Origin of the sequence: Nonomuraea sp. NPDC000554 (assembly GCF_040300065.1) — a bacterium.
Classification (GTDB): domain Bacteria; phylum Actinomycetota; class Actinomycetes; order Streptosporangiales; family Streptosporangiaceae; genus Nonomuraea.
In genome coordinates, this window is sequence record NZ_JBEPDC010000024.1 from 112,485 (window position 1) to 159,552 (window position 47,068).

General features: G+C 70.6%; 47 protein-coding genes (1 of these 47 running past the window's edge). 25 read left to right on the plus strand and 22 right to left on the minus strand.

The features are described from left to right. On the plus strand, positions 1-44 hold the final stretch of the coding sequence (locus ABT294_RS36435) for a hypothetical protein (RefSeq protein ID WP_350810902.1). It extends 100 nt beyond the left edge of the window; only the last 44 of its 144 coding nucleotides appear in the window; the start codon falls outside the window, past its left edge; it ends in the stop codon at positions 42-44. A 95-nt stretch (positions 45-139) separates the two neighbouring features. After that, positions 140-880 (plus strand): MBL fold metallo-hydrolase, encoded by a 741-nt coding sequence (locus ABT294_RS36440; protein ID WP_350810903.1) that lies wholly within the window; start codon positions 140-142, stop codon positions 878-880. 30 nt (positions 881-910) lie between these two features. Here ABT294_RS36440 and ABT294_RS36445 read toward each other — a convergent pair whose 3' ends face one another. Continuing rightward, positions 911-2,803, minus strand: a complete 1,893-nt coding sequence (locus ABT294_RS36445; RefSeq protein ID WP_350810904.1) for a sensor histidine kinase — start codon at positions 2,801-2,803, stop codon at positions 911-913. A 109-nt stretch (positions 2,804-2,912) separates the two neighbouring features. Continuing rightward, positions 2,913-3,278, minus strand: coding sequence for a hypothetical protein (locus ABT294_RS36450; protein ID WP_350810905.1), 366 nt, complete (start codon positions 3,276-3,278; stop codon positions 2,913-2,915). Positions 3,279-3,391: 113 nt separating this feature from the next. On the opposite strand from ABT294_RS36450, the gene ABT294_RS36455 reads away from it, so the two are divergent. Further along, a complete protein-coding gene (locus ABT294_RS36455; RefSeq protein ID WP_350810907.1) occupies positions 3,392-3,919 on the plus strand; it encodes a DUF6886 family protein in 528 nt (175 codons plus the stop codon). On the opposite strand, the gene ABT294_RS36460 is transcribed toward ABT294_RS36455, so the two are convergent. The 14 genes from ABT294_RS36460 to ABT294_RS36525 form a co-directional block, all read right to left on the minus strand. Next, the gene (locus ABT294_RS36460; RefSeq protein WP_350810909.1) at positions 3,885-4,856 is read right to left on the minus strand and encodes a ketopantoate reductase family protein; all 972 of its coding nucleotides are present in this window, start codon (positions 4,854-4,856) and stop codon (positions 3,885-3,887) included. The genes ABT294_RS36455 and ABT294_RS36460 overlap by 35 nt on opposite strands. Positions 4,857-4,875: 19 nt before the next feature. After that, entirely contained in the window at positions 4,876-5,592 is a 717-nt protein-coding gene (locus ABT294_RS36465; RefSeq protein WP_350810910.1) for a glycosyltransferase family 2 protein, read from the minus strand. Between the two features lie 258 nt (positions 5,593-5,850). Further along, on the minus strand, positions 5,851-6,375 hold the full coding sequence (locus ABT294_RS36470) for an AAA family ATPase (protein ID WP_350810912.1): 525 nt from the start codon (positions 6,373-6,375) through the stop codon (positions 5,851-5,853). Positions 6,376-6,441: 66 nt separating this feature from the next. Next, positions 6,442-8,067: a lysine--tRNA ligase gene (lysS, locus tag ABT294_RS36475; RefSeq protein WP_350810913.1), complete on the minus strand. Its 1,626-nt coding sequence runs from the start codon at positions 8,065-8,067 to the stop codon at positions 6,442-6,444. A 65-nt stretch (positions 8,068-8,132) separates the two neighbouring features. Further along, positions 8,133-8,690 (minus strand): OsmC family protein, encoded by a 558-nt coding sequence (locus ABT294_RS36480; RefSeq protein ID WP_350810915.1) that lies wholly within the window; start codon positions 8,688-8,690, stop codon positions 8,133-8,135. Positions 8,691-8,698: 8 nt separating this feature from the next. After that, entirely contained in the window at positions 8,699-9,364 is a 666-nt protein-coding gene (locus ABT294_RS36485) for a VOC family protein (protein ID WP_350810916.1), read from the minus strand. Next, positions 9,361-9,942 carry an alkylhydroperoxidase domain protein gene (locus ABT294_RS36490; RefSeq protein WP_350810917.1) on the minus strand — a complete coding sequence of 194 codons (582 nt, stop codon included), beginning with the start codon at positions 9,940-9,942 and terminating at the stop codon, positions 9,361-9,363. The genes ABT294_RS36485 and ABT294_RS36490 overlap by 4 nt, the downstream gene beginning before the upstream one ends. Continuing rightward, positions 9,939-10,535, minus strand: a complete 597-nt coding sequence (locus tag ABT294_RS36495) for a CMD domain protein (protein WP_350810919.1) — start codon at positions 10,533-10,535, stop codon at positions 9,939-9,941. The genes ABT294_RS36490 and ABT294_RS36495 overlap by 4 nt, the downstream gene beginning before the upstream one ends. Further along, positions 10,532-11,569, minus strand: coding sequence for a putative FMN-dependent luciferase-like monooxygenase (locus ABT294_RS36500; RefSeq protein WP_350810921.1), 1,038 nt, complete (start codon positions 11,567-11,569; stop codon positions 10,532-10,534). The genes ABT294_RS36495 and ABT294_RS36500 overlap by 4 nt, the downstream gene beginning before the upstream one ends. Then, positions 11,566-13,113 carry a dipeptide ABC transporter ATP-binding protein gene (locus tag ABT294_RS36505; RefSeq protein WP_350810922.1) on the minus strand — a complete coding sequence of 516 codons (1,548 nt, stop codon included), beginning with the start codon at positions 13,111-13,113 and terminating at the stop codon, positions 11,566-11,568. Before ABT294_RS36505 ends, ABT294_RS36500 begins: the two co-directional genes overlap by 4 nt. Then, positions 13,110-13,889 carry an ABC transporter permease gene (locus tag ABT294_RS36510; protein WP_350810924.1) on the minus strand — a complete coding sequence of 260 codons (780 nt, stop codon included), beginning with the start codon at positions 13,887-13,889 and terminating at the stop codon, positions 13,110-13,112. Before ABT294_RS36510 ends, ABT294_RS36505 begins: the two co-directional genes overlap by 4 nt. Continuing rightward, complete coding sequence (locus ABT294_RS36515; RefSeq protein WP_350810925.1) at positions 13,886-14,818, minus strand: ABC transporter permease; 933 nt, start codon at positions 14,816-14,818, stop codon at positions 13,886-13,888. The genes ABT294_RS36510 and ABT294_RS36515 overlap by 4 nt, the downstream gene beginning before the upstream one ends. Then, the gene (locus ABT294_RS36520) at positions 14,815-16,443 is read right to left on the minus strand and encodes a TIGR04028 family ABC transporter substrate-binding protein (protein WP_350810927.1); all 1,629 of its coding nucleotides are present in this window, start codon (positions 16,441-16,443) and stop codon (positions 14,815-14,817) included. Before ABT294_RS36520 ends, ABT294_RS36515 begins: the two co-directional genes overlap by 4 nt. A gap of 111 nt (positions 16,444-16,554) precedes the next feature. Continuing rightward, a complete protein-coding gene (locus ABT294_RS36525) occupies positions 16,555-17,061 on the minus strand; it encodes a DinB family protein (protein ID WP_350810929.1) in 507 nt (168 codons plus the stop codon). 91 nt (positions 17,062-17,152) lie between these two features. On the opposite strand from ABT294_RS36525, the gene ABT294_RS36530 reads away from it, so the two are divergent. Together ABT294_RS36530 and ABT294_RS36535 are read left to right on the plus strand one after the other, a co-directional pair. Then, entirely contained in the window at positions 17,153-17,713 is a 561-nt protein-coding gene (locus tag ABT294_RS36530; protein ID WP_350810930.1) for a hypothetical protein, read from the plus strand. Continuing rightward, positions 17,713-18,684, plus strand: coding sequence for an amino acid--tRNA ligase-related protein (locus tag ABT294_RS36535; RefSeq protein WP_350810931.1), 972 nt, complete (start codon positions 17,713-17,715; stop codon positions 18,682-18,684). The genes ABT294_RS36530 and ABT294_RS36535 overlap by 1 nt, the downstream gene beginning before the upstream one ends. 19 nt (positions 18,685-18,703) lie before the next feature. Here ABT294_RS36535 and ABT294_RS36540 read toward each other — a convergent pair whose 3' ends face one another. After that, a complete protein-coding gene (locus tag ABT294_RS36540) occupies positions 18,704-20,530 on the minus strand; it encodes a hypothetical protein (protein ID WP_350810932.1) in 1,827 nt (608 codons plus the stop codon). 132 nt (positions 20,531-20,662) lie between these two features. Between ABT294_RS36540 and ABT294_RS36545 the strand changes: the two genes are divergently transcribed. Further along, on the plus strand, positions 20,663-21,541 hold the full coding sequence (locus ABT294_RS36545) for a TauD/TfdA family dioxygenase (RefSeq protein WP_350810934.1): 879 nt from the start codon (positions 20,663-20,665) through the stop codon (positions 21,539-21,541). 40 nt (positions 21,542-21,581) lie between these two features. After that, positions 21,582-22,925, plus strand: coding sequence for a preATP grasp domain-containing protein (locus tag ABT294_RS36550; protein ID WP_350810935.1), 1,344 nt, complete (start codon positions 21,582-21,584; stop codon positions 22,923-22,925). A 146-nt stretch (positions 22,926-23,071) separates the two neighbouring features. On the opposite strand, the gene ABT294_RS36555 is transcribed toward ABT294_RS36550, so the two are convergent. Together ABT294_RS36555 and ABT294_RS36560 are read right to left on the minus strand one after the other, a co-directional pair. Further along, a complete protein-coding gene (locus tag ABT294_RS36555; protein WP_350810936.1) occupies positions 23,072-23,515 on the minus strand; it encodes a hypothetical protein in 444 nt (147 codons plus the stop codon). Between the two features lie 178 nt (positions 23,516-23,693). Next, complete coding sequence (locus tag ABT294_RS36560; protein ID WP_350810938.1) at positions 23,694-25,946, minus strand: M9 family metallopeptidase; 2,253 nt, start codon at positions 25,944-25,946, stop codon at positions 23,694-23,696. A 154-nt stretch (positions 25,947-26,100) separates the two neighbouring features. On the opposite strand from ABT294_RS36560, the gene ABT294_RS36565 reads away from it, so the two are divergent. The 3 genes from ABT294_RS36565 (at position 26,101) to ABT294_RS36575 (ending at position 30,986) form a co-directional block, all read left to right on the plus strand. Beyond that, entirely contained in the window at positions 26,101-27,057 is a 957-nt protein-coding gene (locus tag ABT294_RS36565; RefSeq protein ID WP_350810939.1) for a LysR family transcriptional regulator, read from the plus strand. A gap of 102 nt (positions 27,058-27,159) precedes the next feature. Continuing rightward, positions 27,160-29,409, plus strand: a complete 2,250-nt coding sequence (locus tag ABT294_RS36570) for a WD40 repeat domain-containing protein (RefSeq protein WP_350810941.1) — start codon at positions 27,160-27,162, stop codon at positions 29,407-29,409. A gap of 185 nt (positions 29,410-29,594) precedes the next feature. Further along, positions 29,595-30,986 carry a hypothetical protein gene (locus ABT294_RS36575; protein ID WP_350810942.1) on the plus strand — a complete coding sequence of 464 codons (1,392 nt, stop codon included), beginning with the start codon at positions 29,595-29,597 and terminating at the stop codon, positions 30,984-30,986. An 87-nt stretch (positions 30,987-31,073) separates the two neighbouring features. Here the strand turns inward: ABT294_RS36575 and ABT294_RS36580 are convergent, their stop codons facing one another. After that, positions 31,074-32,294 carry an MFS transporter gene (locus ABT294_RS36580; RefSeq protein ID WP_350810944.1) on the minus strand — a complete coding sequence of 407 codons (1,221 nt, stop codon included), beginning with the start codon at positions 32,292-32,294 and terminating at the stop codon, positions 31,074-31,076. A 386-nt stretch (positions 32,295-32,680) separates the two neighbouring features. Between ABT294_RS36580 and ABT294_RS36585 the strand changes: the two genes are divergently transcribed. Genes ABT294_RS36585 through ABT294_RS36605 form a run of 5 tightly spaced genes read left to right on the plus strand, consistent with a single transcriptional unit; the run spans position 32,681 to position 36,438 of the window. Further along, positions 32,681-33,199, plus strand: a complete 519-nt coding sequence (locus tag ABT294_RS36585) for a hypothetical protein (protein ID WP_350810946.1) — start codon at positions 32,681-32,683, stop codon at positions 33,197-33,199. Continuing rightward, positions 33,199-34,137, plus strand: coding sequence for a DUF4097 family beta strand repeat-containing protein (locus tag ABT294_RS36590; RefSeq protein WP_350810948.1), 939 nt, complete (start codon positions 33,199-33,201; stop codon positions 34,135-34,137). Before ABT294_RS36585 ends, ABT294_RS36590 begins: the two co-directional genes overlap by 1 nt. Before the next feature lie 32 nt (positions 34,138-34,169). Then, positions 34,170-35,135 (plus strand): ATP-binding cassette domain-containing protein, encoded by a 966-nt coding sequence (locus ABT294_RS36595; RefSeq protein ID WP_350810949.1) that lies wholly within the window; start codon positions 34,170-34,172, stop codon positions 35,133-35,135. Further along, positions 35,132-35,935 (plus strand): ABC transporter permease, encoded by an 804-nt coding sequence (locus ABT294_RS36600; RefSeq protein WP_350810950.1) that lies wholly within the window; start codon positions 35,132-35,134, stop codon positions 35,933-35,935. The genes ABT294_RS36595 and ABT294_RS36600 overlap by 4 nt, the downstream gene beginning before the upstream one ends. After that, positions 35,932-36,438, plus strand: coding sequence for a DUF1707 SHOCT-like domain-containing protein (locus tag ABT294_RS36605; protein ID WP_350810952.1), 507 nt, complete (start codon positions 35,932-35,934; stop codon positions 36,436-36,438). Before ABT294_RS36600 ends, ABT294_RS36605 begins: the two co-directional genes overlap by 4 nt. Positions 36,439-36,549: 111 nt before the next feature. Here ABT294_RS36605 and ABT294_RS36610 read toward each other — a convergent pair whose 3' ends face one another. Next, on the minus strand, positions 36,550-37,125 hold the full coding sequence (locus tag ABT294_RS36610; RefSeq protein WP_350810954.1) for a TetR/AcrR family transcriptional regulator: 576 nt from the start codon (positions 37,123-37,125) through the stop codon (positions 36,550-36,552). A gap of 72 nt (positions 37,126-37,197) precedes the next feature. Here ABT294_RS36610 and ABT294_RS36615 point away from each other — a divergent pair, with 72 nt between their 5' ends. The 3 genes from ABT294_RS36615 to ABT294_RS36625 all read left to right on the plus strand — a co-directional run bounded on the left by ABT294_RS36615 (position 37,198) and on the right by ABT294_RS36625 (position 38,893). Then, on the plus strand, positions 37,198-37,770 hold the full coding sequence (locus tag ABT294_RS36615) for a dihydrofolate reductase family protein (RefSeq protein WP_350810955.1): 573 nt from the start codon (positions 37,198-37,200) through the stop codon (positions 37,768-37,770). A 17-nt stretch (positions 37,771-37,787) separates the two neighbouring features. Next, entirely contained in the window at positions 37,788-37,946 is a 159-nt protein-coding gene (locus ABT294_RS36620) for a hypothetical protein (protein ID WP_350810957.1), read from the plus strand. Positions 37,947-38,239: 293 nt separating this feature from the next. Next, positions 38,240-38,893: a class I SAM-dependent methyltransferase gene (locus ABT294_RS36625; protein ID WP_350810958.1), complete on the plus strand. Its 654-nt coding sequence runs from the start codon at positions 38,240-38,242 to the stop codon at positions 38,891-38,893. Positions 38,894-38,994: 101 nt separating this feature from the next. Here ABT294_RS36625 and ABT294_RS36630 read toward each other — a convergent pair whose 3' ends face one another. Next, positions 38,995-39,579, minus strand: a complete 585-nt coding sequence (locus ABT294_RS36630; RefSeq protein ID WP_350810960.1) for a hypothetical protein — start codon at positions 39,577-39,579, stop codon at positions 38,995-38,997. A gap of 281 nt (positions 39,580-39,860) precedes the next feature. Here ABT294_RS36630 and ABT294_RS36635 point away from each other — a divergent pair, with 281 nt between their 5' ends. From ABT294_RS36635 to ABT294_RS36665, 7 genes are all read left to right on the plus strand, one after another. After that, positions 39,861-40,379 (plus strand): PadR family transcriptional regulator, encoded by a 519-nt coding sequence (locus ABT294_RS36635; RefSeq protein ID WP_350810962.1) that lies wholly within the window; start codon positions 39,861-39,863, stop codon positions 40,377-40,379. Continuing rightward, the gene (locus ABT294_RS36640) at positions 40,376-41,260 is read left to right on the plus strand and encodes a hypothetical protein (protein WP_350810963.1); all 885 of its coding nucleotides are present in this window, start codon (positions 40,376-40,378) and stop codon (positions 41,258-41,260) included. Before ABT294_RS36635 ends, ABT294_RS36640 begins: the two co-directional genes overlap by 4 nt. A 201-nt stretch (positions 41,261-41,461) precedes the next feature. Then, positions 41,462-42,208, plus strand: a complete 747-nt coding sequence (locus ABT294_RS36645) for a hypothetical protein (RefSeq protein WP_350810965.1) — start codon at positions 41,462-41,464, stop codon at positions 42,206-42,208. Positions 42,209-42,215: 7 nt separating this feature from the next. Beyond that, on the plus strand, positions 42,216-43,928 hold the full coding sequence (locus tag ABT294_RS36650; RefSeq protein WP_350810967.1) for a peptidoglycan-binding protein: 1,713 nt from the start codon (positions 42,216-42,218) through the stop codon (positions 43,926-43,928). Next, the gene (locus ABT294_RS36655) at positions 43,921-44,595 is read left to right on the plus strand and encodes an ABC transporter ATP-binding protein (RefSeq protein WP_350810968.1); all 675 of its coding nucleotides are present in this window, start codon (positions 43,921-43,923) and stop codon (positions 44,593-44,595) included. The genes ABT294_RS36650 and ABT294_RS36655 overlap by 8 nt, the downstream gene beginning before the upstream one ends. Continuing rightward, on the plus strand, positions 44,596-45,774 hold the full coding sequence (locus ABT294_RS36660) for an ABC transporter permease (protein ID WP_350810969.1): 1,179 nt from the start codon (positions 44,596-44,598) through the stop codon (positions 45,772-45,774). It abuts the gene before it with no gap. A gap of 228 nt (positions 45,775-46,002) precedes the next feature. After that, on the plus strand, positions 46,003-46,362 hold the full coding sequence (locus ABT294_RS36665; RefSeq protein ID WP_350810970.1) for an SdpI family protein: 360 nt from the start codon (positions 46,003-46,005) through the stop codon (positions 46,360-46,362). Positions 46,363-47,068: the final 706 nt, after the last annotated feature.

Below are 47,068 nucleotides of genomic sequence, written 5' to 3' on the forward strand. Positions count from 1 at the left end.
ACGTCGAGAACGAGTACGTTCCGCGTCAGCGCGTCGCCGCCTAGTCCCAGCCTCCCGAGAGCCTGGCCTGAGCGTCCGAACGCCTGGCCTGACCGACTGGCCCGAGCGGCTGAGCGGCCTGAGCGCCTAGTCTGGGCGGATGCCGCACCAGCCGTTGACCGTGTCCGGCGTCGAGGTGACACCCCTCTGCGACGCCGTCGGGCCGATGGGCGAGACCATCCGCCGCCCGCTCCCCGAGCTGTTTCCCGGATCGGCCGTCCAGGACGAGCCGTGGGTCCTGCACTTCCACTGCTACCTGCTCCGCGATCGGGCGGGCCGCGTCACGCTGGTCGACACCGGCATCGGCGCCGCCGACTCGCCCGCGTCGAGCTGGGCGCCGGTACCGGGCACCCTGGCCGGTGAGCTGGCCGCCGCGGGCGTGGCGCCCGCCGAGGTCGGCACCGTGATCCTCACGCACCTGCACAGCGACCACGCGAGCGGGGCCGTCGCCGACGGCAGGCCGCTGTTCGAGAACGCCCGCTACGTCCTCCAGCAGGCCGAGCTGGACACCGCCCGCGGCGCGATACTGGAGCAGGTCGTCACCCCGATCAAGGGGCAGCTCCAGGCCGTCGAGGGCGAGGCCGAGGTGTCGCCCGGAGTCCACGTGCGGCTGACGCCGGGCCACACGCCCGGTCACCAGATCGCCAGGGTCGGCGAGCTGGCCATGACGGGCGACCTGGTGCTGCATCCCGTGCAGTTGGCCGATCCGCGCGTCCGCTATCTCTACGACGACGACGCCGAGCAGGCGGTCGCCACGCGGGTGGAGGTGCTCGACGGGCTGCGGGCCGAGCGCGCGGTCCTGGCGACCGCGCACTTCAGCGACCCGTTCGTCCGCCTCTGACCCCATTCACGATGAATCCCGGGGAGGGGGTCAGTGGGCGAGGGCGGGCTGGTCCGACAGGATGGCGGACGGCAGCATCACGCTCGCCGTCAGCCCCCCGTACGGCGAGGGCGCGAGCCTGACCCGGATGCCCTGCCTGGCGGCGAGCCTGCTGACCACGAACAGGCCGAGCCGGTCGCTCTGCGCCAGGTCGAACTCCGGCATCTCGGCCAGCCGGGCGTTGAGCTCGTCGAGTTCGGTCCGGGGCAGGCCGAGCCCGCGGTCCTCGATCTCCACGGTGAGGCCGTGCGGGGTCTGCGTGGTGCGCAGGTCCACCCTGGTCTGGGGCGGTGAGAAGAGCGTGGCGTTCTCGATCAGCTCGGCCATCAGGTGCGCGACGTCGGTGACCGCGACGCCCGACAGCGACAGGGGCGGCGTCTGCAGCACCTCCACCCGCTGGTACTCCTCGACCTCGGCGACCGCGGCGCGCAGCACGTCCACGATGGGCACCGGGTTGCGCCAGCCGCGGCCCGGCGCCTGGTCCGACAGGATGATCAGGCTCTCGGCGTGCCGGCGCATGCGGGTGGTGAGGTGGTCGAGCTTGAACAGGTCGTCCAGCGCGTCGGGCTCCTCGGTCTGCCGTTCCATGCTGTCGAGCTGGAGCAGCTGGCGGTGCAGGAGCGACTGGTTGCGCCGGGCCAGGTTGACGAAGACCCGGTTGACACCGTGCCGCAGTTTCGCCTGACTCACGGCCGCGTCCACAGCCGTGGACTGGACGGTGTTGAACGCCTGTACGATGTCCGCGACCTCGGCGGTCTCGGCCTTCACCGTGATCGGTGCCAGCTCCACGGGCCCCGTGGGGTTGCCGCGCAGCCGCTGGACGAGCCCCGCCAGCCGCACCTCGGCCAGTTCGGTGGCGGCGTCGCGAAGCCCGGCGAGCTCGCGTACGAGGCGCCGGCGGAAGCGGAAGGAGAGCATGAGCGAGGCGGCCACGGCGAACAGCCCGGCGCCGCCCGCCACACCGATCTTGACGAGGATGCCGTTGGCGGCGGGCGTGACCCGTCGGACGATCTCCTGGACGGCCTTGGACTGGTTGAGGTCCACGACCGTCCACAGGTTGTTCGCGTCGACGGGCCAGGTGGCCGCCGTGGCGGGCAGCCCGTTCAGGACGGCCTGGCCTCTGATCGCGTCCTCGGCCTCCTCGAACTCGCGGTAGACGGGCGAGCCGACGAGCTTCTGGTAGGGCCCGCGCAGGCCGGCGTCGAGGTGGGAGAGCGCCTGCGTGTAGAGCAGGCGCCGGGTGGCGACCATGCCGGTGAACGCCTCGCGCTCGGTCTTGCTCACCCTGCCTCTGGACAGGACCACCGCGATGACCGCCTGCTCGCGCGACAGGACGTCCTTGGCCTCGCCGAGGGTGGAGACCGCTCGTGCCTGCCGGTAGAGCGCCATGTCGGGGACGAGGATCATCGTGTCGCGCATGCGGAAGAACGCGTCCACGATCTCGCTGAAGCCGTCGAGCACGGAGAGCGGGGCCGAGGCGCGGTTGTCGACCTGCCGCCGGATCTTGGGGAGCCGGTCGAGCCGGTCGTTCAGCTCGGTGAGCTGGGCGGCCATCTCGGGCGAGATGTCCGGTTGATCGCGCGCCAGCTTACGGAAGGTCCCGATCGTGGAGTCGGTGAGGGCGCGCTGCTTGGCCAGGCTTTCGGCGCTCCGCTTGCCGATCATGAACTCGACCGAGGCGAGCCGCTCGGTCTGGAGGTGCACGTTCATCTGTTCGGACGGGTTCGCCAGGTTCCTGACCAGCTCGTTGATCTGGAGCAGGCGCAGCCCGTCACCGCCGGTGAGGACGGCCGCGAACACCCAGAGGCCGACGAGCGAGAGCAGTGGCACGGTCAGCAGGATGAGGAGCTTCAGCGCGATGGGACGGCCACGCGTGGGGGGCATGCGACCTCCGAGGCAAGGTGAGAGCGCCTCGCAGATTACACCCCTCAATGCGAAGATTCGGGGGGTTCACGCCTTGGCGCGAGGACACGTCCGCCCTCGCGCCGTGACGTCAGTGCCTGGCGTCCTCTACGCCACCGGCCACGAGCCGGTCGGTAGGCGCGGTGTGCTCCTGCTCCCGTCGCAGCTTCCGCTCCAGCTCGCGCTTCTCGTCCTGGAGCCTGGCCACCCGGCTGGACGTCTCGGCCCTGGCGTCCCGCTGCTGCGCCCGCCGCCTCGCGGACCTGCGGGAACCCGAGCCGATCAGCCAGAGGCCGAGCAGCAGGACGCCCGCGGTGGCGGCGCCCGCCGCGAACATCTGGACGTGGTCGAGCTGCAACGTGTAGCCGAACAGGACGTACCTGGCGCTCTCCTCGGTGGCCACCAGGGCGACCGCGCCGCCCGCCAGCAGTACCAGAAGCAGTCCAAGCAGAACCATCGAACTCACCCCTTGTCGTCAGAGCGAGATCCCTCTGCCCGAGCCGGGGCCGGATATGCCGGAACCCCCTATTTCATCGGGCTTCCGGCACGCCATCGATCATCATGGCCTATATGAGACCCGACCCTGGACAGGTGCTGCACTTCTCCGAAGACCCGACCATCGAGCGGTTCGTCCCGCACGTCGCGCCGACCTCCGTACAACCCGAGCCGTACGTCTGGGCGGTCGGCTGGGACCGCTGCCCCGACTACTGGTTCCCGCGCGCCTGCCCCCGCGCGATGGCCTGGCGCGGGCCGCGCACCACCGACTCCGACGCCGAGCGCATCATCGGCGCGGGCTGCGGCGAACGGGTGCACGCCATCGAGTACGGCTGGCTGAAGGCGCTCATGGAGGTCCGCCTGTACGCCTACCGGCTGCCCGCCGACGACTTCGCGCCGATCGGCGACCCGCCGCACGCGCTCGTCTCGCGGGTGCCCGTGGAGCCGCTCGGCCCGCCCGAGCCGGTCGAGGACCTCGTCGGGCTGCACGAGCGGGCCGGGATCCAGCTGCGGCTGCTCGACACCCTCGGGTCGTTCTGGTCGGAGGTGACGTCGAGCACGCTGGAGTTCAGCGGGATACGGATGCGGAACGCTCGTCGATGAGCGCCACCAGCTCCTGCACGGGCATCGAGCCCGGCGGCAGCTTCTGCCTGGCGTACCTGTCGGCCTCGCGCTGGAGGACGTCGTTCACCGGGGTGGGGATGCCGAGCCGCCGGCCGAGCAGCGCGATCTCGCCGTTAAGGTAGTCGGCCTCGATCGAGCCGCTGCCCTTGGCCAGGCTCTGCCAGGACGAGCCGCCGCCGCGGTCGAGCCCTTCGATCGGACGCAGGTCCACCCGGTTGCCGCGCAGTTCCTGCTCCTCCTGCTGGGTCGGGAAGTCGATGCCCGCCTCCTTCAGCACGGCGGCGCCCTCCGCCCTGACCTGTTCCGCGACCGCCTGCGCGCCCGGCTGGCGGGAGCAGAGCGCGTCGACCGCGTTGCCGAGGTTGCCGAGGAGCTTGGCGTACTTCCAGCGCATCACGTCGGGGGTGGCCAGGGCGACGAACCGGCTCTTGGTGAGGTCGGCGACGATCTGCTGGGCGAGGTCGTCCACATCCTGTGGATAACATCCGACGTGCAGCATGCCGGAGTGCGGGTGGCCGTACGCCGCCACCACGCCCGGCTCCAGGTGCTCAGAGGGCAGCCAGACGCACATGCCGTAAACCCGATCGAATCTCCGCAGCACGGTCCGTTCGTTGTCCACGCCGTTCTGCGCGCACACCACCGGCAGGTGCCGCGGCCACGGGTCGAGCGCGGCGATGGTGTCCTGCGACTTGGTCGCGACGATCAGCACGTCGTCGTCGCGTGCCGGGACGGGGCCGTCGGCCGCCTCGACGTCGAGGGTCTCGGTCGAGTCGGGGGTGATGAACCGCAGGCCGCCGCTCTTCAGCGCCTCGTAGTGGGCGCCTCGGGCGACCAGCACCACCTCGTGGCCGCCCTGGAAGAGCCGGGCCCCGATCGTTCCGCCGACGGCTCCCGCTCCGATGACGATGTAACGCATGGTCCGAGAATGTCATCGTTTACTTGGCGAGCGCCACCTGGGTCTGAGGGGTGGCCGTCCCGCGCGCCCGCTCGCGCAGGATCGTCTTCAGCACCCGCCAGCCGTCGCGGACGGCGTGCAGGTTGCTCTCGCCGTGGATGCGGGAGCGCTCGTGGCTGGGCACCTCGCGGATGACCAGCCCGGCCTGCGCGGCCCGGACGTTCATCAGCGTCTCGATCTCGAAACCGTCGCAGTCGAGGTCCATCGCGTCGAGGTGGCGCGCCCAGAAGGCGTTGTAGCCGTAGCACAGGTCGGTGTAGCCGGTGCCGTACAGCAGGTTGGTCAGGCCGGTCAGCGCCTTGTTGCCGAAGGAGCGCAGCGGGCTGAGGTCGTCGGAGCCGCCGCCGGGGGCGTACCTGGAGCCCTTGGCGAAGTCGGCGCCGTCGAGCAGCGCCTGCACGAAAGCGCCGATCTCGCGGCCGTCGGTGGACCCGTCGGCGTCGATCATGACGATGATGTCGCCGCGCGCCGCTTCGAAGCCCTCGATCAGCGCGTTTCCCTTGCCTCGCCGGGTCTGCGTGACGACGCGCAGGCCCGGACGCAGCCGCCTTGCGACGGCCACGGTCTCGTCGTTGGAGTTGCCGTCGACGAGGACGACCTCGTCGATCCAGTCGGGCAGCGTGGCGAACACGTGAGGCAGGTTGTCGGCCTCGTTCATCGCTGGGACGACGACGGTGACGCTGGCAGAGTGCTTCATGTGAGTAAAGTGCGCCAGGTCACATGCAGGTCGCTTGACTGTGCCTTGCATAGATCGCGAACCTATGTGTGCTATAGGCGTCCTACCAGGGTGTGTTCACCGTCCTGTGACCTGGGGCTCGGCCGGAATGCGCCGGTCCTGCCCGGCCCGGTTTTGTTACCTTGACTTGTTTTGTGAAATGTGCGTCTCTTGTGCGCCAGGTAGCAGGCCGACCGGTTCTCCCGCCGTCGTCGTCTTGCCCGCGCCGAATGTTCCTGATCACGTTGCCTGGGCCTCTGCGGCTCTGGCGAGGATCTCGTCCACTGTCTCTTCCGGCGTCTGCCCGGAGGTGTCCAGCCAGAGGCCGATGCGTGGCGTGTCGCGCCTGAGCACCTCGTCGAGCTGGGCCACCGTCCAGTCGCCGTAGCCCGACTTGGGACGCTGCCGCTCGCGCTGCTCCACGGTGGCGGCGTCGGGGGCGAGCACCACCACCAGCAGCGGGCGGCTGCGCACCAGCCGCACGAACAGGTCGAGGTCGGGGCCGAGCACGACGTCCTGGACGATCGGCGTGAAGCCCGCCTCGAAGTACAGGTCGGCGGCCGAGGCCGCGATCCGGTACCGCAGGTGGAGCTGGGCGACTCCCTCTGGCGCGCCGGGCGCCATGGGGACAGCCCCGTTCACCACCATGCGCCGGAAGGCGTCACCGCGGACGTGCGCCGACCGCGGCAGCCGCTCCGCCAGCGCCTGCGCGACCGTGGACTTTCCCGACGCCATGATCCCGGTGACGAGGAAGGCGGCCCTCACCCGCCGACCAGCTTCGTGACCCGTGCGGCCATCATCCGCCGACCGGTTTCCCGACCCGTGCGGCCATCATCCGCCGACCAGTTTCCTGACTCGGTCGGCGCCTACGGCGAGCAGCAGCGTCGGCAGCCGCGGGCCGGTGTCGCGGCCGATCAGGAGCGTGTACAGGAGCGCGAAGAAGGCCCGCTGCGCCGCCTTCAGCTCGGGCGTGGCCTTGGCGTCGGCGTCGAGGCCCGCCTGGAGCTTCGGCACGCCGTACACCAGCGTGGTCAGCCCGTCGAGCGACCAGTGCTCGTCGAGCCCGCCGGCCAGCAGGCGCAGCGCCTCCCTGTCGGTCTCGCCCAGCGAGTCGAGCAGCTCGGTGTCGGGGTTGTCGCGGACGCGGGTGCGCTGCTCGGCGAGCAGCTGCGTGTCGACCCAGCGCTGCGCCCTGTCGAGCCGGGGACGCGCCTCGTCGAGCGCGGTGAGCCCGTCGGCGTCGCGCAGGATCCGCAGGGTCTGCTCCTCGTCGCCGGTCGTGATGTCGACGATCGAGGCGAGAGTCCGGTACGGCACCGGCCGCGGGGTCTCCGGCAGCGGCCCGGCGGACGTCCGCACCGCGCGGTCGTACGCGAACGACTCGGCGGGCTGCGCGGACCCGGACGCCACCTTGCGCCCCACCGCGTCCCACTCGTCGTAGAGCCGCTGGATCTCCTGGTCGAAAGCGATCTTGAAGGACTGGGACGGCTTGCGCCGCGCGTACAGCCAGCGCAGCACCGGAGCCTCCATGATCTCCAGCGCCTCCGACGGGATCGGCACGCCACCCTTGGAACTGCTCATCTTGGACATGCCGGTGATGCCGACGAACGCGTACATCGGCCCGATCGGCTGCCGGCCGCCGAACACCTCGCTCACGATCTGCTCGCCGACGATCCACGCGGAGCCCGGCGAGTGGTGGTCGACCCCGGACGGCTCGAACAGCACGCCCTCGTACGCCCAGCGCATCGGCCAGTCGACCTTCCACACCAGCTTGCCCCGGTCGTGCTCGGCCAGCCTGACCGTCTCGCCGAACCCGCAGGCGCAGGTGTAGGCCAGCTCGGTGCTGTCGTCGTCGTAGGCGGTGACCGTGGTCAGGTCGCGCTCGCACAGCTCGCAGTACGGCCGGTACGGGAAGTACTCGGCGGATCCCTCCTGGGGCTCCCCGTTCTCCTTGGTGCGGTAGCGGGCGAGGACGGCGTCGATGCGCCGCCGCTCGCGCATGGCCAGCAGGATCTGCTCCCGGTACACGCCGGAGGTGTACCGCTCGGTCTGGCTGATGCCGGTGTACTCGACGCCCAGCTCGGCCAGCGCGTCGATCAGCGGCGCCTTGAAGTGCTCGGCCCAGCTGCCGTACGGGCTGCCGGGAGGGGCGGGCACGGAGGTGAGCGGCTTGCCGACGTGCTCCGACCACGACGGGTCGATGCCCGCGGGCACCCGGCGGAAGCGGTCGTAGTCGTCCCAGGAGAGCAGGTGCACGCAGTCGAGACCGCGCCGCCTGATCTCGTCGGCCACCAGGTGCGGGGTCATGACCTCACGCAGGTTGCCGAGGTGGATCGGCCCCGACGGGCTCAGCCCTGAGGCGCAGACGATCGCTTTGCCGGGCGCGCGACGCTCCGCCTCGGAGATCACCTCGTCCGCGAACCTGGAGACCCAGTCGGTCTCGGCACTGTCAGCCATCGCGCCATTCTTGCGGCTCGGCCGCGTTCAGGCCAACGCAATCGGCCTCGCGCGGGCGCCGCAGGTCATGACGGCCGCCCTTCCAGGCCGGCGGCCACGGGGTGGCCGCCGCCGACCCGGACGATCGAACCGCTGATCTCCTGCGGGGAGCGGATCAGGTTCAGGATCGGGCAGACCCGCTCGACCTCGGCGTGCAGCCTGGCCAGCTCCTCGTCGGAGGCGGGCGAGTCGAGCAGCACCTCGTAGCGGAAGTTCTGCGGGTACACGGGGACGCCGGTCTCGCCGGGCTGCTGGGCGCGCGGGTCGTACTCGGCCCGGACGTCCACCTCCAGCGAGTCGACCGGCACCTCCAGCTCGGCCGCCTTGATCAGGAAGATGTGCGTGACGCAGCTGCCCAGCACGCCCGCCTGCAGCTCGGGTGAGCCGGGGCCGAGGTCGTACCCGGCGAAGTCGGGGGCGCTGTCGCTGATGATCTGGAAGTCCCTGATCCGGATGCGCCGGACGCCGCTGCGGCCCTCGGCCGTGACGTGGGCGTGCAGCGGCACCGGGCCGCTGCTGGGCGTCTCGTGCCTGGCCAGCAGGGCCGCGCGCTTGTGCGACAGGTACTCGCGAAGGGTGCTCATGCTTCTCCTCAGCGCAGGGTGACGGTGCCGAGCGGGGTCTCCAGCTCGGCGCGCAGCTCGATCTCGGCCCCTTCCACGACGTCCAGCTCGACGCCGAGCGCCGCCAGGTCGCGCCGCAGCGCGGCGGGGTCGGGATGGGACGCGGACAGCGAGGTCAGGCCCAGCCGCGGCAGGCCGGAGGCGGCGGGATGGGCGGTGGCGCCCCAGTCGATGAGGAACGGCACCGGCCGGACCCGCGCGGGGTCCTCGCGCCGGGTGAGCCGCCATTCCAGCAGCGTCCCGGCGGGGGTGCGCCGCGACAGCGGGGCCACGTCCCCCGGGTCGTAGCCGCGCTCGCGGGCCTGCCGCACCGACGCGTCGAGGTCGTCAGGGTGGACGGCCCACGCGGCCAGGCGCGGCTCCGTGAGCGTCTCCAGACCGAAGGCGCGGGGACGGGTGCCGGGCGCCGCGGCGGGGTCCGGCCCGATGATCTCCAGGTACGCCGTCGGGCCGAAGCCGACGAGGTAGTTGGCGGTGCCGCCGGGATGCCTGCCCCCGGCGACCGGGGTGACGCCGGTGCGCCGGGCGAACTCGGCCACCCCGGCCTCCAGGTCGGGCACCGCGTAGACGAGATGGTCGAGCTGCGGGTCGATCACTCGGCTGTCCTTCCGCTGGTCGGCGCGTGGGTCGGTCACTTGGACGCCTTTCCTGCTGTCGGCTCTGTCGGTTCCCCGAGCGAGAGCATGAGCCGGTTGGCCCAGTTGAAGAACGCGGCGGCATGCAGCGTGTCGCTGATCGCCAGATCGTCCAGCCCGGCGGCGCGCAGCGCCTCGATGTGCGCCTCGCCCAGCTGGCCTGGGGTCGCCGCCAGCGCCACCGAGGCGTCGACGACGGCCCGCCACCGTCCGTCCTGGGGCGCGTCGACGCCCTCGTCGAGCAGCCGACGCACGTCGTCGGGGCGCTTGGAGTAGTGGGAGGCGAACCTGGCGTGCACCGACGCGCAGAAGACGCACCCGTTGCGGCGCGAGGTCGCCGTCGCCGCCAGCTCGCGCTCCGCGCGTGGCAGCCCGCCCTTGGCGTTGGAGAAGATGTCGTTGTCGGTCTTGGTCCGCGCGTGCAGGATCTGCGGGTCGCGGGCGAGCAGCAGGAAGTACGGCGAGCCGGCGCGGGCCCTGTCGACCAGCGCCTCCCAGTGCTCGTCGGTCAGCTCGTGCTCGGCCAGCGGCTCCAGCCACGGTGTCCAGCCGAGCTGCTCCTGGGTGAAGCCGGTCATGACGGTGATCCCTTCTGGGCGGCGCCGAGCAGCCGCAGCCCGGCGACCACCCGTACCTGGAAGCTGAGGAAGGCGACGAGCTGGGAGAGCGTCACGATGCCCGTGGTGCTCCAGCCCGCCTCCGCGAGTGCCAGAAGCGCCTGGCGGCCGGCCTCGCGCGGGCGGAAGACGAGCAGGTGCGCGTGCTCGAACGCGGCGGCGAGCCGCCCGCCGAGCGCGTCCGGGTCGCCGGGACGGTAGCGCAGGCCCTCGTCGCTCTCGGCGGCCAGCGGCCCGTCCGCCGGGTAGACGCCGTAGGGGCCCGTCGTGCTGCCGGCCGCGATCTCCGTGTGGACGGCCTCGAGCAGCCCCGGCGCGAGCTCGGCGAGCCGGTCGGCGTAGAAGGCGGCCACCACGGCGTCGCCGTGCAGCCCGGTCACGAACGCCGCGACCGCGTCGCGTTCGACGAGGGTCGCCTCGTCCTCGGAGTCGGGGGCGAACAGCGCGTCGAAGCTACGCTGGGCATGCTCGCGGGCGTCTGGGCGCTCGTCGCGCAGCCGGTCGAGGTGCGAGCCGGGGACGATCCCGGCCAGGCGGTCGATGACGTCGGTCACGTGGTTCTCAATTCAGTGCTCAATTCGGTGCTCAATTCGGTGCTCGATTCGGTGGAGGGGACCCAGCCGAGCGCGGGCGCGACCTCGGTCGCGAGCAGCTCGATCGAGCGCAGGATGAGAGGGTGCGGCGGGTCGACCGAGTGCACCTGGAAGACCAGGTCGGTCACCCGGTCGAGGGTGGGGTCGGCGAGCAGGCTCTCGACGACGTCCTGCGGCGTGCCGAGGTGCACGTCGAACGCGGTGATGCGCTGGTCGAGGCCGCTGTCGGGCAGCTCGAACGGCAGCCGTCCGCGGCCCAGGCCCAGTTCGGCGTAGCGCAGCGCGTCGGCCCTGCTGTCGGCCACGAACGCGGTGCGCGAGGCCATGATCCGCGGCGTGGCTCCCGAGGGCAGGTTGTCGTAGTACGCGTCCACGATGGGCCGCTGGATGTCGGCCAGCGTCGCCTGCGGGTCGTCCGCCGGGCGCGGCTGGGTGCGCGACAGCATCAGCCCGTTGCCCGCCCGGCCCGCGCGGGCGCCGCCGCTCACCGAGAAGGTGGCCTCCCAGACCGCGTCGAGCAGGCGCGGCGCGGCCGGGTAGAGCCGGTTGCCGCCGCCGAGGTCCCGTCCGGACCACGCGTCGAGGAGGGTCGCGAGGTGCTCGGCGTAGATCTCCGAGCGGCGCGCGCTGTCGTGGCCGAACGCGGCGAACGACGAGGGCGTGCCGCCGCTGCCGACCCCCACCTCCAGGCGGCCGCCGGTCAGCAGGTCGAGCACGGCGGTGTCCTCCGCCACCCGTACCGGGTGTTCGAGAGGCAGCGTGATGATGCCGGTGCCGAGCCGGATGCGGCTCGTCCGGGCCGCCACGTGGGCGAGGAACACCAGCGGCGCGGGCAGCCCGCCCTCCTCGCCGTCGAAGTGGTGCTGGGCCACCCAGGCCGAGTCGAACCCGGCGTCCTCGGCGTGCCGGATCTGCTCGGCGGCGAGCCGGTACCTCTCGCCCGCCGGGACGTCGTCGAGCAGCCTGGTGAAGAACCCGAGCCGGCGGCGGGTCATCGCACCGGCTCCGGGATGGCGGCGAGCAGCTCGCGGGTGTACTCGTGGCGCGGGTCGGTGAAGACCTGCTGGGTGGTTCCGAATTCCACTATGCGTCCCTTTTTCATGACGGAAACGGTGTGCGAGATCTGCCGCACCACGGCGAGATCGTGCGAGATGAACAGGTAGGTCAGGCCGAGGTCGCGCTGGAGCTCTTCCAGCAGGTCGAGGATCTGCGCCTGCACGGTCACGTCGAGCGCCGAGACCGCCTCGTCGAGCACCACCACCTCGGGGTCCAGGGCCAGCGCGCGGGCGATCGCCACCCGCTGCCGCTGCCCGCCGGACAGCTCGTGCGGCCTGCGGCCGAGCACGTCCGGTGGCAGCGCGACCCGCCCGACGAGGTCCCTGACCCGGGCGCGGCGGGCGTCCCTGTCGCCCAGGCGGAAGTTGCGCAGCGGCTCCTCCACGATCTGCGCGATCGACTGCCGAGGGTCGAGCGAGCCGTAAGGGTTCTGGTAGACGAGCTGGACGCGACGGCGGAACTCGCGGTCGGCCCCCGCCCCGGCGACGGTCACCGTTCCCCGGGTCGGTCGGGCGAAACGGGCGACCATGCGGGCCGTGGTCGTCTTGCCCGACCCCGACTCGCCGACGAGCGCGTGCGTGCTGCCGCGCCGCACCTCGAAGGAGACGCCGTCGACGGCGCGGAAGGGCCGCCTGCCCACGCGGAACTCCTTGACCAGGTCGCGGGCGACGATCACGGGTTCGGTGTCCGGCGGTGTGCGGAACTCGCGGGCGGTCAGGGCGGGGGCGTCGTCCAGGAGGCGCCTGGTGTAGGCGGCGGCGGGGGCCGCCAGGACCTCGCGGGTGCCGCCCTGCTCCTCGATGCCGCCGTCGCGCATCACGACCAGCCGGTCGGAGCGGCCGGCGGCCACGCCCAGGTCGTGCGTGACGAGCAGCACCGCCGTCCCGAACTCGGCGCGCAGGTCGTCGACGAGGTCCAGGATGCGCCGCTGGACGGTGACGTCCAGCGCGCTGGTCGGCTCGTCGGCGATGACCAGCTCGGGTTCGAGCGCGATCGCGATGGCGATGAGCACCCGCTGCCGCATCCCGCCCGACAGCTCGTGCGGGTACTGGCGGGCGCGCACCTCGGGCTCGGGCAGCCCGACGCGGGCCAGCAGGTCCAGGACGCGCCGCGCGATCGCCCGCCGGTCACCGCGCCGGTGGATGCGCAGCACCTCGCCGATCTGCGCGCCGACGGTCTTGACCGGGTCCAGCGAGTTGGACGGGTCCTGGGGGATCAGGCCGATCCTGGCGCCACGGACCGACTCCATGCGGCGGGAGGACCAGGTCGCGATGTCGGTGCCGCCGAGCAGGATCCGGCCCCGGTCGATCGTGCCGTTGGACGGCAACAGGCCGATGACGGCGTGCGCGGTGGTCGTCTTGCCCGAGCCGGACTCGCCGACGACCGCCACCACCTCGCCCGGCTCGACGGTGAAGGAGATGCCCTCGACCGCCCGCCTCCCGCCGTAGGAAACGGCGAGGTCGTCCACCTCCAGCAGGCTCATGCCCGCTCCCTTCCGATCGAGCGGCTGATGCGGCCGGCGGCGAGCACGACCGCCACCACCACGGTCCCCGGCAGCGTGGTCAGCCACCAGGACGTGGCCAGATAGTTGCGGCCCTCCGAGATCAGCAGCCCCCACTCGGGGGTGGGCGGCTCAGCGCCGTACCCGAGGAAGCCGAGCGTGGAGATGGCCAGGATGGCCACGCCGAACTGGAGGGCGGCCAGCGCGATCACCGGGCCGAGCGAGTTGGGCAGCACGTGTCTCCACAGCACGGCGGTGAACCGTCCGCCGCTGCCGAACGCCGCCTCCACGTAGTCGGCCTGCCGCACCCGGACGACCTCGGCACGGGACAGCCGGGCGAACGCCGCCACCGAGCCGATGCCCACCGCGATCGCCACGTTGACCGTGCCGGGGCCGAGCAGGATGATCACGGTCAGCGCCAGCAACAGGGCGGGGACCGACAGCAGGACGTCGACCACGCGCATGACGGCCTCGTCCAGCAGGCCGCCCACCGCGCCCGCCAGCAGCCCGAGCAGCGTGCCGACCAGCAGCCCCACGGCGACCGCGACGAACGCCCCGGTCAGCGAGTGCACCGAGCCGTGCACGACCCTGGCGAACAGGTCGCGGCCGACAGCGTCGGTGCCGAACAGGTGCTCGGCGCTGGGCGGCTGGAGCTTCTCGGCCGGGACGCCCGCGATCGGGTCGTACCCGGTGAAGACGCTGGGGACGGCGGCCCAGAGCACCACGACGGCGATCACGATCCAGGACAGGACTCTCACGCCGCCGCCTTCAGCCGCGGGTCGAGGAGCGGGAACAGCACGTCCACGACCAGGTTGACGAGGACGAACACGGTGGTGGCGAGCACCACGACGGCCAGCATCACCGGCGTGTCCTGGGCGTTGACTGCCTGCTCCGTCAGCCGTCCGATGCCGTTGCGGCCGAAGACGGTCTCGGTGACGACCGACCCCGCGATCAGCTCGCCGAACGTCAGCCCGGCGACGGTCAGCGTCGGCAGCAGCGCGTTGCGCGCCACGTGCCGCCACAGGATCCACCAGCGCGACGCCCCCTTGGCCGCGACCACCGGCACGAACGGCTGGGTGTGGACCTGGTCGATGCCGCGGGCCAGCACCTGCGCGATCGGCGCGGAGATCGGCACGGCCAGGGTCAGCACGGGCAGGATGAGCTGCTGCGTCGCGCTCCCGCCGATGACCGGCACGAGCTTGAGCCGGAACGAGAAGACCTGGATGAGCAGGATGCCGAGCCAGAACGCCGGAACCGAGATGAACAGCGACGGCATCGACAGCAGCGCTCCGCGCAGCCAGGACGTGCGGCTGTAACCGGCCGCGAGCGCGATGACCACCGCGATCAGCACGGCGAGCAGGAAGGCGGCGGAGGCCAGCTTGGCCGTCTCCGGCAGCGCCTCGGCCAGCCGCTCGACCACCGGGGTGCCGGTGTCGATGGAGTAGCCGAAGCCGCCGCTCAGGAAGCCGAGCAGGGTGTGCAGGTAGCCGGCGACGGGCGACAGGCCGCCGCCGTAGTACGTCCGGATGTCCGCGATCTGCTGCGGCGACAGGCCCAGCTCCGGGTTCTGGAACTTGATCAGGATGGAGTCGCCTGGCAGCAGTTGGAGGAGCACGTAGCCGGCGGTGAAGGCGACCCAGAGCACGAGGGCCGCCTGCCCGACCCGCCGCAGCAGGTAGCCGGTCACCGGTTCGACAGCCAGACCGAGTAGAACGACGGCCTGGCCACCGCCTCGAAGTCGACGCCGTGCACGTACGGCGCGGCCCCGTACACCTGGGGCTCCTCGAACAGCGGGATCGCGTAGCCCTGGTCGACCACGTACCGCTCGATCTCGCCGACCTTGGTGTTGCGCTGGGCGTTGTCGGGTTCGGCGGACTCCTCCTCCAGCAGCGTGTCGAGCTTCTTGTCGGTCGAGAGGATGACGTCGCGGTTCTTGCTGTGGAAGTGGCTCTTGATCACGTCCTGGTCGGCGCGGCCGACCATGCTGTGGGCGATGGCGGTCTTCTCGGCGTTCTTGATGTCCACCGCCTGGGTGCCCGAGTCGGCCGGCCTGATCTCCAGCTTCACGCCGATCTTGGCCCACTGCTGGGCGACGAGTTCGAGGGTCTGCTTCGACAGCGGCTGCGGCCCGGAGACGAAGACGCCGAGCTGGAGCTTCCTGCCGTCCTTCTCGCGGACGCCGTCGCTGCCGCGCACCCATCCGGCCTTGTCGAGCAGCGCGTTCGCCGTGCCGGGGTCGTAGGCGAGCTCCTTGGACAGGTCCACGTAGCCCTGGGCGAGGTGGCTGAGCACGGAGGTGGCGACCGGGTAGCTCGCCGTGAACAGGGTGTCGACGACCTCCTTGGCGTTCGTGCCCGCCTGGAGCGCCTTGCGGACGTCGAGGTCGCGCAGGATGCTGTTGCCGGGGCGGAGGTAGAGGCCGTTGTTCACGCCTCTGGTCGGCTCGGCGTAGATGGTGAAGCCGGCGTCCTTCACCGTCTTCTCGTCGTACGCCTGGACGTACCGCACGAAGTCGGCCTGGCCGGACGTGAGCGCGCCCACGCGCACGTTGTCCTCGGGCGTCACGATGATCTTGATCTTGTCGAGGTACGCCCTGCCCTGGTGCTGCGAGGCCGGCGGGGCCCAGTTGTAGTCCTTGCGGGCGGCCAGGTCGATCTCCTTGTCGACGACCTGCTTCTCCACCGTGAACGGGCCCGAGCCGATCACGTTCTTCAGCTGGCACTGCTCCTCGTACGGCAGCGAGAGCGTCTTCTTCGACACCAGCCCCGCGCCGATGACCGAGGTGCCCTGGAGGAAGCCGGGCGACGGCTTGTCGAAGTGGAACCTGACGGTGTGGGGGTCGACGACCTCGCTGCGCTCGTAGTTGTTGACGAACTCGGCCGGGGGGAGCTTGAGCGCGGTGTCGCCCTTGCCGTACACGTCGAAGTTGGCGGCGACGGCCGCGGCGTCGAGTGGGCTGCCGTCGCTGAACGTCACGCCCTCGCGCAGATGGAAGGTGTACTCGGTGGCGTTCTTGGCGATCTCCCACTTGGTGGCGATCCACGGGTGGATCTCCAGCGTCTTCGGGTCCTGCCAGGTGAGCTTGTCGGTGAGCTGGTTGAGCACGCCGCCGTTCGGATAGAAGCCGGCCGCGGGCAGGTAGAGGCAGGTCGGAGGCTGGTGTTCGAGATAGGTCAGGGTGCCGCCGTGAACCGGTTGGCTCGCCGCCTGCGCCGAGCCTGATGGTCCGCCGCCACAGGCGCCGAGGAGCCCCACGACGGCGAGCCCGGCGAGGCTCGCTCCCAGCTTGGACCGCGGTCTGGGTGAAGACATGGGGGTAGCCCTTCGTGAACAGTCGTCCCTTGCTCGGAATCCACTATAACCTACCTAAAAAGTAGGATTAGTGGGGAGGGAGGGTGGAACACGCGGCCCGGGGCCGGTCGGCTACTCGCCCGTCACACCGTCGATGCGCTCGCGCAGCAGGTCGGCCTGGCCGTTGTGCCGGGCGTACTCCTGGATCAGGTGGACGAGGATCCGGCGGTGGGAGACGTCCTGACCGTCGCGCTGCCGCTTGGCCATGGCGTCCAGCGGCAGCTCGGCCGAGATCTTCCGGGCGCGCTCCATCTCGTCCTGCCAGGTGGCGAACGCCTCCTCGACCGAGGCCGTGTCGACCTCCTCGAAGTCCGCGTCAGGGTTGGTCTCCTTGCCGTACAGCAGAGGGATGTCCTCGTCGGCGATGTTCCGCCGGAACCAGGCCCGCTCCACGTGCGCCATGTGCCGGACCAGCCCGAGCAACGACAGGTTCGACGGCGGCACGGCACGCTCGCGCAGCTGCTCGTCGGACAGCCCCGCGCACTTGACGGCAAGGGTCGCCCGATGCCATTCGAGCCAACTGTTCAGGACGGTGCGCTCGTCGCCACTGAAAACGGGGGGCATGCGGTTATCGGTCATGGGCGGCAACGTACCGCCTGACCAGCCGCTCTTGATGAGGGCCACGGCTTTTCCTACATTGAGGTGGTCCGGCGCGAGCGGGGAGACAGCAATGGCGGCACCACCTCGTGCCCTCCTGATCAGCGGTCACCTGGTCGACGCCCCCGGCAGGCCCGCCGAGCGCTTCCCGCAGCGGCTCGCGTCCCGCGTCCGCGACGAGATGAGCGCCGTCCTCGACGGGTGGGCGATCGGCCCGGGAACCACGGTGATCACCGGAGGCGCGCGCGGCGCCGACATCATCGGCGCGGAGCAGGGCGTGCTCCGGGGGGCCCACCTCGTCCTCTGCCTCGCCCTGCCCGTCAAGGAGCTGGAACGGCGGTCGGTCGAGCTGCTCGGCACCGACTGGCTGGACCGCTTCCACCGCCTGCTCCCGCGCGCCGACGTCCGCGTGCTGCCCGGCCGGGCAGTCGCGGGCGACGAGGTGTTCGCGCGGGCCAACCAGTGGATGGTCGAGACGGCCCGCGACCTCGACCCCGACCCCTTCGCGCTCGTCGTCTGGGACGGAAAGGAGGGAGACGGCCCAGGCGGCACCTCCGACCTCGTACGGAGGCTCGGCCACCCGATGGACGACCCGCGCCTCCGCGTCATCGACCCCGCGACCTTGGAGCCGTAGTGAGCCTCACGCCAGCGCAGACCTACCAGTGGACCGGCCTGGTCCTGCAGTCGCTCCGCCGCAGCCTGCTCGACCACGGCTTCCTGGAGATCCTCCCCGCCGTGCTGTCCGCCAGGGCCGAACCGGGCGCCCGGCACACGATCGCCGTCATGGGAGACAGGGCCAGACCCGCGGTGGAGACGGTGGACGGCCAGGTCGTGGTGTCCGGGAAATGGGCGTACTACCTGCCTGTCAGCCACGCGGTGGAGAAGCAGATGGCCCTGGAGCACGCCGACCGGGTCTACTGCCTGGCCCCCTGCGTGCGGCTGCTCATGGACGACGAGGACGTGTCCGGCAAGCACCTCTACACGTTCTTCCAGGTGGAGATCGAATGGCGCACCTCCGACATGGACGAGGTCTTCACCGTCGGCGAGAGCATCCTCAGCGCGTTCTCCCGTCACCTGGACCAGGCCCTGGGCGACGAAGCCGCGCGCGGGCGGCTGGCCGGGCTGCGGGCCACCCCCTACCCCCGCGTCCCCTTCGCCGACGCGCTCGACCTCGCGGGCCGCAAACCCGACGAACCCCGCACCGCCGACCTGACCGGCGACGAGGAACGCACCCTCACCGGCCACTTCGCCTCCCCGTTCTGGATCTACCGCTACCCGCTCGGCGTCCGCGACTCCCTCTACCACCTGGGCGCCGACGGGCTGCAGGAGACCTACGACCTCATGCTCCCCGGCAGGCACGGCGAACTGGCCACCGGCGGGGTCAGGCCGCAGAGCGCGGCGGAGATCGCCGAACAGTCCGAGCGGCTCGGCGGCGAACCCAACCGGGCCTACGCCGAATGGAAGGAGCGCGCCGGCGTGCAGACCGCGGGCTTCGGCATCGGCCTGGAGCGGCTCGTCCGATACTGCGCCGACGCCGCCGGCGTCCTGGACCTGCGCGCGGCCCACGACTCCGGCCCCAACCGGCGCATCGGCGAGCCCGGCTGACTCGGTTCCCGAACAGGGCTCAGTTCTCGAACAGGGCCACCTCGCGGGCCCCGCTCGCCAGCACCTGCCGCACCGTGCCGTCGAGGTCGGACTTGAGCTTGCGCAGCCCCGCCGGGCCGAGCGAGTACAGGATGCAGCGCAGGTGCCGCAGGTCGAACGGGACGTCCTCCATCGACTGGGTGAGCAGGATCGCCGGCTTGCGCAGGACGTGGGCCAGGCCCAGCTCGTACAGGACGTTCGGGTTGCGGCCCGTGAGCTCGGCGATGACGACCCGGGCCCGCCTGATCGCATGCCAGATGTCCTGGATGATGGCCGAGGTGCCGAAGATCTCGTCGCCCCGGTAACAGCGCAGGCCGAAGCCGGCCTCGTCGAACAGCGGAAGGACGATCTCCTTGTAGATCTCGTCGAGTTCCGGACGGAACGGCATGAGCACGAAGCAGGTCTCGACGGCGGCGTTCTCGTCGCTGTCCCGGCCCACGAGCAGGCTCCGGTAGGAGCTGCGCAGCGACTGCCTGGCCCCGACCGTCGACACGTCCAGCGTCTCGAACTCCTGGAGGATCGGGACCAGGGTGGCCTCCACCCCGCGCAGGTCTTCCAGGAGGCGGTCGGCCTGGTACGTCCTGGCGCTCAGCACCGACTCGTGGCCGTGCACCACCACCGGCTGCCACTCGTCCTCCAGGGTGCGCACCAGCTGCCTGGCGCTGACGGCGGAGGCGAAGAAGTTCGACAGGTAGCCGCGCATCTCGGTGATCCGCTCGTAGAGTTCGAGCAGGTCCCGGCTGAGCAGCTGCTCCCTGTCGACCAGGACGCTCATCTGCCCCACCGTGCGGGCCAGGTTGGTGTCGACGAGCAGCTGCTGCGCCTTGCCCGAGACCTGGCGGGCGTTCCCCGCCATCTGCTCGACCAGCCGCCGCACCTCCGGCACGTACGCCTCACCGACCGCGCCGAGATACGACGACAGCCGCAGCAGCTCGGCCAGCGACCGGAATATCTCCAGCGACACCTCGTCGTCGTGCGGATGCGTCGCGTCCGCGACCAGCAGGAAAAGGTCCGGGGTTTTCCCCATGCGCGGCTGACCGGTCATTCCCACGAATCCGCTCGAATACAGCAACGCGTGCTGCTCGCCGATTCGGGTCGCCGTAATGGTCTCTTTGAGCGCCGCCAGAAGTGTGCGGCTGAGGAGCGGCTTGAACCGGGAATGGTCGCCGGACCAGATCCGGTCGGGACCCGGAACGCGCACCCCGTAAATGAACGCCAGTTTCCGGAGTTCTTCGGACGGATAGGCGAACTGTCCGAGATCGAACACCAGGGCCGAGAACAGGTTGTCGATGGCGACATAGACGTCGTCCACCAGGATCCTGGCCGCCTCGTCTGGAGACCGCCCGTCCTGGGGCGCCCGCGAGCCGTCGTCCTCGTCGGACACGAACGAGGGCTCGTAGGTCCAGTAGCTGATGACGGTCGCCGCGGAGTGCGCCTCGCCCGGAAGGTCCAGGGAGATCCACAGGTCAGGATAGGTCTTGAGCACTCGCAGCCACGCCTTGAGCTGCCGCTCCCACTCCAGGTCGAACTGGCCGTCGCGGACGTAACGCTCCATCTCCCGCTGCACGACCTCCGGCGGCAGCACCACGCGCCCCACCCACGGATCCGACTGGGCGCGCTCGAAATGGCCGCCCACCTCGGCCGCGCCGCGCAGCGGCACCGCGCCGGGGCGGGCCGGCACGAAATAGCCGCCCGCGCCGACCATCAGCGCGGCGAAGGCCGCGGGCCGCGAAACGCCCTCCTCGTCGGCGACGAAGTTGTAGAGCCCGGCGAAATACAGGCCGGTGCATTCGGCGACCCCGGTCATTGGCGCTCCGATCGGCGGGGGACGGTGGCGGAAACGACGGCTCGGAAACGGCTCTTCTCAGTGGTCTCCTCCCATGCCATTGTGAAGAGCCACCCTTCGCTATGACTATCGCATTTCCCAGGGGAGTCGGGCATGGCGAATTACTGGATCTCCGCGCAAGAACGGCGTTCGTTATCCGGCCTCCTGGCCCCGATACGCGACCTTTCCGACCTGGACGACCAGCTCTCGCTCGCGCGAACCGCGGCCGCGATGGCGTCCCTGGCCGTGCCGCTGAAGGCGTTCGCCGACGGCACCACCGACGCCTGGCTGGTCCTCCGCCACGGCGACACGGCGGTCATGGAGGGCCTCCTGCTCGGCCTGTCGGCGCTGCTCGGCGAGTGCTTCGCCTTCCAGGCGGAACGCGACGGCGCACTCGTCCAGGACATCCGCCCTGGGCGGGCCGACGCCGGCAGCCGGTCGAGCGCCGGGTCGAGCGTGGAACTCGACCTGCACACGGAGGCCGCCTTCCACCCTCGTAGGCCGGACTTCCTCCTGCTCGGCTGCCTGCGGCAACCCGGCGACGCCGTCCCCACGATGATCGCCACCGCCGAGGCGGCGCTGGCACGGCTCACGGTGGCCGACCGCGAGCAGCTGCGCCTCCCCGTGTTCCGGTTCCGCCCGCCGGCGACTTTCGTGGACGCCACGCTCTCCCCGCCCGGGCCCGTCCTCCAGGGCCCCGACTCCGCGCCGCTGCTGCGCGTCAACTGCAACCCCGGGCACACCACGGCGTCCGGGGCCGAGGCCGCGGAGGCGCTCGACCGCCTGGCCGCCGCCCTGCGAGCGTGCGCGACGCCGGTTACGCTCGACGCCGGAGACGTCCTCGTCCTCGACAACCGCCGCACCGCGCACGGCCGGCCCGCCTTCGCCGCCGGCTTCGACAGCCACGACCGCTGGCTGAAGCGCGTGTACGTCGCGGAGAACCTGTGGACCGGCCCCGGCGCACCACCACACCCAACCCGCGTGATCACCTGATGAGCACCGCTGCGGCTGCACCCGGGACGTGTGATCGCTGATGGACGCCGCCACTCTCGCCGAGGCCCTCGCGGACGAGCACCCCCAGCTGCGGACCGAGTTCGACGCCCTGGCCGCGCATCGCGACCACCTCGCGCCGGGCCCCGCCGTCGTGCTGGAGGACAGCGCGGACATCCCCCTCATCGACCGCCTGCCGGCCGCCGAGGGCTTCCAGCTTCGCGCCAGGATCCGAGCCGGGGACGGCGACCTCGTGCTCGCCAACCCGCGGCCGCCGCGCGGGTTCGAGGAGTACTACGCGGACCGGCTGGGCCTCGGGCGGGTCCGGTGGCTGCACCCGGGCGCGGGTCTGGAGCTGAGCGCGTCCACACTCAGGTCGGACGCGTGCATGCGGGAGCTGGTCGAGCGGGCGCGCGCCGGAGGGCTCCACGTCAAGCCGTACCTCGCGTCGGAGGCGGTCTGGGACCTGGTGACGGCCCTGTCGAGGGCGGCGGGCGCGCCTCTTCCGGTCGCCGGCCCACCACCCCACCTGTGCGCCCTGGCCAACGACAAGACCTGGTTCCTCCCGGTGGCCGCACGGCTCCTAGGAGAGGACTCCGTCCCGCCCTTCCGCGTGGCGCGCTCGGAACGGGAGCTCTCCCAGGCCCTGACGGACCTCCCGGCCAGGCACGTGGCGATCAGAGTGCCCACCTCCACAGCCGGCCTCGGCCTCCACATGGTGGACACGTCACCGCCCCCGCTCGTCACCCCTCCTACCGCCCCCCTCACACCCGACGATCTTCCCGCTCTCGTGATCGGCTGGCTGGAGCCGGTGCTGGCCTCGCCGAGCGTCCACCTGTGGATCCCACCCCTCCACCACGGCGACCCCACCTGTGACGGCGTCATCCTGCAGACGTTCTCCGACCCCCTCGGCACCCGCTTCAGCGGGGGCGTCACCGCGTCGCTGCCCCACCCGGTGGACGCCCGCCTCCGCTCCCACAGCCTGGCCCTCGCCCGGCTGCTCCAGCTGCTCGGCTACGTCGGCCGGTGCTCCCTGGACTTCATCCTCGTCGGCGACCACCTCGAAGACGCGGCGATGCTGTGCGTCGACTGCAACGCCCGCTGGGGCGGCGCCTCGGTCGTCGTCAGCCTGGTCCGGGCCGTGCACGGCCGGGCGCACCGTCCCTTCGCGTTCGGCTTCCTGTACGACGACCGGCTCAAGGACGCGGACCTGGGCGAACTGATCTCCCGCCTCGGCGTCGGCCCCGACGACCTCATCGTCTACAACGCCGGATGCATGGAGGGAGCCGGACGTCTCGACGTCGCCGTCCTGGCCGACTCACCCCAGCAGGCGATGGGCCGCCTCCGCAACGACATCCCTACCCTCCTGGACAAGGCCCTGCAGTGACCTTCCCCGGCGCCACGCGATCCGGGTGCGGCACGTGACGTGCGATGCGGCAGTTTGCCGACCGGCCGCTGTCGCCTGCGACGAGGCGCAGCCCGGCGTGCGGGCTGCGCCTCGTCGTCACGGGCCGACTCGGCCCTAACGGACGATCAGCGCTCGGCGGAGCAGCCGACCACCCTGATGACGTGCTTGTTCTTCACGGCGAAGCGCTCGGCATCCCCCTTGTGCCGGAAGCTGAGCTTGTGCGGGACGCCCTCTTCGTCGCGGATGTTGAGCTTCCGCATCTCGCCCTTCTCAGCGCGAATACGGACGTGCCACTTGCCGCCGTCGCGGTTCTTGACGGGGCCGACCAGGCACCCCACCTTCTTGGGCAGCCGGCACATGCCGGGATCGGTGTTCGCCGGGATGACCTGCCAGTCCTCACCCTCGAGCGAGTCGACGGGCTTGGCGCAGTCGAGCACGGGCACGGGCTGACCGGTGGAGATGACCAGGGGGCCGTCCGGCTGGTCTGCCGCGAAGGCCGGAGCGGACATCGCGGCGGTGCCCCCGAAGGCCGCCGCCGCGACGATGGCGGCGCAAAGCGCGCGTCTCATGTGGTTCCTCTTTCCGAGTGAGCGAGCATTGACGACCGGCCGGTCACGATGAAGCTTGCCGGGAGAGGTGTTAATTCCGTGTCATACCGGTCGCAAAGGGTGGCACGCCCACGTCAAGCACGCCCGGATGGCCGGGACCGGGGAGAGGCACGCCGGTCCCGGCACACTCGGCAATGCGTCAGTACTCGGTCTTGAGGGTCACGCCGGAGAAGCCCGCGGCGCCGTAGAGGCTGACGTAGACGTAGCCGGCGGGCGGGTTGGCGACGGTCAGGGTCTCGGTGTTGCCGGACGATGCGGAACGCTGGGCGTAGGCGGTGGTGGTGGCCCAGCCCGTCGGGTTGTAGTACAGGTCGGCGTTGCCGGTGCCGCCAGAGGCGGTGATGGTCAGTCTGGAGACTCCGGCGGGCAGGGAGATGTACAGGTAGGCGTAGTCACCCTGGGCGGCTGACAGGTTGCCGCGCTTGCAGTTGCGGTCGAGCTGCCGGATGTCGGCGCCGGTGCACTCGGGCGCGGAGCCGCCGCCTCCGCCCGCACAGGCCCCAGCTGCGCAATCGGCCAGCCAGGTGGACCAGTCGGAGTCGTAGCGACTTCCGATGGAGCCGGTCAGGAACGACCTCGCGGTGCTCCAGGCGCCCGTCCGGTAGGACCCGAGGACGGTCGCCACGTCGGCCGGATGCCGCTCGAACAGGTACCGCACCGCCAGGTATCCCCAGCGGTAGATCCGCGTGGTGTCGTGGGAGTAGGTGGTGTCCCACAGCGTGCTGAGCGCGTAGGTGCGCTTGCCCGCCTCGGTGATCGCCGCGTCGTAGGTCACCTTGCGGTAGGAGTAGGAGACGTACTCGGCGAAGCCCTCGATCCACCAGATGGTCGGCGTGCTGACCCCGGCGTTGAAGTCGCCGTACATGTCGAAGCGGCCGTCGAGGTAGTGGGTGTACTCGTGGTTGAGGTTCCAGATCTGGAAGTCGGGACGCAGCCACTCGGCCTCGTAGGCGATGAAGCGCGGCTGGTTCCCGGCGGTGGCCGGGTCGCCCTCGAGGTACATGCCGCCGTTGTTGGTGTCGATGCCGAACATGACGCCCGCGTACGTCTGGTAGTCCGCGCTGGAGTCGAAGACCACCACCTCGATCGTGGTGTTGTTGTCGTTCGCGACGGGGCCGCCGTCCTTGACCAGGTTGTGGAAGAACGCGTCCTGACCGGCGAGGCTGGAACACGTGCCGGACAGTTGCCCGGCGGTCATCTCCTGCGCCCGGATCTTGATGCTCGAACTGCAGGTGTGGGAGATCGGGAGGACACTCGAGGCCAGCCGCTGCTGCAGGTCGCAGGTGTCGTAGTAGGCGCAGTCGGCCTTGTCGTAGGAGTCGGTCATCTCCGCGACGCCGACCCACAGCGGCGCCGTCGGGCCGGTGATGGAGCTGCGGCCCAGCAGCTCCTTGACCTGCGGGCGGACCGTCGCGAGCAGGGCGGAGTGCTGCAGGAAGCGGCCGAGCTCACGGCCCGCGTTCGAGGTCAGGTAGGCGCGGTCGGTGCCGAGGAGCGCCAGGTGATTGACGGCGAAAGACTTCAGCGTGGTCAGCACGCCGGTGTCGGCCTGGACCGCGCTGACGAACGCGGGCACCTGGTGACCGCGGAACAGGACGGTGTAGACGTTGTTGACCGCGTTGAGCATCCACCACGAGGCGTCGTAGGAGCTGTTGTAACCGTCGAGCAGGCGCTTGACGACGGAGAGGTAGCGCGCGTTCTGCCCGGCGCTGTCGATCAGGGTGACGGCCTCTGCCAGGACCTCGCCGTTGGCGTCGCTGACCGTCCAGGCTCGGGAGGCGGCGAAGAAGGCGTCCAGCCCCGACCGGATCGCCGTGGTCAGGGCCTGGCCGTAGGAGCCGACGTCGGTGGGGTGGTACCACTGCACGTAGTAACCGGCGCGCAGGTAGAGCACCAGTTGCGCGGTGGCGGTGGTGTTGTCTCCGGGGTAGGTGGCGGAGTTGTCACGCAGGGCGTAGGCGACGGTGGCCATCTGCTCCTCGCGGAAGGCGCTGTGGGCGTCGCCACCGGTCAGGTTGAACAGCGTGTTGACACAGTCGGTGGTGCTGGCCTTGATCTGCTGCACCAAGGCGCTTCCCGTCCGGCTGGTGAAGTCGGCGACGTTGCAGGCCGCCGCCGCCTTGGTCTGCGTCCTGGCAGATGGACGGGGATGTTCCGGGGCCTTGGCCGGCTCGTCGTAGTCCCTGCGCAGGGTGTCCGTGGCGGCTGCGCGTGGGGGACGGTCCGCCGTGTCCAGCCGTGACTTGCGGACGTGAGGCGCGTCGTCGTGGGCGGTGGCGGAGGGGACTGATGGTGGTGGCTCGGATTGCGCGTGCGCGGGTGCCGTCGCGAGGGACTGGACGACGGCGCAGGCGGCTAACAGCGCTAACAGGCGTCGGGGGATCGTGCGCACTTGGACCTCCGGGGGGTGTAGGCATGGATGTGAGGTCGATTACGAGTGTGAGGTCCGTCAGCGCTCCGCAGCGATCAGGCGATCCATAAATCTCATGGATGACCACGCGGTGAATCTATAGAGCCAAGCGTGTGCAATGTCACATAATTTTTTTGTGGACCTCGACCTGAGACATCTCCGCATGGTCTGCGCGATAGCCGAGACCGGCAGTGTCACCAAGGCGGCAGCCCGCTTGGGGCTGTCCCAACCGGCGATCACCAGCCAGCTGCACCAACTCGAGGAGTGGGTAGGGGGCAACCTCTTCGTCCGGACCCGGACGGGCGCCCAGCCCACTCCGCTGGGACTACAGGTCATCTCCCGCGCCCGGATCGTCCTCCACGAGGTCGACGCTCTCGTCGACGACCTCCGCATGGCGACCTCACCGTCGTCCACGCTCAACCTCGGCTGCAACCACCTGGCCTGCGTCGCCAGCGTCGTCAACCGGGTCAGCGAACTGCTTCCCGAGCGAACCGTCTGTCTGCGGATAGAGCCGTCGACCGCGCAACTCGCCGATGCGCTGACCCACGGCTGGCTCGACGCGGCGCTCATGGGCATGATCGAGGGAGCGGAGGTCGCGCTGCGCGCCCCCGTCGTCGTGCGCACGCTGATCCCGCGGCATCCGATCTTCGTGGCGCTGTCGGCGGCGCATCCACTCGCGCAACGGACCTCGATACGGCTCGAAGAGCTGGAGCACGAGCGATGGATCAGTCCCCCAGGCGCCGACGACGGGTCGCTCGCGGCACTCCGCGCATCCTGCCGCGCGGCGGGCTTCGAACCGGACATCCGCTACGACGCGCCGAGCGGAGCGGGCCGGTTGCTCGTCGCCGCGGGACACGGCGTCCGGCTCGTGGACCCGACGTGGCCTTCGTCAGAGGGCACGGTGACGCTGCCGCTGGCGGGCGAACCCCAGGTGGCGCGCCTCGTCGTGGCGTGGCGCAGGGACCGCCTGAGCGCGGGCGTCGCCGCTGCGGTCTATCGCGGGTTCGCAAGAGCCTTCCAGGACCACGTGGACGACAACCCGACATTCAGCCAGTGGTGGGACGCCCATCCGGAATCTCACCCGGTCTTCTGACCCACGCCACGCGCAGGATGATCACGACTTGGCGAAGCACCCCGTGCCGCGGTGATCACGAACATTAGGTTCTGATCGAGCGCACGAGGAGGAACAGCGACGATGACGCTCGATCTCACCTTGCTGAACGAGGCCGGTCCGGCGCTCCTGCGTGGCGCGCTCGGCGGATCGTGGCCACCGGCCCTGCTGCGGGCCTGTCGCCGGGCGCTCCCGCGGCTCCTCGCGCTACCCGGCCCCGAACGGCTCGAGTTCCTGCGCGCGACCGCCGCGGCCGAGGAGCCGGAGGCCCTGGCGGCGTTGGACGCGGCAGGGCCGGGGACGCTGGCCTGGGAAACCGGCGAGCGGCCCACGGCCTTCCACGTCTGCCCGGCCCGGCACGACGGCCCGGTCCGGGCGGTGGCGATGGGCGAGTTCGACGGCCGCACGTTCGTGGCCAGCGGCGGCGACGACCACGTGGTACGGCTTCGCGACGCGTTCGACCAGTCGGGGCCGGACCTGGAGGGCCATACGGCGAGCGTCCAGGCCCTGGCGTTCGGCGTGGTGGACGGCCGGCCGGTGCTGGCCAGCGGCGACCACGACGGCACGATCCGCACCTGGAACCCGCTCACCGGAGCGAGCGGGTTCACCCGCGACGCGACCGGCGGCCATCCGACGGCCATGGCCTTCGTCGAGGTCGAGGGCGGGCAGGTGCTGCTCGCCGTGGCGATCGGCTTCGACAACCGCGGCTTCCCGGACGCCGACGAGGACGGGCGCGTCGACCTGCTGGACCCCGCCACCGGCGAGCTCGTGCGCGCGCTGCGTGCGGAGGAGGGGGACGCGATACTCGACCTCGCGGTGGCGAAGCTGGGCGAGCGCACGGTGCTGGCCGCTCTGAGCCCCTACGAGCTGTACGTGTGGGACGTGACCACCGGCGAGCGCACGGGGACCGCCGAACTGAGCGACGTCTGGGATGACATGGAGCAGGACGGGTTCGCCCCGCCCCTGCTCATGGGCGTGTGGAACGGGCGGCCCGAAGTCGGCGTGGTGGTTCGGATCGAACACCCGCCGGACTACACGGTGCGGAGCCGCGAGGTGGTCTACCTGAAACTGGACGACCTCCGCCACAGGACCCCCAGCCAGGGGTTCGACCGCCAGGAGGGGCCGGTGACCACGACGACCCACGCCGGGCGGAACGTGCTGCTCGTGGCGAACCACACCGACACCGGCCGGGCGTGGGAACGGCCCGCGAAGGCCGTGATCACGCACCCGGGCCACGAGACGGACGTCGACCTGGACGCCGACACCCGCCTGATCACGGCCGCCGCCTTCGGAAGCATGGACGGACACCTCTGCCTGGCCACGGCCGGACTCGACGGGACGGTGCAGCTCTGGGACGCGCAGACGCCGCACCGGCACCGGCGGATCGGCTACGGCGGGTCGGGGCTGGCGCTGTTCACCACGGCGCAGGGCGCGCCCGCCCTGGCCGTCGGCACGCACAGTGACACCGTCCTCCTGGTGGACGCGGCGAGTGGAGAGAAGATCGGCTCGGTGGGCTGCCGCCAGAGCGGTCGCGGCCACGACTGCGACCTCTCGCCCTACGACCACTGCTGCCGAGGGTTGGCGGCCGGAAACGTGGCCGGCCGTCCGTACATCGCGAGCAGTGGCTGTGCCGCCTACGGCACCATGCTGTGGCAGCCGCTGAACAAGGTCCGCGGGATCGCCCGGAAGGACGACGGCGGCCGGGTCACCTTCGGCGGCATGGATCACTCCTCACCCACCGCTCTCGCCTTCGGCGACGCCGACGGCCGGGCGCTGCTCGCAGCCGGCGCCGATGTGTGGGACCCGGTCACCCAGGAGTGCGTGGCCAAGCTGCCCAGGTGGGGGTTCTTGCTGAGCGAGAGCGCCTTCGGCAGGGCCGGAAATCAACCGGTGCTGGCCACGCGGCAAGGCGGCGAGGTGGACCTCTGGAACCCGCTGACCGGCCGGCACATCCTGGCGCTCAGCGTGGACGACGCCGGTGCGGGTTTGACCATGGGCCGGATCGCCGGTCGCGACGTCCTCGCCGTCGGCAGCGGGAGGTACGTGCACCTGTGGGACGCCGCCGCCGGGGAGCGCTGGGAGTGGGTGCCGCACACCTCGACCGTCACCTGCCTGAGCCTGGTCGAGCACGGTAACAGGGTCCTGCTGGTGACCGGGACCGAGGACGGCACGGTGGCGCTGTGGGACGCCGTCTCCCAGCGCCGCCTCGCCGTCCTGGGCGTGTTCGCCCGCCCGGTCCGCTCGGTGGCTGCGACGACCATCCGCGGGAACCTGCACGTGTACGGCCAGTCCCACTACGGACGCGTGCTCGCTTGGCGAGTCGACGTCCCCTAGCTCGTACCGTCCGAGCCCTCACAGCTGAGCACCGTGTCGGCGTGGAGGCACATGACGGTCCTCTCGCATCTGGGATGGGGGCCGACATGCTCGCAACATGATCGGGATTCACCCCTTCGCCACCAGGGCACCATAGCTCTGGGTGATCGATCGACTACCTGAAGTGGCCGAGGCGAGGGGCTTGCATGTATACGCAGGAGGCGAGCGAGACGGGCCGTCCCGGCGCTGGGAAAGCATCGGTGGCCGGCGGAGACGTCCCGCTCGTGGATCCGGAGCGACGCCTCGGTGACGCCTCGGCGCTCGCGCCGGAGGTCAGGCGGGCATGGCGGCAGGTCCGCGAGCGCGTCGTGGCCGAATCCCTGATGCAGGTAGCCCAGCCTGGCGAGGAACGCAGGCCGTTCCCCGTGTTGCCGATGCTGGCCGCGCTGCACCCCGAGGCCGAGCCCGAGCTGCGCCGCCGGGTCACGGGCGTGGTCGGCTGCCTGGAGCAGCTGGTGCGGCAGTATCCGGCCGACGCCGAGCTACAGGAGTTCTTGGCGGTTCCGCCACTCCTGCACCGCTGGATCATGGAGGAGCCCGGTGGGCGGGAACTGACCATCGACTACTGCCGGCTGGACCTGCTGGGCAGCGACCTGGGCGACGTGCGCGTGCTCGAGTTCAATCCCAGCAGCCCGGGCGGGGTGATCTCGTCGGGCATGCTCACCCGGTTCTGGCGCGAATCCTCGCTCGGCCCGGTCCTGGCCGACTGGGCGGCACCCCCGGCCCCCTTCGAACGCCACGACTGGTTCGCCCGCTGGCTGCTGGAGTACGGCCGCGAGCGGGGCGTGCCCGACAACGGGCACCCGATCGGGCTCTACCACGCCAGCAGAAGCACCAGATTCGAGCTGGACCAGGTCCAGCGCCAGCTGTCCGGCTGCGGGCGCGAGGCCATGCTGATGCGGCCGTGCGAGGTCGGTCGCGCCGACGGCGTGGAGCTGGGCTACTTCAAGTTCATCCCGATCGAGCTGGACGAGGTTCCGCAGTGGGATCGGTTCTGCGCCCGCCTCGTCGAGGGCACCATCGTGGTGCCCAACCGGCTGGGAGCGCGCTGGGTGGCGGAGAACAAGCTGTGCCTGGCGGCGCTGTCCGACCCTCGGTTCCGCCGTCTCTTCCACGGCTCCGACGCGGCTCAGCTCGACACCCTGGTCCCCTACAGCCGCAAGCTGGGTGACGGCATCGACGAGGCGGAGGTGATCAGGCGGCGGGAGGAGCTGGTGCTGAAGGCGCCCTACAGCTTCCACGGCAAGGACGTGCACATCGGCGGCGAGCATGACCAGCGCTCATGGGAGCGCGTGGTGAGCGCGCCCGGCCATCAGGGCTGGCTGGTCCAGGAGCGTCTGCGGGCCGGAGCGCTGAACGCCGGCGACGGCACCCCCTACCTGCACGATCTGGTCGTGCCGGTGCTCGGCGGGCGGGTGATCGGCTACTCCTCCCGGGCGAACACCGGCCCGCTGCTCAACGGCGCCCAAGGTGGCGGCGCGTACACCCTGTTCAGCCCGCATCCACTGGACGACGCGGCCCACTCGGGCGGTGGATGAGCCGCGGTGACCCTCGGGCGCATCAGCGGGGCCCGCGCTGCGTCCCTCTGCTCCCGAGACCGCTGGACGGGTCGTGTTCGTGAGCGGTCACGGATCGGACAGGTCGGGTGCGGCGAGCCTGGCGGGCCGCAGCATCGACAGGCCCCAGCCGCCGAGCGCGACGACGGACGTCAGCACGCCGCAGAGGACGAATCCGGCTGAGACGTCGGCCGCGGTCAGCACGGGAAGCAGTAGCATCCCGACCGTCTCGCCGGCTCTGACCACGGTCACGTCCAGGCTCATCAGCCGCAACCGCACCGGCTGCCGGAACGCCGACAGGCGGGTCAGCAAGGTCACCGACATGAACGGCGTGGTGATCCCCAGCAGCACGCACAGGACGAGCAACGCCGTCGAAGAGGGCGCGATCCCGAGCGAGGCGACCATCAGGCCGAACGCGGTCCACGCGCCGCAGTACGAGCCGGGGAATCGGCCGATCGAACGCAGGTTCCCCACCAGCACGTTCCCCAGCAGCGCGCCGGCGCCTATGCACGCCGAGGCGCCCGCGTACGTGCCCGCGCCCTCGCGCAGATGCACGGTGACCAGGATCGGCAGCGCGATCGTGACCGTCGTGAACAGCGTCGCCACGCCGTGGACGGCCACGGCGCCCGCGATGTCCGGGTGCGCGCGCAGCAGCGGACGTATCGGCGACGTGGCGACCGGGACCACCCCCGCCCCCGCGACGCTGCCGGCCGCCCGCCGCCCGAGCCAGGCCAGCGCCGTCGCCGACACGATGAAGGTCGCGCCGTCGATCACGTACAGGACGGTCGCGGGCAGCGACGCCAGCAGGAGGGCGGCCGCCCCGGGCCCCGCGAAGCGGGCGATCCGGTCGGCGGAGTCCAGGAGCGCCACGGCCTGTCGCACCTGATCCGGCTGGACGAAACCGGGAAGCAGCGCCTTGAGATTCGGCTCGAACAAGGCTCCCAGCAGCCCGTTGACGCCGGCCACGACGAACAGCCCGGCGAGGTCCGGCCCGGCGATCGCCCACCAGATCGGTAGCGCGATCACTGCCAGCGCTCGTGCGAGGTCGATGACGGCCAGCGCGGACAGCGATGCCAGCCTCGCCAGCAGTCGCCGTCCGGTGACGCCGACGACGACGTACGGCAGGGCTCCCGTCAGGGCGACGAGGCCGAGCAGGGCCGTGGAATGCGAGGTCTGCCACACCAGCCACACCACGGCGAGCATGTACAGGCGGTTCCCGACAACGGAGAACGTCTGCGCCGCCCACAGGGCGCACAACCTCCGGTGGCGCAGCAGCCGCACATAGCGCATGGCCGTCGTCCTCAGGCGGGGGTGGCCACGCGCGGGCCCACAGCTTGGGGTGCGCCTGGGCACACGAGCGTGCATCCTCTCCACGAACCGTCGTCCGGCGCGACCTGCGTCCGAGACGGCACGTACCTACCCTGCTACGAAGAGTGACTAACCGTGCTCGACGGCCCCTGGCGGACGTGCCGCAGGCCGCGCCGGCAACCCCAGGAGGCGTTCAGGCGGACGACCGAACGCGCTCGCTGAGCTGCGGCGTTCGGCCAGGCGGCCGAGTGGGGGGCCGAACGCGGACGGCTCGCGCAGATCGGCACGATCACACATGACGCCTCGATGACGCCATACGGGAGGCGCATCCCCTTGCAGCGACGCCATCATGGTGTCATGATGACGCCATGGACCTTGCGCCGTATGTCGATCGACTCCGCCGCGACCTCGCGATCGCCGCCGGAGCGGGCGGCGAGGAAGCTCGTGCGCTGGCGGAGCGGCTCGCCGCCACGCTCGAGTCGGCCACCCGGCTCGCGCTGCTGGAGGCCCTGTCAGCCGCCGCGGACGAGATCACCCAGGACCTCGCACCGGGCTCGGCCGAGGTGCGCCTGCGCGGACGCGACCCCGCTTTCGTCGTGACACCACCGCCGAGCGCCCCCTCGTTCGCGGAGGGGGGCGAGATCGGACAGGTCGAGAGGCCGCCACCCCTCGACGCCGACGAGGGCGGCACGTCCCGGATCTCGCTCCGGGTCCCCGAGCAGCTCAAGCCTCGCATCGAGGAGGCGGCCACCCGCGACGGACTGTCGGTCAACGCCTGGCTGGTCCGCGCCGTCTCCGTCGCGCTCGACCTCGGTGACTCCGGCCGCCGCACCAGCCGGCCCCCGGCTCAGCAGACCGGCAACCGCTTCAGCGGCTGGGTGCGCTGATGACCACGTCAACCCACGGCAAGGGGGCCGGAATGCCGACCTTCGACACCCCCGAACCCATCCTCGCCGTCCTCGACCTGGCGACCGCCGACATCCGCGTCAACGCGAGCGACCGCGCCGACACCGTCGTCGTGGTACGCCCGAGCGACGAGCTCAACGATGCCGACGTGCAGGCCGCCCGGCACACCCACGTCGAGTACGACGACGGCAGGCTCCTGGTGCGGACCGACAAGGAGCACGTCGGCGCGATCTCCGGCTGGGGCCTCTCGTTCGACAAACTCGTCGAGTCGCCCATGAGCTGGGCGCGTTCGCTGGTGCTCGGCCCGGGCTCGCTCGACGTGACGATCGAACTGCCGGCCGGCTCCCGCCTCGACGCCAAGACGACGGGGAGCCTGCGCTGCCACGGCCCGCTCGGCGAGGTGACGCTCACCACCTCCTATGGCGACATCCGGGTCGAGCAGGCCGACCGGCTACGGCTGAAGAGCACCTACGGCGACATCTCGGTGACCCGCGCGTCCGGGCACGCCGAGGTCACCACGTCCCACGGCGGCATCCACATCGGCGAGATCAACGGCACCGCCGCGGTCAAGACCTCCCAAGGGGAGGTCCGCCTCGGCGAGGTGACCGGCGCCCTGCGGCTGAACAGCGCCCACGGCGACATCACCGTGAACCGCGCCCTGGCCGGCGTCGTCGCCAAGACCGCGTACGGCAGCGTGGAGATCCGCGAGGTGGTGTCCGGTTCGGTCGTCATGGAGACCACCGGCGGCGGGCTGGATCTCCGGATCGTGGAGGGCACCGCCGCCTGGCTGGACGTGAGCTCCCAGTACGGCACCGTGACCGTCGCCCTCGACCCCGGCGACGTCCCCGGCCAGGCCGACCAGGTCGTAGAGGTGCGAGCCCACACCACCTACGGCGACATCACCATCCACCGTTCCTGACAAACGTTCCCTGACAAGCAAGGAGATCCCTCATGCCTGACGCGATCGTGGCCGAAGGTCTGGTCAAGAAGTACGGCGACGTGGCCGCACTCGACGGGATGGCGCTGACCGTTCCCGAGGGGACGGTCTTCGGGCTGCTCGGCCCGAACGGCGCCGGCAAGACCACCACGGTGCGGATCCTGACCACGTTGCTCAAACCGGACGCCGGGCACGCCATGGTGGCCGGGTTCGACGTCGTCCGCGACGCGCACCGGCTGCGCGCCCACATCGGCGCCTCTGGCCAGTACGCGGCCGTCGACGACCACCTCACCGGCGCCGAGAACCTGGAGATGGTCGGCCGCCTCTACCACCTGGGCGTCAAGCGCAGCCGACAGCGCGCCCGCGAGTTGCTGGAGCGCTTCGACCTGACCGAGGCGGCCGACCGCCCGGTGCAGGGCTACTCCGGCGGCATGCGGCGCCGGCTCGACCTGGCCGGCGCGCTGGTCGCCCACCCGCCCGTGCTGTTCCTCGACGAGCCCACCACCGGCCTGGACCCCCGGGCCAGGATCGGGCTGTGGGACGTCATCTCCGAGCTCGTCGCGGAGGGCACCACCGTGCTGCTCACCACCCAGTACCTGGAGGAGGCCGACCGACTCGCCGACCGCATCGCGGTGGTCGACCACGGGCACGTGATCGCGCTCGGCACCGCCGACGAGCTCAAGGATCAGGTCGGCGGCGACCGGATCCAGCTCTCGCTGACGGACGCGGCGAACCTGCGGGCCGCCGCCAGGATGCTGGCGCCGCTGGCCGTCGGGAACGTGCAGATCGACGCCGCCGCCCTGCAGATGACGGTTCCGGTCTCCGGCGGCGCGGCCGCGCTCACCCAGGCGCTGGGCCACCTGGCCGCCCAACGCATCACCGTACGCGACGCCGGTCTGCGCCGGCCGACCCTGGACGACGTGTTCCTGAGCCTCACCGGACGCGAGGCCGACGAGAAGATCAAGGAGACCATCCGATGAACACCCTGCACCTGGTCGTCGCCGACGGCATGACGATCGCCAAGCGCAACGCCCTGAAGATCCGCCGAGCCCCCGACTTGCTGGGCGGCGTGGTCATGCTCCCGATCGTGTTCGTGCTGCTCTTCACCTACGTCTTCGGCAGCATGATCAGCCTGCCCGGCCTGTCGTACGGCGAATACCTGCTGCCCGGGATCTTCGTCATGACGATCGTCTCCAGCGCGCAGATCACCGGCTACACCCTGACGCAGGACCTGCAGAAGGGCATCTTCGACCGGTTCCGCACCCTGCCGATGTCGCCCTCGGCGGTGCTGACCGGCCAGACCGTCAGCGACGTCATCATGAACCTGACCAGCATCGTCACCATGGCGCTCGTCGGGCTGCTCGTCGGATGGCGCATCCACACCTCGCCGCTCGAGGCCGCGCTCGGGTTCCTGATGCTGGTGCTGTTCGCCTACGCCTTCTCCTGGGTGACGGCCACGGTCGCGCTGGCCCTGCGCACGCCCGAGGTCTTCAACAACATCGCCACCATCATGTCGTTCCCGCTGGTCTTCCTGTCCAACGCCTTCGTCGACAGCACGCGCCTGCCCGGGCCGCTCAAGCCGATCGCCGAGTGGAACCCGGTGTCCACGCTGGTCCAGGCCGCACGCGAGCTGTTCGGCAACACCAGCCCGGCCCTCCCCACGCCCGACGCCTGGCCGCTGCGGCACGCGGTGCCGGTCTCGCTGCTGTGGTCGGTCGTGCTCCTGGCCGTGTTCGTGCCGCTGGCCACGCGGCTGTACAAGAGAGCCGTCAGTAAATGAGCACCGTCTCCGGCTTCGACCGTGAGCGGGCGGTGGAGCTGGTCCAGCAGGCGTACGCCGACGGCCGGCTCGGCCCCGCCGAGCTGGAGCAGCGGCTCGAACGGGCGCTCACCGCCACCTCCTCCCAGGAGTTGGAGCCGGTCGTCTGCGACCTGCCGGACGAGGTGCTCCGGCTCGCGTCCAACGGCGGGCGCGTCACGCGGACGGGCGACTGGCAGGTCCCGCGCAGGCTCCGCATCGACTCCGAGCACGGCAGCGCGCGCCTCGACCTGTCACGGGCCCACATCCCCTATGGGCAGGTCGACATCGAGCTCCGGCTCACGTACGGCAGCGCCACGATCATCCTGCCCGCCGGCACGAGCGCGAACGCCGATGCGGTGCGCACCGAATGGGGCGGCGTGAAGTGCAAGACGGCGGGCCGGCCACGTCCGGGCGCGCTGCACGTCCAGATCGCTGGAGAGCTCACCTACGGCCGGCTGACCGTCCGCTACGCGCGCAGGTGAGGCGGAACACCGGTTCAGGAAGACCGGAGGTGACTGGTTCGCCGGCCCGAAGCGGATGACCTGGCGGAATGGGAGCGTCCGAAGGTCGCTTCCCGGAGCTGTCGGATGGTCTTACACGTCAGTCAGCGATCTTCGCACGGCGGCGTCCACCAGCTCGTGGATCTCCTGCTCGGTGAAGATGTCGGGCAGCGTCAGCCGCTCCACGATGAGCCAGTTCAGAGCGAGGTAGAGGAGCACCACCGAGGTCGAGTCGCCGGGCAGACCCGAGGTGGCGTGGTAGCCGATGTTGGCGTCGATGTCCTCGCGAATGCGCTTGGTCAGCACGGCGCGCAGCTCAGGGCGCCGAGTGGACTCCAGCCGGAGCTCGAGCAGGGCCAGGTAGCCGGAGTTGAAGGCGGAGACCCGATCCACCAGTTCGTGCATGAGCTCGGCATAGCGGGTTTCGTCCTGCACGCCCTCCCGGCTGCGGGCGATCGTGGCCTCGTCGGGCAGCAACCGCTCATAGATGCGTCCGCCGACCTGGGTGAACAGGTCGTCGCGGTTGGCGAAGTAGTTGGAGGCCGTGCCCGGGGGCACGGCCGCCTCCGCATCGACGGCCCGGAAGGTCAGCCCCCGCGCTCCCTCCCTGGCCAGCACCTCGATGGCTGCGTCGATCAGTGCCTGCCGCCGCTCGGGATTTCTCCGCACTTGACACCACTCCATTTGTAGTACTACGTTCAAACCACTCCAAACAGAGTACTACATCGGGAGTTGATCGGTATGAGAAAGCTTGTCTACTACATCGGCGTCTCACTCGACGGCTACATCGCGGGCCCCAACGCCGAGTTCGACTTCTACCCTCTGTCGGACCAGATGGCCGCTTGGATCAACACCCGCTACCCCGAGACGCTCCCCACCCATATCCGCAAGCTTGTCGGCCTCGACGGCGTGCCCAACAAGGTCTTCGACACCCTGGTGATGGGCCGCGGCACCTACGAGCCGGCCCTGGACGTCCCCACCACCAGCCCGTACTCCCACCTGCGCCAGTACGTCGTCTCCAACACGCTGACGATCGACGACCCGACGGTGCAGGTGGAGACAGGCGACCCGATCGACCTCGTCCGGCGGCTGAAGGCCGAGGACACCGGCATGGACATCTACCTCTGCGGCGGCGGCAAGCTCGCTGCCTCCCTGCTCCCGGAGATCGACGAGATCATCCTCAAGAGCTACCCCGTGGTGGCGGGCACGGGCATCCCCATGTTCTCCGGACCGTTCCGCCCCACCCTGTTCACCCCCATCCGGCGCGAGTCCTTCGACAACGGCGCCCAGGTCACCTGGCTCAGCAGGGCTTAGAACCGCAAGGAGGAAGCATGCATATCAAACTCCCAGCCCCGATCAACCGGGCCAAGACCAACCGCCAGGCCCGATCGCCGCACCGGCACGAACACCCGGCGCGCGACCTCAAACCCACGGGCCGGACCAACCTCTCCCGCCGCCCGACCGCCGCCCCCCGCCGCGGTGGGTACTGAGCGGGCCATCACGCCCTGAGAGGCGCGTCGGCCGGCCGAGATGCAGGCTGAGGACGCCGGTCCCGACCCGAGCGCCACGGCACCGGTGAATCCGCCGGAGATGACCCGCCCGCCTTCGGCCACGGCGATGGCAGTCGGCCGACCTCTGACGTGCGACGAGTCACAACGTGTTCACACCAGGCATGCAGTCGTGCACTCGTCGAGGTCGCGGTCGGCCGACCGGAACGGAACGGACGCGCCGACCGGTCGATGATCGACGGTCTTTGCCGACCGATGGACTACAGTCGTCCGCCATGGTCGAATCCTCCCCATACCTGACTGCGACGGCGGACGCCTACGACGCCGTCGCCGACATCTACGCCGATCTCGCCCGAGACTCGCTCGACCGCCTGCCACTGGATCGCGCGATAGTCGCCGTGTTCGCCGAACTCGTACGGGCCGCCGGGCCCCGGCCCGTCGCCGAGGCCGGCTGCGGTCCCGGGTACATGACGGCACACCTGCGTAACCTCGGACTGGACGCCTTCGGCATCGACCTGTCTCCCGCATTGATTGATATTGCCCGCAAAGACCATCCTGACCTGCGTTTCGAGGTCGGTTCGATGGGGGCCTTCGACGTGGCCGACGGCGAACTGGGCGGTCTGCTCTCCTGGTACTCCGTCATCCACATCCCACCACCGGAGCTGCCGCCGTACTTTGCCGAGTTCCGCCGGGTGCTGGCCCCGGGTGGTTACCTCCTGCTCGGTTTCTTCGAATCCGAGGGCGGTCCGGTGCTGCAGTTCGACCACAAGGTCACGCCGGCCTACCGGTGGCCGATCGACGACCTGGCCGACCTGGCCCGCAAGGAAGAGTTCGTCGAGGTGGCGCGGATGTTGCGCGAGCCTTTGGAGGATGAACGATTCCGCCGGGGCCACTTGCTGATGCGCAGACAAGCCGCCGCCATGTGCTGATACGCGCACTATAGGCCCCACCAGGCGGGCGGGCACGCGGGCGGCCTGGCACGGAACAGGCGCGCCCGTTGCCCGAATGCGCCACGAAACGCGTCCACCCGCTACCGCAGACCAGACGCCACCTCGATGTGCCGCATCACATGCAGCAGATCCCACGTCGGCAGCTGTTGCTCGAGCCCCTTCAACCGGGCACCAAGAAGTCCGCGCTCCGCCTCCGTGAGCACGTCACCGGCATCCAGGCACTCCCTTACACATTCACTCAGCTCCGAAAGGGCCGGAGCGTCGGAAAGGGACAGGCGAGGGAAGCGTTGCCGCCACCAGAACCACAACGCGTGCCGCGCGGCCTCCTGGGGAGCGGCATACCAGTACCAGCGGAACTGCAGGTTCGGGTTGGCATCTTCCGCACGCGGAGATCTCCGGCCTTGCCTTTTGGCCTCCCGGCGCGTTGCCGCATAAGCCTGAAGCTCGACACGAAGAACAGCACGGCTGGCCTCGATGACATCCAGGGCACCGAGCAGTGCCGCCTCATCAGACTGAAACCTCCCGGCCTTCGACTCGAGGTAACTCAGCGTCGCGTTGAAGCCGAGCGGCCGATACAACTGCACGCAGGAGCGGAGCGCCGAAACCCGCCGTTGGTGCGGCAGGCCGGAGTCACGCACCCTACGGGCATGGTTGCCGAAGCTCACCAGGGAAGCCTAGCCAGACGCCCTCGAGGAGGCGCGGCAGCCGGAAGACCCTGCGCAACCGGATCCGTGAGGCGCAAGGCGAACGGCATGCACGGGTGTTGAAACACCTGCGGGGCTGGCTCAGCCGGTCTGATGACCAGGAGACGGCGGCCTCCACTGGGACGACAAGCGCCAACGCTGGATCGCAACCGCCAGCCTCGGGTTCGACCCCAGCGGTAAGCGCATCGTGAAACGGGGAGGCGGCAAGACCAAGACCGAAACCAAGAACAAGCCCAAAAGAGGTGCTGCGCGACTACGAGGACGGCCTCGCCATCGCCCCGGCCGACTACACCGTGGAGCGCGCAGTGAACGACTGGCCGGCCTACGGCCTCAACGGTCGTGACGGGCGTCTGCGTGCGGCAATTGGCCGCCACTTCATGGCCGCGCAGGTGGCGGGCGGGTATTTCCGAGATTCTGTTGAACGAAATAATGGCCTCATGCCCAGAGGAACCTCAGAAGTCAGCGAGCCGATGTTCTTCGTGCTCGCCGCGCTACGCGGCGGCCCGCTCCACGGGTACGCGATCAGCAAGTCCATCCAGCAGCTGTCCGGGGGCCGGGTTCGGCCTTCGGTCGCCACTCTCTACGGGATCCTGGAACGGCTGAACGAGCGCGGCGTGATCACCGTGGACCGCGAGGAGACGGTCAACGGCCGTAACCGGCGCTATTTCCGGATCACCGACGAGGGCCAGGCGCTGGTCGAGGCCGAGGCCAGGCGCATGCAGAAGGCCGCTTCCCTCATCCTGAGACCGACCGGCATATGACGACGCTCGAACGGCGCTACCGCAGGCTGCTCCTGGCCTACCCGAGGACATACCGCGCCACGCACGGTGACGAGCTCCTCGACGTGCTGCTGGAGTCGGCCGGCCCCGGGCAGTCGGTCCCGGCGGCCAGGGAGGCGCTGGGCCTGATCTTCGGTGGTGCCCGGGCGCGTATCGTCCACCTGGCCACCGGCAGTACCTGGGCCGACGGGCTGCACCTCGGCATCACGGCCGTCTCCGCAGCGAACCTGGCCGTGCTGCTGCCGTACGCGACCACGCTGCCGTGGTGGACCCTGCTGTCGGCGCTCGCGTTGCTGGCCGTGCTGCGTGGACGGCTGTGGGCGGCGCTGGCGCTCACCGCCCTCACCGGCGTCAAAGCGGTGGCGATCGCGGGCGGCTGGCGACTGTTCGACCTCACCCTGGTGCCGGTCCTTCCGACGTTCCTGACCGGTGATGCCCTGTTCGGTGCCAGCAGCCCGGTCGTGGTGGCCTTCGCGTACGCGGTCGTGCTGCTCGGCCTGCTGGCTCTCACCAGGCGGGGTGGGCCGGTACGCCTCAGGTCCTGGTGGTGGTGGTCGGCCGTGCCGCCGCTCGCGTGGGCGGGGCCGGCGTGGATGCCGGACGGCACGCAGTACCCGATCAGCCTGAGCAGGCTGGCCGTCGAGGTGGTCGTGTTCGCGCTGGCCGTGGTGGCCGCCTACGTGACGCGGGACCTGCGCTGGACGCTCGCCTCGGGGATCTACCTGCTGGTCGCGTCGGCCGGGCTGAGCCTGCACGCCGACTCCATGACCAGGCAGCACATCGCCTACTGGGGTGTGCTGACGCTGCTGGTCCTGGGGGCGGCCGTGGCTCCGTTCCGGCAGCGGGGACGCTGTCTGGATTGACTATAGTTCATTTAACGAAATATGGTCTCCGGCATGCCAAAAAGATCCACTCTGGCGGCGGCTGCGCTGTGCCTCGGCGCGCTGACCGTTCTCAGCGGCTGCGGGGGCGCACCTGAGAACGCCCAGCCGGCACCGAGCGCGACGGCCAATGCAGCAGGGAAGGACAAGAAACACCGACTAGAAGCGGTCAAGGCGGACTGCATGAAGCAGAAGGGCTTCACGTATATCGCCTACGTCCGGCCGGAGAAGCCGGAGACCGACGAGGTGACCAAGCGCGCTTCCGGCGACTACCAGGCGATGCGGAAATGGCGTGAACGGTATGGGTTCGGGGTGTTCGCGGAGTTCGTCTATCCCAAAGAACTGGACAGCCCGCTGGCCAAGCCAGACAACCCGGAGATCGACCCCAACTGGGCGATTCAGTCCAAGCTCTCCGCGGCCCAGGGCGCCGCGTTCCGGAAGGCGTCAGACGCCTGCATGGTCGTGGCGGCCAAGCAGGTGCTCGGCAAGGACCTGAAGTCCGGTGATGACTACTTCAACCAGATCAACAAGGCGTCGGACCGCGCCCTGGCCGCCAAGGTCGACAGCGACCCCCAGCTGATCGAGCTGGCCGCGGCCATGGCCAGCTGCCTGAAGGGCAAGGGCAACGCGATAGGCAAGACCACGCCGCAGGAGATGTATGGCCGCGGCTTCCAGATGTTCAACGACCAGGCGGACAAGCTGGGCAGGGCGCAGAGGGACGACGTGCCCGACGTGGCGCCCCCGGCCAAGGACGGCGAGAACAAGATGACCTACATGCCGGATCTGAGCGCCGCGGAGGCCAAGCCGTACCTGGCCAAGGAGATCAAGGCCGCCCTGGACGACCTGGAGTGCGGCAAGGACTTCTACCCGGCGTACTTGCCCAAGGCGGCAGTCGTCAACCAGCAGGTCAACGACGAATTCGGTATGTGACGCGCCCATGAAGTCGCCGCGAAGGCTCCTGATCGGCATCATCGCGGCCGTTGTGATCATCGCCGTCGTGGGCTGGGGGCTCAGCACCCGCCTGCGCTCCCCGGCCGACGAGGCGGCCCGCCGGGCCGCGCCGAAGGCCTCACTGATCACAGCCGCCGTCGAGCGCCGCAAGCTCGTCAGCTCCGTCGTGGTCAGCGGCACGCTCCAGTACGGATCGCCGCTGCCCATCTCCCTCGCGGGAGTCGTCGGCGGCACCTCTGACCTGCAACGCACCACCCGGGCGCCACGCCGGGGCAAGCTCGCCGAAGGCGCGGTGCTGATGGAGGTCAACGGCCGCCCGGTCTTCGCCCTGCGCGGCTCGGTGCCGATGCACCGCACGATCACCCCGGGCACCAGGGGCGCCGACATCAAGCAGTTGCAGAAAGCGCTACGCAGGCTCGGGTTCGGCGGCCCCACCTCGGGGGTGTTCGATCAGGCGACCATCGCCGCGGTCACCCGGATGTACCGGAAGAAGGGCTACGAGGCCCAGCAGCCCACGCTGACCGACCGGCAGTCCTACGACACGTTGCGCAAGGCCGTCCAGACCGCCGAGGAGACTCTCGCGACCGAGCAGAAGGCGCTCGATCAAGGGCAGGACGTGCTGCCCCTGAAGGTCAAGCTCACCAACGCCAAGGCGGACCTGAAGTCGGCCGAAAGGTCGCTGGAGGAGGTGAAGGCGCAGGAGACGACCCCCGAGGACGACGCCAAGCTGACGGCGGCCGACGCCGCCGTACGAGCGGCCGAGGAGAAGCTGCTGACGGCCGAGCAGGACCTCGCGGCGGCCAGGAGCCAGCCGACCGCTGCTCCCGGGGCCACGCCCACACCGCAGCCGACGACCGACACCCGCCTGCTGGAGATGCGGGTCTCCAATGCCCAGGCGGACCTGGAAGAGGCGCGCCAGGCGTACGGCCGGATCCTGGAGGAGGCCCGGCAGGCCCGCGAGGCGAAGCTGGAAGAACTGCGCAAGGGCGTGCGGACCGCGCGGGAGGCCCTGCTCACGGCCGAGCAGGCACTGCGCCAGGCCCGCCAGCTTTCCCCCACCAAGCTCAAGGTGGCCAACGCCAAGAAGGACCTGGCCGCAGCCAGATCGATGGTCGCCGAGTTCGCGCGGACCTTCGGCGCGTCCATCCCGCCGGGGGAGGTCGTGTTCCTGCCGACGTTGCCCGCCCGCCTGCAGAAGGCCGCCGTCAAGTCAGGGCAGACGGTCGAGAAGGAGGTCGCCACGGTGACCAGCTCGACGTTCATGGTCACCGGCTCGGTCGAGGCCGCCGAGTCCGACCTGCTGCGGGAGGGAATGAGCGCCACGATCGAGTCCGACACGGGCAAGACCTACCCGGCGACGCTCACCGCGGTAGGGGAGAAGGCCAAGGTCCCCGGCGAGGAGGCGGCGCAGGGCGCCCAGCCGGTCCTGCTCACCCCCACCTCGATGAAGGGGCTCAAGCGCCTGTCCGGCACCACCGTCACGGCCAGGGTGACGGTCGGCGCGACCGACAAGCCGGTGCTGGTGGTGCCGGTGTCCGCGGTGATCACGGCGGCCGACGGCAAGGCACGGGTACGAGTGGAGTACGCCACCGACCAGACCCGGGACGTCGAGGTCCGCACCGGGCTGGCCGCCGACGGCAACGTCGAGGTCACCGGCGCGCTCAAGGAAGGCGACCGGGTGGTGGTCAGCAGTGCCTGAGCCGGTCATCGAGCTGGACCGGGTCCGCAAGGACTTCCCCTCGAAACCGCCGGTCCGCGCGCTCGCCGACGTGTCGCTGCGCGTGGGTCGGGGCGACTACCTAGCCATCGTCGGCCCGTCGGGGTCCGGCAAGTCCACCCTGCTGAACGTGCTCGGCCTGCTGGACCGGCCTACCTCGGGAGGCTATCGGCTGGACGGTACCGAGACCACCGAACTCCCCGACGGAGCCAGGACCAGGTTGCGCGGCGACCGGATCGGCTTCGTCTTCCAGTCCTTCCACCTGCTCGCCCACCGCAGCGTGGTGGAGAACGTGATGCTCCCCGAGATCTACGGCAGGGATCCGCGTAAGGGCAGGCGGGAGCGGGCCCTGGCGGCGTTGGAACGCGTCGGCCTCGGCCACCGGGTGGGCTTCCTGCCCGACCGGCTGTCCGGGGGCGAACGCCAGCGCGCGGCCATCGCCAGGGCCCTCATGGGCGAGCCGTCGCTGCTGCTGTGCGACGAGCCGACCGGCAACCTCGACAGCCGCAACACCGAGGCGGTGCTCGACCTGTTCGACGAGCTACGCGCGCAGGGCCTGACGATCGTGGTCATCACACACGAGCAGGAGGTCAGCGAGCGGGCCGCGCGCCTGGTGCGGATCACCGACGGCGTGCTGGTGGAGGAGTAGATGGACGTGCGCGATCTGATCGGCGAGGCGTTCGCCGGGATGCTCGCCAGGCCGGTCCGCTCCGCGCTCACCACGCTGGGCACCGTGCTGGGCATCACCACACTGGTGATCACACTGGGCGTGTCCGCCACCGCGGGCAACCAGATCGTCGGCCGGTTCGACGAGCTGGTGGCTACGGCCATCACCGTCGAGGTGCCGGAGTCCGAGAACGCGCCGCTGGTGGCGTGGGACTCCATCGACCGGCTGATCCGGCTCCGCGGCGTGGTCTCCGCCGCGGCCGTGGCCGAGAGCAAGGACAGCACGAACCTGTCCGTACGCTCCAACGACCTCGTGGACCCGACCAGGGTCACCTCGCAGACGCTGAGCGTGCTGGCCGCCACGCCCGGGCTACCCGAGGCGGCCCGCGGCCGGATGACGCAGGGCAGGTTCTTCGACATCGGGCACATCAAGCGCGCGGACCGGGTGGCGGTGCTCGGCGACCAGGCGGCCCAGATGCTCGGCATCACCCGGCTGGACCGGTCGCCCGCGATCTTCATCGGCAAGCACGCGTACACGGTGATCGGCATACTCGGCGATCTGCGCCGCGAGCGGAACCTGAGCACCGCGGTGATGGTGCCGCCCAGCGTGGGCAGGCAGTTCGGGCTGCGTGACGTGACCAGGGTGCTGGTGAACACCAGCCTGGGCGCGGCCGGCCTGGTCGCCGCGCAGGCCCCTACCGCGCTCAGCCCCGGCAACGGCGACGCGTTGCAGGTGGTCGCCCCGCCCAGCCCGACCAAGGCCCGAGACCAGGCACAGGACGACGTCAACGCGCTCTTCCTGATCCTCGGCCTGGTCTCGCTCGTGGTCGGCGCGGTCGGCATCGCGAACGTCACGCTCGTCACCGTGATGGAGCGGGTCTCCGAGATCGGCCTGCGCCGTTCGCTCGGCGCGGCCCGCCGGCACATCGCCGCCCAGTTCCTGCTGGAGTCCACGCTGACCGGGCTGACCGGCGGCGTGATCGGCGCGAGCGTGGGTGTGGTCGGCATCGTCGCCATCTCCGCCGCCAAGCAGTGGACCCCGCTGCTCGACGTGCGGCTGGCAATCGCGGCGCCGATCGCGGGAGCGGTGGTGGGTCTGCTGGCCGGCCTCTATCCGGCGCTGCGGGCGGCCGGTATGGAACCGGTCGACGCCCTCCGATAGGGCACCGGCTGTTCCCCACACCGCGCCGCGGCGGATGTGGGTCTTCGGCCATCCGAAAGGCCGCGGTATGGCGCAGCGCATGCACTACGAACGCGTCGCTGGAGGCCGGCAGCCGGGCATGCCCCAGTCCCGCAGTTCCACCTCCGGCGGTCTGCCCTCCTTGTCACCGACGGACCATTCATTGCGAGATACGCGGAAGGTTACGATTTGGGAATGGGACCCGTATTCATGACATCGCTACTGGCCCTGCCTGCGCTCGCCTTGCTGCTGATCCCCTTCCATGACGAGTCTGGCGCTGTGGACACGCGAAACCGGCTATTGGGCCTGCGCACCCGCCACACACTCGCCTCTCGCGAGGCGTGGGATGCCGCGCACGCCTGGCTGAGGCGCCCCCTGCGACGACTGGCCGTGGTCATGGCGGCGGTTCTCGTCGGCTCCATCGTCGGCGAGATGGCGTTCGGCCTGCCTGAGGCCCTTGCGCTGACGGTTGCCGCGTCCCAGGCAGTGTTGTTCGTGGGTGGAATCCTGTTGATCGGCTGGCGCGCCAATAAGGTCGCGGCGCAGGTCAACCAGCGTCGCAACGCGTAGGTCAGCGTTCCTGGCCCTCCTGACCTCCACGACCTGGCGGCCCCTACGCTCTGTCCCCAGGCTCCTCACCGGATTCACGTCTCGGCGGTGCGATGCAGGGCCGAGGTGACCTGCGACTAAGCGCCCGTCTGGTGCAATTCCCGAGGTTTACCGTAGGCGCGACGGAGGGCAGCGGGCGGGTGTCGGACGGCAACCCCTGCGGGCGCGCGGCAAGCTGTCCCTCGGCCTCGTCTTCGGCGGCACGCGCGTCACGGGCGGCGGCCGCGAGGCAGGTGTGGTGGCGTTGAGCCGAGCGGCGGTCGCCCACGCTCAGCACCGGCGCCAACTCCTGCCAGGTGACGCCAGCGCCGCGGGCGGCGGCGATCAGGTCCGGGCTCGATGCAGGTCAGCCAGCGGCGTCCGCGCGGCCAGCAGCTCCTCCCCGCTCACCCTCTCGCCGTCGGCCGCCCAGGCTGGGCCGCGTCGGCCAGGTTGGCCTGGTAACTCGCCGACAAGTGCTCATGGCCGGGAGGGCGGTAGCGGGCCCGGACGCTGTGATCTTGCAGGTGAGCATGCTGGACATCCTTCCACTCGGCGGTCAGGTCGTTCGGAACGGTCAGGCCCGTCGGGTGAGGCGGCCGCCGCCGTTGCGGAAGCGCGCTTGGCCGTCGCGGGCGTCGTGGTAGGAGACGAGCAGCAGTCGCAGGTATCCGTCGAACGTTTCCAG

What these genes read in the sequence shown, in the direction of transcription:
- ABT294_RS36640 (WP_350810963.1), top strand. Translation starts at nt 40,376, where the DNA reads ATGACGACGCTCGAACGGCGCTACCGCAGGCTGCTCCTGGCCTACCCG.
- ABT294_RS36550 (WP_350810935.1), top strand. Translation starts at nt 21,582, where the DNA reads ATGGACGCCGCCACTCTCGCCGAGGCCCTCGCGGACGAGCACCCCCAG.
- ABT294_RS36525 (WP_350810929.1), bottom strand. Translation starts at nt 17,061, where the DNA reads ATGACCGATAACCGCATGCCCCCCGTTTTCAGTGGCGACGAGCGCACC.
- ABT294_RS36660 (WP_350810969.1), top strand. Translation starts at nt 44,596, where the DNA reads ATGGACGTGCGCGATCTGATCGGCGAGGCGTTCGCCGGGATGCTCGCC.
- ABT294_RS36455 (WP_350810907.1), top strand. Translation starts at nt 3,392, where the DNA reads ATGAGACCCGACCCTGGACAGGTGCTGCACTTCTCCGAAGACCCGACC.
- ABT294_RS36450 (WP_350810905.1), bottom strand. Translation starts at nt 3,278, where the DNA reads ATGGTTCTGCTTGGACTGCTTCTGGTACTGCTGGCGGGCGGCGCGGTC.
- ABT294_RS36605 (WP_350810952.1), top strand. Translation starts at nt 35,932, where the DNA reads ATGAGCACCGTCTCCGGCTTCGACCGTGAGCGGGCGGTGGAGCTGGTC.
- ABT294_RS36600 (WP_350810950.1), top strand. Translation starts at nt 35,132, where the DNA reads ATGAACACCCTGCACCTGGTCGTCGCCGACGGCATGACGATCGCCAAG.
- ABT294_RS36520 (WP_350810927.1), bottom strand. Translation starts at nt 16,443, where the DNA reads ATGTCTTCACCCAGACCGCGGTCCAAGCTGGGAGCGAGCCTCGCCGGG.
- ABT294_RS36665 (WP_350810970.1), top strand. Translation starts at nt 46,003, where the DNA reads ATGACATCGCTACTGGCCCTGCCTGCGCTCGCCTTGCTGCTGATCCCC.
- ABT294_RS36540 (WP_350810932.1), bottom strand. Translation starts at nt 20,530, where the DNA reads ATGACCGGGGTCGCCGAATGCACCGGCCTGTATTTCGCCGGGCTCTAC.
- ABT294_RS36530 (WP_350810930.1), top strand. Translation starts at nt 17,153, where the DNA reads ATGGCGGCACCACCTCGTGCCCTCCTGATCAGCGGTCACCTGGTCGAC.
- ABT294_RS36480 (WP_350810915.1), bottom strand. Translation starts at nt 8,690, where the DNA reads ATGAGCACCCTTCGCGAGTACCTGTCGCACAAGCGCGCGGCCCTGCTG.
- ABT294_RS36595 (WP_350810949.1), top strand. Translation starts at nt 34,170, where the DNA reads ATGCCTGACGCGATCGTGGCCGAAGGTCTGGTCAAGAAGTACGGCGAC.
- ABT294_RS36580 (WP_350810944.1), bottom strand. Translation starts at nt 32,294, where the DNA reads ATGCGCTATGTGCGGCTGCTGCGCCACCGGAGGTTGTGCGCCCTGTGG.
- ABT294_RS36585 (WP_350810946.1), top strand. Translation starts at nt 32,681, where the DNA reads ATGGACCTTGCGCCGTATGTCGATCGACTCCGCCGCGACCTCGCGATC.
- ABT294_RS36445 (WP_350810904.1), bottom strand. Translation starts at nt 2,803, where the DNA reads ATGCCCCCCACGCGTGGCCGTCCCATCGCGCTGAAGCTCCTCATCCTG.
- ABT294_RS36505 (WP_350810922.1), bottom strand. Translation starts at nt 13,113, where the DNA reads ATGAGCCTGCTGGAGGTGGACGACCTCGCCGTTTCCTACGGCGGGAGG.
- ABT294_RS36570 (WP_350810941.1), top strand. Translation starts at nt 27,160, where the DNA reads ATGACGCTCGATCTCACCTTGCTGAACGAGGCCGGTCCGGCGCTCCTG.
- ABT294_RS36555 (WP_350810936.1), bottom strand. Translation starts at nt 23,515, where the DNA reads ATGAGACGCGCGCTTTGCGCCGCCATCGTCGCGGCGGCGGCCTTCGGG.
- ABT294_RS36490 (WP_350810917.1), bottom strand. Translation starts at nt 9,942, where the DNA reads ATGACCGGCTTCACCCAGGAGCAGCTCGGCTGGACACCGTGGCTGGAG.
- ABT294_RS36575 (WP_350810942.1), top strand. Translation starts at nt 29,595, where the DNA reads ATGTATACGCAGGAGGCGAGCGAGACGGGCCGTCCCGGCGCTGGGAAA.
- ABT294_RS36590 (WP_350810948.1), top strand. Translation starts at nt 33,199, where the DNA reads ATGACCACGTCAACCCACGGCAAGGGGGCCGGAATGCCGACCTTCGAC.
- ABT294_RS36650 (WP_350810967.1), top strand. Translation starts at nt 42,216, where the DNA reads ATGAAGTCGCCGCGAAGGCTCCTGATCGGCATCATCGCGGCCGTTGTG.
- ABT294_RS36620 (WP_350810957.1), top strand. Translation starts at nt 37,788, where the DNA reads ATGCATATCAAACTCCCAGCCCCGATCAACCGGGCCAAGACCAACCGC.
- ABT294_RS36615 (WP_350810955.1), top strand. Translation starts at nt 37,198, where the DNA reads ATGAGAAAGCTTGTCTACTACATCGGCGTCTCACTCGACGGCTACATC.
- ABT294_RS36645 (WP_350810965.1), top strand. Translation starts at nt 41,462, where the DNA reads ATGAAGCAGAAGGGCTTCACGTATATCGCCTACGTCCGGCCGGAGAAG.
- ABT294_RS36625 (WP_350810958.1), top strand. Translation starts at nt 38,240, where the DNA reads ATGGTCGAATCCTCCCCATACCTGACTGCGACGGCGGACGCCTACGAC.
- ABT294_RS36500 (WP_350810921.1), bottom strand. Translation starts at nt 11,569, where the DNA reads ATGACCCGCCGCCGGCTCGGGTTCTTCACCAGGCTGCTCGACGACGTC.
- lysS (WP_350810913.1), bottom strand. Translation starts at nt 8,067, where the DNA reads ATGGCTGACAGTGCCGAGACCGACTGGGTCTCCAGGTTCGCGGACGAG.
- ABT294_RS36440 (WP_350810903.1), top strand. Translation starts at nt 140, where the DNA reads ATGCCGCACCAGCCGTTGACCGTGTCCGGCGTCGAGGTGACACCCCTC.
- ABT294_RS36460 (WP_350810909.1), bottom strand. Translation starts at nt 4,856, where the DNA reads ATGCGTTACATCGTCATCGGAGCGGGAGCCGTCGGCGGAACGATCGGG.
- ABT294_RS36545 (WP_350810934.1), top strand. Translation starts at nt 20,663, where the DNA reads ATGGCGAATTACTGGATCTCCGCGCAAGAACGGCGTTCGTTATCCGGC.
- ABT294_RS36465 (WP_350810910.1), bottom strand. Translation starts at nt 5,592, where the DNA reads ATGAAGCACTCTGCCAGCGTCACCGTCGTCGTCCCAGCGATGAACGAG.